This is a genomic window from Ralstonia sp. GX3-BWBA (genome assembly GCF_003290055.1).
GTDB classification, from domain to species: domain Bacteria; phylum Pseudomonadota; class Gammaproteobacteria; order Burkholderiales; family Burkholderiaceae; genus Ralstonia; species Ralstonia holmesii.
Window position 1 is genome coordinate 452,677 of record NZ_QMKS01000009.1, and the last position, 56,882, is coordinate 509,558.

General features: G+C 61.7%; 53 protein-coding genes and 2 tRNA genes (2 of these 55 only partly in view). 14 read left to right on the forward strand and 41 right to left on the reverse strand.

The window, feature by feature from the left end; translation table 11 throughout:
• The 4 genes in view from DOD19_RS09700 to DOD19_RS09715 are tightly spaced (at most 14 nt apart) and all read left to right on the forward strand, a layout consistent with a single transcriptional unit that may run on beyond the window.
• Positions 1–70: the 3' portion of a TIGR03756 family integrating conjugative element protein gene (locus tag DOD19_RS09700; RefSeq protein ID WP_009518520.1), read on the forward strand. It extends 878 nt beyond the left edge of the window; the window shows 70 of its 948 coding nt (coding positions 879–948); the start codon falls outside the window, past its left edge; it ends in the stop codon at positions 68–70.
• Positions 71–79: 9 nt separating this feature from the next.
• The gene (locus DOD19_RS09705) at positions 80–1,474 is read left to right on the forward strand and encodes an integrating conjugative element protein (protein ID WP_042178560.1); all 1,395 of its coding nucleotides are present in this window, start codon (positions 80–82) and stop codon (positions 1,472–1,474) included.
• Positions 1,471–1,830, forward strand: coding sequence for a hypothetical protein (locus DOD19_RS09710; RefSeq protein WP_009518522.1), 360 nt, complete (start codon positions 1,471–1,473; stop codon positions 1,828–1,830). The genes DOD19_RS09705 and DOD19_RS09710 overlap by 4 nt, the downstream gene beginning before the upstream one ends.
• A 14-nt stretch (positions 1,831–1,844) precedes the next feature.
• The gene (locus DOD19_RS09715; RefSeq protein ID WP_042178557.1) at positions 1,845–3,365 is read left to right on the forward strand and encodes a conjugal transfer protein TraG N-terminal domain-containing protein; all 1,521 of its coding nucleotides are present in this window, start codon (positions 1,845–1,847) and stop codon (positions 3,363–3,365) included.
• Positions 3,366–3,376: 11 nt separating this feature from the next.
• Here the strand turns inward: DOD19_RS09715 and DOD19_RS09720 are convergent, their stop codons facing one another.
• The 3 genes from DOD19_RS09720 to DOD19_RS09730 form a co-directional block, all read right to left on the reverse strand.
• A complete protein-coding gene (locus tag DOD19_RS09720; RefSeq protein ID WP_023103894.1) occupies positions 3,377–3,742 on the reverse strand; it encodes a DUF3742 family protein in 366 nt (121 codons plus the stop codon).
• A gap of 84 nt (positions 3,743–3,826) precedes the next feature.
• Positions 3,827–4,459 (reverse strand): RES family NAD+ phosphorylase, encoded by a 633-nt coding sequence (locus tag DOD19_RS09725; protein WP_023103893.1) that lies wholly within the window; start codon positions 4,457–4,459, stop codon positions 3,827–3,829.
• Between the two features lie 12 nt (positions 4,460–4,471).
• Positions 4,472–5,098: a hypothetical protein gene (locus DOD19_RS09730; protein ID WP_023103892.1), complete on the reverse strand. Its 627-nt coding sequence runs from the start codon at positions 5,096–5,098 to the stop codon at positions 4,472–4,474.
• A gap of 319 nt (positions 5,099–5,417) precedes the next feature.
• Here DOD19_RS09730 and mobH point away from each other — a divergent pair, with 319 nt between their 5' ends.
• Entirely contained in the window at positions 5,418–7,262 is a 1,845-nt protein-coding gene (gene mobH / locus DOD19_RS09740; RefSeq protein WP_042178553.1) for a MobH family relaxase, read from the forward strand.
• An 80-nt stretch (positions 7,263–7,342) separates the two neighbouring features.
• On the opposite strand, the gene DOD19_RS09745 is transcribed toward mobH, so the two are convergent.
• From DOD19_RS09745 to DOD19_RS09800, 12 genes are all read right to left on the reverse strand, one after another.
• The gene (locus tag DOD19_RS09745; RefSeq protein WP_020924950.1) at positions 7,343–9,994 is read right to left on the reverse strand and encodes an excinuclease ABC subunit UvrA; all 2,652 of its coding nucleotides are present in this window, start codon (positions 9,992–9,994) and stop codon (positions 7,343–7,345) included.
• A 25-nt stretch (positions 9,995–10,019) separates the two neighbouring features.
• Complete coding sequence (gene nhaA / locus DOD19_RS09750) at positions 10,020–11,885, reverse strand: Na+/H+ antiporter NhaA (RefSeq protein ID WP_011871462.1); 1,866 nt, start codon at positions 11,883–11,885, stop codon at positions 10,020–10,022.
• A gap of 54 nt (positions 11,886–11,939) precedes the next feature.
• Positions 11,940–13,253: a replication-associated recombination protein A gene (locus DOD19_RS09755; RefSeq protein ID WP_023106336.1), complete on the reverse strand. Its 1,314-nt coding sequence runs from the start codon at positions 13,251–13,253 to the stop codon at positions 11,940–11,942.
• Between the two features lie 51 nt (positions 13,254–13,304).
• A complete protein-coding gene (locus DOD19_RS09760; RefSeq protein ID WP_011871464.1) occupies positions 13,305–14,612 on the reverse strand; it encodes an NAD(P)/FAD-dependent oxidoreductase in 1,308 nt (435 codons plus the stop codon).
• A gap of 16 nt (positions 14,613–14,628) precedes the next feature.
• Positions 14,629–15,459: an S-formylglutathione hydrolase gene (gene fghA, locus DOD19_RS09765; protein WP_011871465.1), complete on the reverse strand. Its 831-nt coding sequence runs from the start codon at positions 15,457–15,459 to the stop codon at positions 14,629–14,631.
• A gap of 58 nt (positions 15,460–15,517) precedes the next feature.
• Positions 15,518–16,852, reverse strand: coding sequence for a DUF3422 family protein (locus DOD19_RS09770; RefSeq protein ID WP_023106334.1), 1,335 nt, complete (start codon positions 16,850–16,852; stop codon positions 15,518–15,520).
• 182 nt (positions 16,853–17,034) lie between these two features.
• Entirely contained in the window at positions 17,035–17,433 is a 399-nt protein-coding gene (locus DOD19_RS09775) for a VOC family protein (RefSeq protein WP_006402499.1), read from the reverse strand.
• A gap of 43 nt (positions 17,434–17,476) precedes the next feature.
• Positions 17,477–18,586, reverse strand: a complete 1,110-nt coding sequence (locus DOD19_RS09780) for an S-(hydroxymethyl)glutathione dehydrogenase/class III alcohol dehydrogenase (protein ID WP_007182549.1) — start codon at positions 18,584–18,586, stop codon at positions 17,477–17,479.
• Between the two features lie 59 nt (positions 18,587–18,645).
• Positions 18,646–18,921 (reverse strand): formaldehyde-responsive transcriptional repressor FrmR, encoded by a 276-nt coding sequence (frmR, locus tag DOD19_RS09785; RefSeq protein WP_007182548.1) that lies wholly within the window; start codon positions 18,919–18,921, stop codon positions 18,646–18,648.
• 282 nt (positions 18,922–19,203) lie between these two features.
• Positions 19,204–20,094, reverse strand: coding sequence for a carbon-nitrogen hydrolase family protein (locus DOD19_RS09790; protein WP_007182547.1), 891 nt, complete (start codon positions 20,092–20,094; stop codon positions 19,204–19,206).
• Positions 20,091–20,699: a GNAT family N-acetyltransferase gene (locus DOD19_RS09795; protein ID WP_007182546.1), complete on the reverse strand. Its 609-nt coding sequence runs from the start codon at positions 20,697–20,699 to the stop codon at positions 20,091–20,093. Before DOD19_RS09795 ends, DOD19_RS09790 begins: the two co-directional genes overlap by 4 nt.
• A gap of 1 nt (position 20,700) precedes the next feature.
• Entirely contained in the window at positions 20,701–21,108 is a 408-nt protein-coding gene (locus DOD19_RS09800; protein ID WP_017514126.1) for a ketosteroid isomerase-related protein, read from the reverse strand.
• Positions 21,109–21,262: 154 nt separating this feature from the next.
• On the opposite strand from DOD19_RS09800, the gene DOD19_RS09805 reads away from it, so the two are divergent.
• Positions 21,263–22,168, forward strand: a complete 906-nt coding sequence (locus DOD19_RS09805) for a LysR family transcriptional regulator (RefSeq protein ID WP_020924945.1) — start codon at positions 21,263–21,265, stop codon at positions 22,166–22,168.
• A gap of 150 nt (positions 22,169–22,318) precedes the next feature.
• Here the strand turns inward: DOD19_RS09805 and uvrB are convergent, their stop codons facing one another.
• Entirely contained in the window at positions 22,319–24,295 is a 1,977-nt protein-coding gene (gene uvrB / locus DOD19_RS09810) for an excinuclease ABC subunit UvrB (RefSeq protein ID WP_020924944.1), read from the reverse strand.
• A gap of 493 nt (positions 24,296–24,788) precedes the next feature.
• Here uvrB and DOD19_RS09820 point away from each other — a divergent pair, with 493 nt between their 5' ends.
• Positions 24,789–26,060: an IS4-like element ISPa45 family transposase gene (locus DOD19_RS09820; RefSeq protein WP_020924943.1), complete on the forward strand. Its 1,272-nt coding sequence runs from the start codon at positions 24,789–24,791 to the stop codon at positions 26,058–26,060.
• Between the two features lie 257 nt (positions 26,061–26,317).
• On the opposite strand, the gene DOD19_RS09825 is transcribed toward DOD19_RS09820, so the two are convergent.
• Positions 26,318–26,749, reverse strand: a complete 432-nt coding sequence (locus DOD19_RS09825; protein WP_023835768.1) for a DUF488 domain-containing protein — start codon at positions 26,747–26,749, stop codon at positions 26,318–26,320.
• A 484-nt stretch (positions 26,750–27,233) separates the two neighbouring features.
• Here DOD19_RS09825 and DOD19_RS09830 point away from each other — a divergent pair, with 484 nt between their 5' ends.
• The 3 genes from DOD19_RS09830 to DOD19_RS09840 all read left to right on the forward strand — a co-directional run bounded on the left by DOD19_RS09830 (position 27,234) and on the right by DOD19_RS09840 (position 31,216).
• On the forward strand, positions 27,234–28,175 hold the full coding sequence (locus tag DOD19_RS09830; RefSeq protein WP_112185262.1) for a LysR family transcriptional regulator: 942 nt from the start codon (positions 27,234–27,236) through the stop codon (positions 28,173–28,175).
• A gap of 514 nt (positions 28,176–28,689) precedes the next feature.
• Positions 28,690–29,856 (forward strand): glutathione-independent formaldehyde dehydrogenase, encoded by a 1,167-nt coding sequence (locus DOD19_RS09835; protein WP_020924942.1) that lies wholly within the window; start codon positions 28,690–28,692, stop codon positions 29,854–29,856.
• A 469-nt stretch (positions 29,857–30,325) separates the two neighbouring features.
• On the forward strand, positions 30,326–31,216 hold the full coding sequence (locus DOD19_RS09840; RefSeq protein WP_023103878.1) for a LysR family transcriptional regulator: 891 nt from the start codon (positions 30,326–30,328) through the stop codon (positions 31,214–31,216).
• A gap of 22 nt (positions 31,217–31,238) precedes the next feature.
• Here the strand turns inward: DOD19_RS09840 and DOD19_RS09845 are convergent, their stop codons facing one another.
• Positions 31,239–31,532 (reverse strand): helix-turn-helix transcriptional regulator, encoded by a 294-nt coding sequence (locus DOD19_RS09845; protein WP_009459591.1) that lies wholly within the window; start codon positions 31,530–31,532, stop codon positions 31,239–31,241.
• A 119-nt stretch (positions 31,533–31,651) separates the two neighbouring features.
• Between DOD19_RS09845 and DOD19_RS09850 the strand changes: the two genes are divergently transcribed.
• Positions 31,652–32,305: a substrate-binding domain-containing protein gene (locus tag DOD19_RS09850; protein WP_023106332.1), complete on the forward strand. Its 654-nt coding sequence runs from the start codon at positions 31,652–31,654 to the stop codon at positions 32,303–32,305.
• 118 nt (positions 32,306–32,423) lie between these two features.
• Positions 32,424–33,392, forward strand: a complete 969-nt coding sequence (locus DOD19_RS09855) for a Dyp-type peroxidase (protein WP_020924940.1) — start codon at positions 32,424–32,426, stop codon at positions 33,390–33,392.
• Positions 33,393–33,429: 37 nt separating this feature from the next.
• Here the strand turns inward: DOD19_RS09855 and DOD19_RS09860 are convergent, their stop codons facing one another.
• The 5 genes from DOD19_RS09860 to uvrC form a co-directional block, all read right to left on the reverse strand.
• Positions 33,430–35,373 (reverse strand): integrase arm-type DNA-binding domain-containing protein, encoded by a 1,944-nt coding sequence (locus DOD19_RS09860; protein WP_009876631.1) that lies wholly within the window; start codon positions 35,371–35,373, stop codon positions 33,430–33,432.
• Between the two features lie 226 nt (positions 35,374–35,599).
• Positions 35,600–35,675 (reverse strand) — tRNA-Gly (locus tag DOD19_RS09865).
• A gap of 53 nt (positions 35,676–35,728) precedes the next feature.
• Positions 35,729–35,804, reverse strand: a tRNA-Gly gene (locus DOD19_RS09870).
• Positions 35,805–35,939: 135 nt separating this feature from the next.
• On the reverse strand, positions 35,940–36,515 hold the full coding sequence (pgsA, locus tag DOD19_RS09875) for a CDP-diacylglycerol--glycerol-3-phosphate 3-phosphatidyltransferase (protein ID WP_004635606.1): 576 nt from the start codon (positions 36,513–36,515) through the stop codon (positions 35,940–35,942).
• A 67-nt stretch (positions 36,516–36,582) separates the two neighbouring features.
• On the reverse strand, positions 36,583–38,556 hold the full coding sequence (gene uvrC / locus DOD19_RS09880) for an excinuclease ABC subunit UvrC (protein WP_024976092.1): 1,974 nt from the start codon (positions 38,554–38,556) through the stop codon (positions 36,583–36,585).
• Between the two features lie 91 nt (positions 38,557–38,647).
• Between uvrC and earP the strand changes: the two genes are divergently transcribed.
• Complete coding sequence (earP, locus tag DOD19_RS09885; RefSeq protein ID WP_112185264.1) at positions 38,648–39,841, forward strand: elongation factor P maturation arginine rhamnosyltransferase EarP; 1,194 nt, start codon at positions 38,648–38,650, stop codon at positions 39,839–39,841.
• A gap of 122 nt (positions 39,842–39,963) precedes the next feature.
• Entirely contained in the window at positions 39,964–40,533 is a 570-nt protein-coding gene (efp, locus tag DOD19_RS09890) for an elongation factor P (RefSeq protein WP_024542043.1), read from the forward strand.
• Between the two features lie 76 nt (positions 40,534–40,609).
• Here the strand turns inward: efp and nagZ are convergent, their stop codons facing one another.
• From nagZ to fabD, 18 genes are all read right to left on the reverse strand, one after another.
• Positions 40,610–41,659, reverse strand: a complete 1,050-nt coding sequence (gene nagZ, locus DOD19_RS09895) for a beta-N-acetylhexosaminidase (RefSeq protein ID WP_112185266.1) — start codon at positions 41,657–41,659, stop codon at positions 40,610–40,612.
• Complete coding sequence (gene acpS / locus DOD19_RS09900) at positions 41,656–42,096, reverse strand: holo-ACP synthase (protein WP_024976095.1); 441 nt, start codon at positions 42,094–42,096, stop codon at positions 41,656–41,658. The genes nagZ and acpS overlap by 4 nt, the downstream gene beginning before the upstream one ends.
• Positions 42,093–42,884 carry a pyridoxine 5'-phosphate synthase gene (pdxJ, locus tag DOD19_RS09905; protein WP_012435233.1) on the reverse strand — a complete coding sequence of 264 codons (792 nt, stop codon included), beginning with the start codon at positions 42,882–42,884 and terminating at the stop codon, positions 42,093–42,095. The genes acpS and pdxJ overlap by 4 nt, the downstream gene beginning before the upstream one ends.
• Positions 42,881–43,702, reverse strand: a complete 822-nt coding sequence (gene recO, locus DOD19_RS09910) for a DNA repair protein RecO (RefSeq protein WP_112185268.1) — start codon at positions 43,700–43,702, stop codon at positions 42,881–42,883. Before recO ends, pdxJ begins: the two co-directional genes overlap by 4 nt.
• A gap of 31 nt (positions 43,703–43,733) precedes the next feature.
• Complete coding sequence (gene era, locus DOD19_RS09915; protein WP_004635627.1) at positions 43,734–44,672, reverse strand: GTPase Era; 939 nt, start codon at positions 44,670–44,672, stop codon at positions 43,734–43,736.
• Between the two features lie 8 nt (positions 44,673–44,680).
• Positions 44,681–45,451 carry a ribonuclease III gene (gene rnc, locus DOD19_RS09920; RefSeq protein WP_024976097.1) on the reverse strand — a complete coding sequence of 257 codons (771 nt, stop codon included), beginning with the start codon at positions 45,449–45,451 and terminating at the stop codon, positions 44,681–44,683.
• A 1-nt stretch (position 45,452) separates the two neighbouring features.
• On the reverse strand, positions 45,453–45,821 hold the full coding sequence (locus tag DOD19_RS09925; RefSeq protein ID WP_024976098.1) for a DUF4845 domain-containing protein: 369 nt from the start codon (positions 45,819–45,821) through the stop codon (positions 45,453–45,455).
• Between the two features lie 62 nt (positions 45,822–45,883).
• A complete protein-coding gene (gene lepB / locus DOD19_RS09930; RefSeq protein WP_024976099.1) occupies positions 45,884–46,777 on the reverse strand; it encodes a signal peptidase I in 894 nt (297 codons plus the stop codon).
• A 30-nt stretch (positions 46,778–46,807) separates the two neighbouring features.
• Positions 46,808–48,607: a translation elongation factor 4 gene (lepA, locus tag DOD19_RS09935; RefSeq protein WP_024976100.1), complete on the reverse strand. Its 1,800-nt coding sequence runs from the start codon at positions 48,605–48,607 to the stop codon at positions 46,808–46,810.
• Between the two features lie 174 nt (positions 48,608–48,781).
• Positions 48,782–49,102, reverse strand: a complete 321-nt coding sequence (locus DOD19_RS09940; RefSeq protein WP_024976101.1) for a glutaredoxin family protein — start codon at positions 49,100–49,102, stop codon at positions 48,782–48,784.
• Positions 49,099–50,610 (reverse strand): DegQ family serine endoprotease, encoded by a 1,512-nt coding sequence (locus DOD19_RS09945; protein ID WP_112185269.1) that lies wholly within the window; start codon positions 50,608–50,610, stop codon positions 49,099–49,101. The genes DOD19_RS09940 and DOD19_RS09945 overlap by 4 nt, the downstream gene beginning before the upstream one ends.
• A gap of 85 nt (positions 50,611–50,695) precedes the next feature.
• Positions 50,696–51,790 carry a MucB/RseB C-terminal domain-containing protein gene (locus DOD19_RS09950; RefSeq protein ID WP_024976103.1) on the reverse strand — a complete coding sequence of 365 codons (1,095 nt, stop codon included), beginning with the start codon at positions 51,788–51,790 and terminating at the stop codon, positions 50,696–50,698.
• 11 nt (positions 51,791–51,801) lie between these two features.
• Positions 51,802–52,434 carry an RseA family anti-sigma factor gene (locus DOD19_RS09955; RefSeq protein WP_024976104.1) on the reverse strand — a complete coding sequence of 211 codons (633 nt, stop codon included), beginning with the start codon at positions 52,432–52,434 and terminating at the stop codon, positions 51,802–51,804.
• Between the two features lie 107 nt (positions 52,435–52,541).
• Positions 52,542–53,141 (reverse strand): RNA polymerase sigma factor RpoE, encoded by a 600-nt coding sequence (gene rpoE, locus DOD19_RS09960; protein WP_004635646.1) that lies wholly within the window; start codon positions 53,139–53,141, stop codon positions 52,542–52,544.
• Between the two features lie 600 nt (positions 53,142–53,741).
• Complete coding sequence (gene fabF, locus DOD19_RS09970) at positions 53,742–54,974, reverse strand: beta-ketoacyl-ACP synthase II (RefSeq protein WP_112185271.1); 1,233 nt, start codon at positions 54,972–54,974, stop codon at positions 53,742–53,744.
• Positions 54,975–55,087: 113 nt separating this feature from the next.
• A complete protein-coding gene (acpP, locus tag DOD19_RS09975; RefSeq protein ID WP_004635650.1) occupies positions 55,088–55,327 on the reverse strand; it encodes an acyl carrier protein in 240 nt (79 codons plus the stop codon).
• A 185-nt stretch (positions 55,328–55,512) separates the two neighbouring features.
• Positions 55,513–56,262: a 3-oxoacyl-ACP reductase FabG gene (gene fabG / locus DOD19_RS09980; protein WP_112185273.1), complete on the reverse strand. Its 750-nt coding sequence runs from the start codon at positions 56,260–56,262 to the stop codon at positions 55,513–55,515.
• Positions 56,263–56,276: 14 nt separating this feature from the next.
• Positions 56,277–56,882, reverse strand: the 3' portion of a protein-coding gene (gene fabD, locus DOD19_RS09985) for an ACP S-malonyltransferase (protein WP_112185275.1). 324 nt of this gene lie beyond the right edge of the window; the window shows 606 of its 930 coding nt (coding positions 325–930); its start codon lies beyond the right edge, outside the window; it ends in the stop codon at positions 56,277–56,279.

The following is a 56,882-nucleotide window of genomic DNA, read 5'->3' on the forward strand; positions in this document are numbered from 1 at the left end:
GCTGTGGCGGCCGTATGCCTGCTGCGAACGCCGCGGGCAGGTGTTCCTGGGCAGCGTCGATTTCCTCTGAGGTGCCACGATGAAGCGTCCTGAACCGATGAACCTTTCCGCCAAGACGTGCTACTTGCTGCGCCCGACGGCGCTGGCCGGCACGCTCGCTCTGGTCTGCGGCCTGGCGTGGGCGCAGGTCGGATACCAGAACAGCGGCCCCGTCATTGGCGATGACGTCATGTACTCGATCGGAGGCGGCAGCGCGGTGTCCATGGGCCGCGCGGCTGGCATGCGCTCCATCGGGGTCGGCTTGGGGTGGAACAGCAACCTGATCTGCGGCGACATGAGCATCCAGACCACGCTGCGCAACCAGCTCAACGGCATCACGAACGGCTTCCAGCAGATCATGAGCAACGTGATCCAGAGTGCCACCAGCGCGGTGGCGTCCCTGCCGGCGCTGATCATTCAGCGCGCCGATCCCGGCCTGTACAACCTGCTGACCAACGGCGTGCTGCAGGCGCGGCTGGACTTCGACCGCTCCAAGCTGACGTGCCGCGCGATGGCCGAGAAGATGGCCGAGACGGCGGGCGGCCAGCTTGGCTGGAGCCAGATGGCCGAAGGCATGGCCCTGCGTGACGCGGTTGGCAGCAACGATGCCGTTTCGGCCGTCGAGCAGGCTGAGACGCGCCGCGGCAACGACGGCGTTCCCTGGGTGGGCGGCAGCAATGCCGGTGGCGCAGGCCAGTCCGCCATTCGGGTGGTCGGCGACGTCACCCGCGCGGGCTACAACCTGGTCAACGGGCGCGGCGTGACGGACACATCCTCCATCGCGCCCGCCAGTTGCGCGAGCCTGTCCTGCCAGACCTGGACGTCGCCGCAGCAGGCGACCGAATGGGCCACCCGGGTCCTCGGGGAACAGGTGCAGCGCACGTGCGATTCCTGCACCAAGACCGAGACGGTGCCCGGCGTCGGGCTGACGCCGCTGATCCAGGAGGAGTACGAAGCCAAACTGGAAGTCTTGCAGGAACTGGTTTCCGGCGTGCGCAACACCACCTTCGAGAACTTGCGCGAGGCCGGCAGCACGTCGCTGCCGATCACGCGCGGCGTCATCGAGGCGCTGCGCGACGAGCCGGACCAGGACCTGCTGGCGCGGCGCCTTGCGTCCGAGGTGGCGCTGTCGTCGGTGCTGGAGAAGGCCTTGTTGCTCCAGCGCACGCTGCTCACGGGAAAGAAGGAGCCCAACGTGGCGGCCAACGAGTTGGCGGTCGAGGCTGTGAACCACGAGAGCGACACGCTCGACCGGGAGATCCGCAACCTGAAAACGGAGCTGGAGCTGCGCCGCGAGCTGGCGAACAACTCGCCGATGGCGATCATCCAGCGCCATGGTACGCGCGCGGCCGGCTCGCGCGGCATCTACGAGGGCGATCCGGTGCCCGACCGCCTCGACCAGTTGCAGAAGGGCAATCCGGGAGTCCGGCCATGAGCGCAATGCGCATGACCTGGCGCCCCTTGCGCTGGCTGTTCAGCCGGCGCGCGGCGAAAGCACTGCTGTGGGCGGTGGTGATCGTCGCCGCTGCGGTGGGGGCCAACGTCGCCGGCATCTACCTGGTCGGGAGCGTGGCCGGCTGGGAGCGGTGGCTCGCGGCCGCATCGGGCTACTTCTTCGTGTGGCGGTTGTGCCTGTACGGGGCGACGGCCTATGGCTGGGTCTGGATGCGGCGCCGGCTGCTGGTACGTGAGGACGACGCCCAGGCGCGGCGCCGCCTGGTGCGCACCGAGGTCGCGGGCGTCGTCGCCATCGTGGCGCTGGAAGCCAGCCTGCTGATGCAGGCCGGTTGAGGGGAGATGGCGCGATGACGCTTTTCACGACCGACTACCTGGAGTACTACCTGACGCTGGTGTCCTGGATCGTCAACAACGGCATCTGGGCGGTGCTGGTATCCAGCGGGGTATTCGGGCTGCCTTTCGTCGCCATCATCGTGCAGGAGTGGTTGAAGGCCCGTGCGGAAGGTGCCGACGAGGGCAATAAAGGCGTGCTGAGCGCCGCCCGCATCGAGAACCGGGTCTTCGTCGCCATCGTGGTGGTGATGTTCGCCGGCATTCCGTTCATCGACGTGGACCTGAACACCATCCAGTACGACAGCTCGCGCTCGGCCCAGTGCCAGGTCAGCGTGCCGCAGCCCACGGATACCGGCTGGTCGCAGTCCTTCAGCACCATCAACAACCAGTCGGCGAAGGTGCCCGTCTGGTGGGCGTTCATGCATGCACTCTCGCGCGCCGTCACGAGCGCCTCGGTGGCGGCGATCCCGTGTGGCACGGACCTGCGGCAGATGCGCATGGAGATCGACGCCACGCGCATCGATGACCCGGTGCTGGCTCAGGAAGTAGCGGATTTCTCGCGGGATTGCTATGGGCCTGCACGGGCCAAATTGTTCATGGCGCGGCCGCAGCTGGACGAAGCTCAAATGAACGACGTGACCTGGATCGGTTCGAGGTTTTTCACGGATACCGGCGGCTACTACGACAGCTACCGTTCCAGCACGGCGCGCGAGTCATGGCCCTATGACGACACCCGCGACGCAGGGCTTGCGCAGGTGGCCAGTGGCGGCGGCTACCCGACCTGCAGGCAGTGGTGGGCCGATGGCAGCAACGGCCTGCGGGCACGGCTGCTGGGCCAGGTGGACCCCAGCCTGTTGAATCGCTTGGCGGGCTGGGCCGGGTTCCTGAGCCGTACCGAGGTGGACGATTCGGTGGTCCGTACCATCGCGTCACCGCGACAGCAGAAGCTCAACCAGGGTTCGGTCTATACCGACTACGGCGGCCAGATCGACAAGACCCTGCCGAACATCGTGACGCGGGCCACGGGGGATGTAGGAATGGCGGTCGGGGCACTTGCCGCATTTCCCGCCATGGACGTGGTGCGCCAGGCGCTGCCCATGGTGCTTGCCTTGCTCAAGATGGCACTGGTCATCTGCATCCCGCTCGTACTGGTCGTCGGAACCTATGACCTGAAGACGGTCGTCACCGTCAGCGTCGTGCAGTTCGCGCTGTTCTTCACCGATTTCTGGTTCCAACTCGCACGCTGGATCGACAGCACCATCCTCGATGCGCTCTATGGGTGGGGCTTCGGCTGGAACCGGCCACACACTAACTTCGATCCGCTGGTGGGGTTGAACAATGCCTTTGGCGACCTGCTCCTGATGTTCGTCATGGGCACGATGTTCCTGGTCTTGCCGGGCTTTTGGCTTGCGAGCCTTACCTGGGTTGGGATTCGGGCCGGGCAGGTCATCCAGGGGCTTTCAGATGGCAGCAAGAGCGCCGGCCAAGCAGGCGGTAAGGGCGCTGGGGCCCTTACCGGAGGTAAGCTGAAGTAGCGCGGTGCCGATCAGTCGTCGGTGTACAACTCGTGCGACGTATCGTTGTACAGATTGGGATCGTAGCCGGGTGTCTTGCGCAGTTCGGTGAGGTCGGTGAACGGCCACTCGTCTTCTTCCGATGTATTGGCAGCCGCCGCCCATCCCGCCACCACGACTCCCAGCAACACGAGTGCGAACCAGAAGGCGGCGTAGAGCAGCGCGCCCAGCACAGCCAGCTTGACCGCCCACAGCAGCACTGTGGCACCAACCGAAGGCACCCCTTTGGCCACCAACCAATTCGACACCCGCCGTTCGCCACGCGCATAGGCACGCCATCCACGGCCAAAGGCGCGGCCGATACGTTCTGCGGTGCTGGTGCGGGTTGTGGTGTTCATGGTCGTCTCCTGCTACTGAGGAATGCCTATTCCAGTGTGCTCCACTTCATTCCGTTTCGGGCTTCAATGTGTTTTCTTGCTGCTTCAGGACGCTTCGTCATCCGGTTCCACCGGGCCGGAGTCGGGCTCCACGCCGATGCGGTAGGTGGCAACGAAACGCGGCCAGTCCACATGGTCAACCAGGTCGATGTCCTCGACAATGCTGACCTTCGTTCCCGCACGCTCGAACAGAGCGATGCTCGCGGCGGGATAGTTGTTGCGCGACGGATAGAGCACCCCGTCGAACAGCGGCTGGCCGTCGTCGCCAACCATCGCATACACCTGGGCCGACACCTGCTGCGTGTGCGTGTAATCGCGGCTCGCCAACTGCTCCAGATTCAGGCCGAAGTAGCCCGCCATCACGCCCGGCGCCGTGAGGTCGGCCAGGAGCACGTCGTCCAGCACGCCCACAGCGCGGACCATCCGGGCGTGGACCTCCTTCAGGGCGATGGAGCGTTTCGTGTCTTCAAGCCACTGGTGCTTGTGAAACACCGACTCCATCAGCGCCGTGGGCAGGTCTCGCCCCAGGTAGAGCACGCCGTAGGCCCCCGCCGGGTCATCGTAGCGATTCGTGCTGCTGCGACCATAGTACAGCGGGCTGCCCCGATAGACGACGCGGCTCACATGCTGGAGCAGTTCACCGGCATCGATCAGGAACGAAGGCAGCTCGTGGCTCATGGCGATCTCGCTTCAATGCACCTGAACGCCCAGCACGTTGAACACGACCTCGGCCACGTCGTCGATCGTGCCATGCGTCACCGCATCCACCGGCGAGCGCCCACCCAAGCCTTCGAGCGGTTCGGACAGTGCGCGGTAGATCGTCCAGTGATCGATACCCTCGACCTCCTGAAGCACGGTTTGGGTCAACTGCTGTTTCACCGGGTCGAGCTGCCAGTCGGGCAGCTTCTGACCGCGCGGCCCCACGTTCAGCGCCAGCAGCCGACGCGCGAGGATGTCCTTGTAGATCTGCTGGCGCGACTTGTCCGCCAGCTTGGCGAACTCCGCGGGCGGCAGGTTGTGCGGCTGGTTGAAGGTTTCCAGCAGCACGGCACGGCCTCGCTGGACGTCGGTTTCATTCGGTGCCCAGCGCGTGTCGGCACGCAGCGCGGCCGCCTTGCGTGCAAGGGCCTGCCCAACGGTCTCCCCCTCCAAGTTGGCGGGCAGTGTCACCGCTTCCACACGCTCGTGGACGAACGCCTGCAACTCGGCCGCGAAAGCCGTGGCATCCCGGATTTCGACGGTATCCGCGAAGCGGCGTACATCTTCCACCGTGACGCGCGGCAGACGGTCGGCAATGAATTCAATGGCAGTGGGCATGGTCATCTCCCGAGTAGGTTTGGGACAGGATTCACTCTAGTCGCCTTTGTCGCGTTTGTCAACTTAGTCGCCTGAGTGAGAACAACCTACCTGGCGGAAGCAGCGTTCCCACAGCATAGGCAGAGGCCAGCGCCGGGTCGCCGTCCAATGCATTCGAGCGGGTTCCACATTGACGCTGGAGCCGCAACCCAGGCCTCGCTATACCGAAACGGTTAAAGGCCAAAGGGCCGAAATGGCAAGGGAATGGGGTGCAAGGGGAAAGGCCCTACCTCGAAAAGGCCAAAAGGCCTCCCGGTCGGCCCGTCATCAGGACACCCACATGCTTTCCCTGTTCCAGCGAAAACGGCCCCCGGTCGCTGCCGCACCGACGCCACCACCCGTCACCGCCCTCCCGAAAGGGCTGCTGCGTCCTGAGTCGGCCGCATCGCTGCTGGCCACCCCACGCCGGCAGAAGCTGCTGGAGCACATCTGGCAGCGTACCTCGCTCTCGCGTAGGCAATTCGCCACCCTGTATCGCACGCCCCTGGAACGCTATGCCGAACTGGTCCAGGCCTTCCCGGCCTCCGAGGCGCATCACCATGCCTACCCGGGCGGCATGCTCGACCACGGCCTGGAGATCGTCGCCTACAGCCTGAAACTGCGGCAGTCCCATCTGCTGCCCATCGGTGCCAGTCCCGAAGACCAGGCGGCGCAGTCCGAAGCCTGGACCGCCGCCGTTGCCTATGCTGCGCTGCTCCACGATATTGGCAAGATCGCCGTCGATCTACACGTCGAACTGGCCGACGGCAGTACTTGGCATCCGTGGCATGGCCCGCTGCACCAGGCGTACCGATTTCGCTACCGTGACGACCGCGAATACCGCCTGCACAGCGCCGCAACAGGCTTGCTCTATCGCCAACTGCTCGACCGCCACGTCCTGGACTGGCTCAGCGACTATCCGGCTCTCTGGGCACCGCTGCTCTATGTGCTGGCCGGTCAGTACGAACATGCCGGTGTACTGGGGGAACTTGTCGTGCAAGCAGACCGGGCGTCGGTGGCCCAGGAGCTGGGCGGCGATCCGGTGCGCGCCATGGCCGCGCCCAAGCACGCACTGCAACGCAAGCTGCTGGACGGGTTGCGCTACCTGCTCAAGGAACAGTTGAAGCTGAACCAGCCGGAAGCCTCCGATGGCTGGCTCACCGAGGATGGTTTGTGGCTGGTGAGCAAGACGGTTTCGGACAAACTGCGCGCACACCTCCTGTCTCAGGGGATCGATGGCATTCCTGCGAACAACACCGCCGTGTTCAACGTGCTGCAAGACCACGGCATGCTCCAGCCCACCTCGGACGGCAAAGCGGTCTGGCGCGCGACCGTGACCAGCACGACCGGCTGGTCCCATTCGTTCACCCTGTTGCGTCTCGCTCCCGCGCTGATCTGGGAGTCTGGCGAGCGACCAGCACCTTTCGCGGGCACGGTAGAGATCGACGCGACGCCCGCGGAAAACGACGCCTGCATGTCGGCTCCCGCGCCTACCGTCTCGGTGAACCCAGCGCAGGGAGGTCAAGAGCCTCCGATTTGGGAGGGCGACAGCACCACCATCGTTTCACCGCCCGCAGCCCAGCCCGTGCCCGACGTCATGGAGGATTTGCTCGCGATGGTGGGCTTGGGTGAGTCGGCCGGCGTTGGCCAGGATGCCGAGGAGTTCCTCCACACCCCCGCGCCAGCAACAGCCGCGACGTCCATTCCATCGCCTGCACCTGCACCCGCGCCTACGCCTGGGTCATCGGCAACGAAGCCATCCGGGGAACAGTTCATGGTTTGGCTGAAGCAGGGAATCGCCTCACGACGGCTCATCATCAACGACGCGAAGGCACTCGTGCATACGGTGAATGAGACGGCCTACCTGGTCAGCCCGGGTGTGTTCCAACGCTATGCGCAGGAGCATCCCGAAGTGGCCGCACTCGCCAAGCAGGAGAATCAACAGGATTGGCAGTGGGTGCAGAAGCGCTTCGAGAAGCTGCAGCTACATCGAAAGCAGCCCAATGGCCTGAACATTTGGACCTGTGAAGTCACGGGCCCGAGGAAGTCCCGCCGACTGCATGGCTACCTCCTCGAAGATGGGTCCTTGGCACTCGCCGAAATACCGCCCAACAATCCCTATCTTGCTCTGACTCAGGAAGGATGACGCGATTCGGGCATTGATCGCCACCGTCGTGTGGCGACGATCAATGCCCCGCGAAAATTGGCAACATTTGGCGAACTGAGCTACTCGGCCCGCGCCAACTCCTGTGCAAGGAACGGAGCGGTTCTGCTGCCAGACGTTCGGGCCACCTGCTGAGGGGAGCCCGCCACCACGATGCTGCCGCCGGCAGCGCCTGCACCAGGCCCCACGTCGATCACCCAATCGGCCTGGGCCACCGCGCGCATATCGTGTTCGATCATCACTACGGTATTGCCGGCATCGACCAGGCGCTGCAACTGCACCAGCAGCCGGTCGGCGTCCGACGCATGCAGCCCGGTAGTCGGCTCGTCGAGCACGTACAGGCTTCGGCCGCGCTGGCTGCGCTGAAGCTCGGTCGCCAGCTTGATGCGCTGCGCCTCGCCACCGGAAAGCTCAGTGGCTGGTTGTCCCAGGCGCAGATAGCCCAGTCCGATGTCGCGCAGCAGTTGCAGGGGCCTTGCCACCGCGTCTTCACCCGCGAAGAATTCGCTGGCCTCGTCCACGGTCATCTGCAGCACCTCGGCGATGTTGCGCCCGTTCCACTGCACCTTCAGCGTGGCCTCGTTGTAGCGCGCGCCATGGCAGGTCGGGCACGGCGCGTACACGCTGGGCATGAACAGCAGTTCCACGCTAACGAAACCCTCGCCCTCGCAAGTCTCGCAGCGCCCCTTGGCGACGTTGAACGAGAACCGTCCGGCATCATAGCGGCGGCGTCGAGCATCGGGCGTGGCAGCGAACAGCTTGCGCACATGGTCGAACAGGCCCGTGTAGGTGGCCAGGTTCGACCGCGGCGTGCGCCCGATCGGTTTCTGGTCCACCTGCACCAGACGCTGTACGGCGTCCACGTCGCCCGCCAGATGGCCGCCGGTCGCTTCGATCACTGCCGGCCCTTCGCTGGTGGCGCTTTCGGCTACATCGTCTTCCGGCTCGTGGCCCAGGTGCAGCAGCACCAGCTCCGGCAGGGCCTGCGCGACGAGGCTGGACTTGCCCGAGCCGGAGATGCCGGTGACGGCCGTCAGCACGCCCAGCGGAATGCGCGCATTCACGCCATGCAGGTTGTGGCGGTGAATGTCCTGCAGCTCCAGCCAGCCGGTCGCTTCGCGTGCCCGGCTTCCCGGCGCGGGGATCTCATCGAACAGGTAGCGTGCAGTACGCGATTCGGCAATCTTGCGCAGGCCATCCGGCTCGCCGCTGTAGAGCACGCGGCCGCCACGCTCCCCAGCATCCGGCCCGACATCCACCAGCCATTGCGCGCGGCGCATCAGGTCCAAGTCGTGCTCCACCACGAACACCGAGTTGCCGGCGTCGCGCAGCCGGTCGAGCGCGTCGTACAGGGCCTGGCTATCGGAGGGGTGCAGGCCCGCGGAGGGCTCGTCGAGCACGTACACGACACCGAACAGCAGGGAACTCAATTGCGTGGCCAGCCGCAGGCGCTGCAACTCGCCGGCCGAAAGCGTCGGCGTGGCCCGGTCCAGCGTCAGGTAGCCCAGGCCCAGCCCACGCAGTTGGCGCAGGCGTGCCATCACGCCACCGGCCAGGCGCTGCGCGGCGAGGCGCTTTTCTTCCGATAGCGCCGAGGTGCGGCGCACGTCGGGCGATACCGCATGGACGGCGCGGCCGGAGGCCGCGCGTTCGGCACGGTCGCGTCGGGTCGCTTCCTTGTCCGTAGCCGCCCCCGCTGCATGGGCGCGGAAATCGCCCTGGGCGATGGGTTCGAGCAAGGCCGCCAACTGGTCCAGCGGCATCTGCATGAACGCGCCGATGTCCACGCCGGCGAAGGTGACCGACAGCGCCTCGGGCTTGAGCCGCTTGCCGTGGCAGGTGGGGCACGGTTTGCCCTCCATGAACCGGGACACGCGCTTTCTCATCAACGCGCTCTGGGTGTTGGCAAAGGTGTGCAGCACGTAGCGCCTGGCGCCGGTGAAGGTGCCCATGTAGCTCGGCTCCATCTTGCGCTTGAGCGCGGCGCGGGTTTCGGCGGGCGTGAAGCCGGCGTACACCGGCACCGTCGGTGTTTCCTCGGTGAACAGAATCCAGTCGCGATCCTTCTTCGGCAGGTCCTTCCACGGTCGGTCAACGTCGTAGCCCATGCTGACCAGGATGTCGCGCAGGTTCTGGCCTTGCCAGGCGGGGGGCCAGGAGGCGATCGCCCGCTCGCGGATGCTCAGGGAGGGATCGGGCACCATGATGGCCTCGGTCACCTCGTACACATGGCCCAGGCCGTAGCAGGTCGGGCACGCTCCCTGCGGCGTGTTGGGCGAAAAATCCTCGGCGTACAGCATCGGCTGGTTGGCCGGATAGGCGCCGGCGCGCGAATACATCATCCGCACCAGGCTGGACAAGGTGGTCACACTGCCCACGGAGGAACGCGCGTTGCTGGAGCCCCGCTGCTGCTGCAGCGCCACCGCCGGCGGCAGGCCGTCGATCGCATCGACGTCCGGCACGCCGGCCTGCTCGATCAGTCGCCGCGCATAGGGGGCCACCGACTCGAAGTAGCGTCGCTGGGCCTCGGCATAGATGGTGCCGAAGGCCAGCGAGGACTTGCCGGAGCCGGAGACACCCGAGAACACCACCAGCGCGTTACGCGGGATGGAGACGTCCACCTCCTTGAGGTTGTTCTCGCGCGCACCGCGCACTTCCACCATGCCGCTGGCCGCAGCGGTACAAGAGGATTCACCGAAAGAATTGTTTGGCAAGTTTTTATCCTGTAGTTCGTCCCGCTCAGGACGGGACTTCCTGAGTTCGGGTGCCGCGGCGGCTGGCTTCGAGCACTGCGGTGACAGTGCGGGCGTCGTAGCTGCCGCGCAGACGACGACCCTCGACGAAGAACGTCGGCGTGGCGTGCGCACCGCTGGCGACCGCACTGGCGAGGTCGCGCTCGACACGCTCGATCACCGCAGGGCTGTCGAGATCCGCGATGAACCGTTCGACGTCGAGCCCAAGCTCGGCGGCGTAGCCGATCAGATGCTCGCGCTCCAGCGCATGCTGACGGGTGAACACGAAGTCCAGCCACGGCCAGAACATCCCCTGGTTCGCCGCTGCCTCGGACGCCCGCGCGGCAATCGGCCCGTGCGGGTGGTGCGGCAGATGGCGCACCACATACCGCAGGTCGTCACCGAAGTGGGCGCGCAGATCGTCCCACGAACCGGTGGCGTGCGCACAGTACGCGCACTCGAAGTCCACGTACTCGACGAGTGTGAGCTGGGCGTCCTCCGGCCCGCGGATGTGATCGATCTCCGGATCGACCGGCGGCTCAAGCACCATCGGCAGGTCAGCGGTCTTCTCACCCCACCGCTGGGCGGCGACCTTGAAGATCAGCCACCCGAGCAACGTGGCGAACACCATCGACACGAGCACGCCGACCGTCGCCTGGCGGCCCAGGTCGGAGGTCGTGCCGAACGCGAGCCCGATGATCAGCAGCGACACGGTGAAGCCGATCCCGGACAGCGCCGCCCCACCGAACACGCTCCCCACCCCGACGCCCTCGGGCAGCCGGCCCAGGCCGAGACGGACGGCGACGAGCGTGGTGAGCCCGATGCCCAAGAGCTTGCCGAGCACGAGCCCTGCGATGACGCCCCACGTGACTGGCGAGCCAAAGGCCTCGGCGAGCAGCCCGCCACGCACGTCCACCCCGGCGTTCGCCAAGGCGAAGATCGGCACGATCAGCAGCGCCGTCGGCAGCCGCAGGAACTCGTGCAATCGCTCGTTCACCGAGATACCCCGGGACAGCCCGCAGTCCACCGCGCGGGCCGATGCGGCACTCGGCGACTGCCAGAAGTCACGGAACAACTGTCTTGCCGCAACGACCCCGTGACGTTGCGTCGCATAGGCGGGGATCAGCAGCCCCGCGGCCATCCCGGCGAGGGAGGCATGGATGCCGGAATACACGGTTGCGAACCACAGCACGATCACGATCAACACATACGGCGTCGCCCGCCACTGGCGGGTGCGCCCCAACAACCACAATCCAACGAGGCTGGCGAGGGCGATAAGCAACGGGACGATCCGGATCTCCTCGCTATAGACGATGCCGATGATGGACACTGCGAGGAAGTCATCGACCACGGTCAGGGTGAGCAGGAACACGCGCAACTGACCCGATAGCCGCGGGCCGACGATCGCCAAGGTGCCCAGCATGAACGCCGTATCGGTGCCGACCACCGCACCCCACCCGTGCAGGCCCTCACTTCCGGCTAGTTTCACGATCAGGACATACACCAGCGCGGGAAGCACGACTCCCGTGACCCCCGCGATCAGGGCGAGGCGGGCACGGCTGCGGTCACGGAGCGATCCGTGGGCGAACTCCTGACGCACCTCCAGTCCGATCAGGAAGAAGAAGACGACCATCAGGCCGTCGTTGACCCAGTGATGCAGATCCATGTGTAGGCGCAGTGGCCCGAAGTTGAACCCGACGTCTAGGTGCCACAACTCGAAATAGGCGTTAGATAGCGGCGAGTTCGCCCACACGAGCGCCACAACCGTGACGATCACCAGCAGCACCGCAGCGCCAGACTCCGTGCGTAGATAGTGGGCAACGCGTCTCCGTCTGATATGCGCCGAGGACTCACCAAAAGAAGAGGCTGGCATGTGCTTATCCTGTAGTTTGTGAGATCACGATGGGCAGGTTTCGGAGGCGACCGGTCAGGCGTCCGCCTCTGGCAGCGTCCCATCATCCAGCGAGCGCAGCCAAGTAAGCCATTCTCCCAGCCTGCGCTCAACACCTCTGTCCGTTGGCTGATACCAGCCCGGCCGCGCCACGCCCTCGGGAAAGTAGCTTTGCCCAGCGGCGTAGCCGTTGGGCTCGTCAGGAGCGTAGCGGTAGCCTTCGTGATACCCCATCTGCTGCATCAGCTTCGTCGGCGCATTGCGAAGATGGAGAGGCACAGGCAGGGAGCCGCTGTTCTTGACGAAGGTCTTCGCCTTGTTCCAGGCGGCATAGGCAGCGTTCGACTTGGGGGCGGCAGCAAGGTAGGTCGCCGCGTGGGCAATCGGTATTTCGCCTTCGGGGGAACCCAGCCTCTCATAAGCCAGCGCGGCATTGAGCGCCAGTTGCAGCGCCTGCGGGTCGGCATTGCCGATGTCTTCGCTGGCCACTACCACCATGCGGCGGGTCACCTGGCTGACGTCGCCGCTACCGTCAAGGATGCGGGCCAGCCAATACAGGGCCGCATCAGGGTCGGAGCCCCGTAGCGACTTGTGGAAGGCTGAGAGCTGCCAGTAGAACTCGTCACCGCCCTTGTCGAACCTGCGCAGCGATGGACTGGTGGACAGCTTGGCGGACTGGCCATCGACCACGGTCTTGCCAGCGCCCGACGCCGCATTCGTCACCTGCTCAAGCAGATTGAGGAAGCGCCTGCCATCGCCATCGGCAAAGCCCTTGAGCAGATCCAGCGCGTCCGCGTCCAACGTGACGCCCTGGAGATGCGGCAGTGCGCGTTCGTAGAGTTGGTTCAGTTCGTCGCTGGACAGCGGTTCGAGGGTATAGACCTGCGCGCGCGAGAGCAGTGCGGAATTGACCGCCAACCCCGGATGCTCGGTCGTCCCCCCCACCAGGGTCAGGAGCCCCGACTCGACATGGGGCAGCAGGGCATCCTGCTGCGCCTTGTTGAAGCGATGGATCTCATCGACGAAAAGCACCGTCGATCGACCATGGTTGTCCAGTTCGGCCTGGGCCTCGTCGATGGCTTGCCGGATGTCCTTCACCCCGGCCAGCACGGCCGAGATGGCGATGAATCGGCTGTCGGTCGCACTGGCGGCCAGGCGCCCTAGGGTGGTCTTGCCCACGCCTGGCGGCCCCCAGAGGATGAACGAGTGCAACTTGCCCGCCTCGAACGCGAGACGCAGCGGCTTGCCGGGGCCGAGCAAGTGCCGTTGCCCGACGAATTCGTCCAGCGTCTTGGGCCGCAGGAGTTCGGCCAAGGGAGGCTTGGGCTTTGTCGTGAATAGATCGGTCAAGTTCCTCTCCCTGGCATTTCTGATAGTTGACGTTCCGATAAGGTGGGCACCTCAATCCAGAGAGCCGGATTTATCCAACGCCGTGGGCTCTTTGTCGGCAATCGCATGCATGATGATGCGAGAGCCGCGGTAGCCGATGCTGTGGTTCCATACCCAGCTCAAAGCGACACTGAGACGATTTCGCGTGCCGATCAGAAAGTAGATGTGCGCCAGCTTCCAGATCCACCACGCAAAGGCACCACGCAGCTTCACCCGCCCCATGTCAATCACCGCCAGGCTGCGGCCGATGGTGGCCAGGTTCCCCTGATGCCGGTATTTGAAAGGCCCGTCAGCGGGCTTGCCCTTCAAACGCCGTCCAATCAGGTTAGCGACGTACTTCCCTTGCTGTTTGGCGGCCGGGGCGATGCCCGGCACGGGCTTCCCATCGGCCATGGTGCACGAGGCTGTATCGCCGATGGCGAAGACCTCCGGGCGACCGGCCACCGTCAGGTCAGGGCCAACGACCACTCGACCAGCACGATCAGACGCAGCGCCCAACCAGCGAGCCGCGGGAGACGCCTGGACTCCGGCGGCCCAGACGATGGTCTTGGCCGAAAGGGGCTTGCCGCCATACACCACGCCGTCGGCCGAGCATTCGGTGACCGGAGTACCCAGCACGACCTCGACCCCGAGTTTTTCGAGTGCCTGGCGCGTATAGGCCGAAAGATCCTCTGGAAAGACCGACAACAGACGCGGGCCAGCCTCGATCAGTACAACCCGCGATGTGCTCGGGTCGATCGAGCGGAAGTCACGCGCCAGCGTGTCTCGTGCCAGCTCGGCGATGGTTCCGGCCAATTCAACCCCGGTGGGACCACCACCGATGATGACGAACGTCTGCAGCGCGGCACGCTGCTGAGGATCGCTCGTGCGCTCAGCTTCCTCGAAAGCCGCGAGGATTCGGCCCCGAATGGTCGTGGCATCTTCCAGCGTCTTCAACCCCGGCGCGAAAGCCCCCCATTCGTCGTGTCCGAAGTAGGCATGGGTAGCACCTGTCGCGAGCACGAGCGTGTCGTAGGTTTGCCGCATTCCATTGTTGAGAATGACCTGACGCGCGTCCTGGTCGATACCTTCCACTTCCGCCATCAAGGTGTTCACTTCCGGGCGATTTCGGAAGAGATAGCGAATAGGCCAGGCGATCTCGGATGTCGAAAGTGACGCACCTGCGACCTGGTAAAGCAAGGGTTGGAACAGGTGATGATTGCGCCGATCGATGATCGTCACATCGACCTCGACACCAGCAAGCTGGTTGGCAACCTCGATCCCGCCGAAGCCCGCTCCGATAATGACGACGTGATGTCGGTTTTTGGAGGTCTTTGTCATGACCTGATCTCCTCTCTCAGCGTTTCAGCGCCGATGCGTGGTGTGCCATATGCTCGCCAATGAAGCTGGCAATGAAGTAGTAGCTGTGGTCGTAGCCTGGGCGCAGATTCAACGTGAGCGGGTGCCCCGTCTCGTCGCAGGCTTTGCGCAGCAGGTCGGGCTGAAGCTGGCTCTCCAGGAACTCGTCGCCCAAGCCCTGATCAACCAGCAACGGCAAACGCTCCTGCACGGTGCGAATCAGCTCCACGGTGTCGTACTGCTTCCACACTTCCCGATCGCTGCCCAGGTACGCCTCGAAGGCCTTGTGCCCCCAGGGAACCTGGGTGGGGGCGACGATGGGCGAGAAGGCCGAGACGCTTCGATAACGGCCCGGGTTGCGCAGGGCGATGACCAGAGCGCCGTGTCCTCCCATGGAATGGCCGCTGATGCTCCGCTCCGCTGTCACGGGAAAGTGGGCCTCGATCAGCGCCGGCAATTCCTGCACGACGTAGTCGTACATCCGATGATTCGCAGCCCAGGGTTCCTGTGTGGCGTTGACGTAGAAACCCGCCCCCTGTCCGAGGTCATAGGCAGGATCGTCGGCAACGCCTTCGCCGCGAGCACTGCTATCGGGCGCGACGACGGCAATGCCATGTTCGGCCGCGTAGCGCTGGACGGCGGCCTTGGTGATGAAGTTCTGCTCGGTGCAGGTGAGGCCTGAAAGCCAGTACAGCACCGGCACCTTGCCGTGCTGTGCCTGCGGAGGCAGATAGACGCCGACCTTCATCGTGCAACCGAGCGTCGTGGATTCATGCTGATAAACGTCCTGCCAACCATCAAAGCTGGCGTGATGTTCGATGCGTTCCATGTAGTTCTCCTATGTTCAAAGGAACGGCGCAGCTCTCGCGCGCCAGGACGGCAGCTCGTCAGGAAGATTTCTCTTCCGCTGCCGTGTCGCCGTGGGCGTGTCTGATCCTGCGCACGATCCACCAGATCGTCAGCATCACCGCAGGCACCAGAACCGCCATCACCGGCGCCACGCTGTCGTGAACCATCGGAATGCCCTTGAGCAAATAGCCGAGAAGACTCACGACGTAATAAGAAATTGCCGCGACCGACAGGCCTTCGACGGTTTGCTGAAGGCGCAATTGCATCTTGGCCCGGTTGTTCATCGACGCAAGCAGATCGCGGTTCTGGCGTTCAAGCTCGACGTCGATCCAGGAACGCAGCAACGCGATGGCCCGGGTCAGCTTGTCGGAGAGCTTGGTCTGGCGCTCCTTTACGGATTGGCATGTCCGCATGGCGGGAGCGATGCGACGCTGCAGGAAATCCGCCCAGGTGCAGTACCCGGATACGGCCTCTTCCGAAAGCGCTGCCAGCCTTTCCTCGACGATCTCGTAGTAGGCACGACTGGCGCCGAAGCGATAGAGATTCGCCGCAACGCCAGCTTCCAGTTCGGCAGCCAGGCCGGTCAATTCGGACAGCAGCACGTCGCTGTCGCGCCGTTCCACCAAGCTCGTACACATCTCGTCGGTGATCGCCGCAAGGCGCGACTCCATGCGCCGCAGCTCCGACGTCATCGACCGCGTCAACGGCAAGGACAGCAACGCCAAGGTACGGTAGGTCTCGATCTCCAGCAGACGTTGAGCCAGCGCACCCGCCCGCGCCGGGGTCAAATCGCGGGCAAGGACGAGGATCTGCGTCAGGCCATCCTCATCCTGTCGGAAGTCGGTGAGGATGGCGGCAGAGCCGTTCTCCACCAGCGAGTAGCACAGGCTGGCAGGATCGAAGCGATCGGCCTCCTTCTCCGTTTCCGGCGTCCATGGAAGAAGTCTCAAACGGATGCCGGATACGACCGGGCCGGGAGGAACAAATCCATGCTTGAACGGATTTTCGCCGCACGGCTCTCCCGTCTCGGAATCCAGCGAAGCGCACCAGAGATACGTTGAGAACTCGGTGTGCTTTTCACAGTGCAGGTCTCCCTCATCCCATGTCATGCCGTGAAGCGGCGTAGCGTGGTCGGGCTCGGCAACGCCGAAGCGATGAGACAACTCACTCATCGCCATCTGATCCCTGGCCTGATCGCCTTCGGTCATGAAAGCGAGCTGCAATATGCCGCGGGGGGCCTGAATCAACAGATGCGGGCGCGCATGCACTTCACCCACGGCCGCAGCACGATCGGCATAGGCCGGCATGCCGTACACGGTGGCGGTCGGGGCGGGTTGTACGGTCGTCGCATTGATGTTGGCCGGCTCTTGCATAACGACCTCATTTCTCATTGGTTGAAAAACACGCTTCAAAGCAAATGCCCGCAGCCATGCGTTTCGCACATGGCTGCGGGCCGATCTTCATGAGCAGGCACCGCTCTACACGGTCCGTCTAATAGGCTCGCCGTATAGAGGCTTGTGCTGGCCCTTTCAGAACGCCCTCAGCTTCCTTGCTTTCAGACGAAGGTGTACGAGCAGACCTTGTTGCCCGCCGGATCACGCAGGTAGGCCGCATAGGCACCCGGCAGGTGACCACGTGCGCCAGGCTGGCCCTCGTCGGTGCCGCCTGCGGCAAGGCCGGCAGCATGGAAGGCATCCACTTCGGCGGGAGTGGCGGCCGCAAAGCCGATCGTCACGCCGTTGCTGGAGGGCGCTTCACCATTGCCCGGACGGGCGATGATGAAAGCCGGCTTTTCGCGACCGAAAAGTACCCATCCGTTGTTGAAAGGACCGAGGTTCTTGATGCCAAGAGCACCCAGAGCGGCGTCGTAGAACGCGACCGACTTCTGAACGTCGGCAGCGCCGATAAAAATGTGCGAAAAGATGCCATCGCCAGAAATGACAGGAGTGGACATGATTAATTTCCTTGGTGGTTGGTGTTGAATGGGTAGTGGGCGGTCAGTAGTGGATCACCGTGCGAATCGACTTGCCTTCATGCATCAGGTCGAAGGCCTTGTTGATGTCGTCGAGGCCCATGGTGTGGGTGACGAACGGGGCGAGATCGATCTCGCCTTTCATTGCGTCCTCCACCATGCCGGGAAGTTGAGTGCGGCCCTTGACCCCGCCGAAAGCCGAGCCCTTCCAGGTGCGACCGGTGATCAACTGGAACGGGCGCGTCGAAATTTCCTTGCCTGCACCAGCCACGCCGATGACGATCGACTGGCCCCAGCCACGATGTGCTGCTTCTAGTGCCGAGCGCATCACGTTGACGTTGCCGATGCACTCGAAGGTGTGATCGACACCCCAACCGGTCATCTCGATGAGAACCTCGTGAATCGGCTTGTCGAAGTCCTTCGGGTTGAGGCATTCGGTCGCGCCGAAGGTACGAGCCAGCTCGAACTTCGCTGGATTGGTGTCGATGGCGATGATGCGACCTGCCTTGGCCTGGCGTGCCCCCTGAATCGCAGCGAGCCCGATGCCGCCGAGGCCGAAGATGGCCACAGAGTCACCCGGCTGAACCTTGGCCGTGTTGTGAACAGCGCCGATGCCGGTGGTCACACCGCAACCCAGCAGGCAGACATGCTCGGGATTGGCGTCCGGGTTGATCTTGGCCAGCGAGACTTCGGCCACCACCGTGTATTCGCTGAAGGTCGAGCAGCCCATGTAGTGGTAGATCGGCTGGCCGTTGTAGCTGAAGCGGGTGGTGCCATCGGGCATCACGCCCTTGCCCTGGGTGGCGCGCACCGCGACACACAGGTTGGTCTTGCCGGACTTGCAGAACAGGCACTCGCCGCACTCGGCGGTATAGAGGGGAATGACGTGATCGCCAGGCTTCACGCTGGTCACACCTTCACCCACCTCCACGACGATACCCGCACCTTCATGACCCAGCACGACCGGGAAGAGACCTTCGGGGTCGTCGCCCGACAGGGTGAAGGCGTCGGTATGGCAAACGCCGGTGTTCGTGATCTTGATGAGCACCTCGCCCTTGCGCGGCGGCTCGACGTCGATCTCGACGATTTCCAGCGGCTTTCCTGGCCCGAAGGCAACTGCTGCACGTGATTTCATGATGTCGCTTCCTTTACTAGCTAACTAAATTTGCCCTCACCGAGGGCACCCTGGTGCCTCTACCGCAGATAGGAGCGGACGATAGAGATGGTCTCGTCAATGGACTTGTTCTGCGAATCGCTCCTGATTTCGCTACTGGGAAACTCTTCCCGCAGATAGCTCTCCAGAACGGTTGCCATCAATCCGTTGACTGCCCCACGAACGGCCGCAAGCTGCTGAAGAATTGCAGGGCATTCCGCACCTGCATCGAGCGCTTGCTCAAGAGTCGCTACCTGACCTTTGATGCGCCGGATGCGCGTCAGGGCTTGCTTCTTTTCTTCCGGGCTGTGTGGCATCGAACACCTCTCTACTTGGGTACACCGCCGCATTATACAATACTCCACCATAGTATATGCGGCCGAACTTCGCCACAAATTCTGTGCTCTTCGAGCACTATTACAGGCTAGTACAGATTTGTTCCCAAGAAGCGCAAAACATTCAAATCAATGAATATTTCTTGCATGTATCGACAGCATCGGGGCAAGTTCAAAACCGGTCAAACTGGAAAAATCTATGCGCAGATAGATATGGCCTATCTAAGCCAACTCATCGAGCTGAAGCTATCAAGATGAGACCGGCTAGGCGACCTGACGACCCGAGTACCGAGCCTTCCTCAGTGCAGGCAACATCTGGCCGTCCCAGTCACGATCGACCGCAACCTGGGCCTGTTCCTGGTTTCGTTCGAGGGCTTCAACGTCCAGATCAGCAATCGCCCATGTCTGCGTGCCGCAAGTCGTCGCGAGAATGCCATCCTCCGGGAATCCGCGATCCATGGGTGCATAGATCGTGGCCTCGCCAGTATTCGTGTCCAGCGCCGGGCTCCAGTCAGCAGCTCCGGTCGTCACGGCCTGCGCGATGAACATTCGGTTCTCCAGTGCCCGCGCCATGCAGCCCACACGGACCCGGGTTGCACCTGCTTGGGTGTCGGTACAGCTCGGGACCAGCAGCAGGCGCACTCCCGCCTCTCGCTGGGCTCGCACGGGCAATGGAAACTCACTGTCATAGCAAACAGCGATGCCGGCACGCACGCCTTTCAAATCGAACACCTTCAGTTCGTCGCCACCCTCGATGACGCCGGCGTCTTTCTCGAACCCCGTCAACTGCAATTTGTCTTGGTAGTCGCGTGTGCCGTCAGGCGCAAACCACCAAGCCCGGTTGCGGTAGCGGTCCAATCCAACCTGGGTCAAAAACGTACCGGCCTGAATGGTCATGCACAACTCGCGCGACAGGTCGGCATACAGTGCCAGCCACGCAGGCTGCAAGGCCTGCAGCGCGGCCAGAGAGGCGTTGAAATCATGGCGGATGCCAGGCTCGAACGTTGCAGCCAGTTCGAGGGATAGATACTCGGGCAACACGGCCAGTTCCGCCCCGCCACGGCGCGCCTCCTCCAGAACCAGCCGCTGCCGCGCAGCAAATGCCTCGAAGCCCGCGGGCTGACCCACTGAGTATTTCGCAACTGCTACTTTCATTTCGCGTTCTCCAGGGAGTGCAGCCACATCGTGAGCGTCTGCTCGGTTTCGCTCGGCTCACCCACCTGCTTCCAGGGCAGCGTAACCTTCATGTCCGACTGCCGCACGTAGCCGCGACGGGTCCAGAAGGGGTCATTACTGCGGTAGTTGGAAGGACGCCGAAGATCGTCGTCTGCACGATCCACCGACGCGAACGATGCCCACTGCATGCCGCCCAACGAACGGGCATGCGCTTCGCGCTCGTCAAAGAAGCGATGGCCCAGGCCAAGGCCCCGGAAGGCCGGGAGCAGGACTGATTCGCCACAGTAAAACACTGCCTCCACCGGGATTCCTCGATCGGCGAACGGCACATGGAAGGCCGGCTCCGCATCGCCGAGCGGCAACCCCGTGGACGCACCCACGACCACATCATCAGCGAGCGCGAGTACCAGCAGGCTGTCTGCCGAACGGGCGTACATGGCGAGGTAGTGCTTCTCGTATTCGGTGTCGCCCTCGTACAGGTAAGGAAAGCTGCGGAAGACGCTCGCCCGCAGGCCTGCCACGGCATCGAACCATTCGGCAATGTCCGGGCCACGACGAACCAGCACCTGCACGTCGCTGGTCATTTCAGGCGTCCCCTCCAACCTGTGCGATCCAGTCGCCGAGGTTGTAGTAGTTGGTGACACGAGCGATCTTGCCATCGCGGATCTCGAAGAACGCGCCGCCCGGCAGCACGTAGCGCTGGCCCTGGGCTTCCGGCAGCCCGTCGTCCGTCACCTTGTATTCGCCATGCACCACGTACTCCGCGCCTGCACGCAGGCCGTCGGCGCTGACCATCACCACGATCCCGCGCAGTTGCTCGCCATAGCAGCGGTCCATGCGCTGCAGGAAGGCGCGGAAGGCTTCGCGACCGACCTCACGAGCGCCCTGGTTCAAGTCGTGCGCGACGTCATCGGTCAACATTGACAGCATGGCCTCGCGGTCGCCGCGGTTGAAGGCGTCGTAGTAGGCAGTGATGAGAGTCGCAGCGTTCATTCGCGTTCCTTGTTGGGTTGTTCGGAGCGGAGCATTCCGGGGTGTTGTCAGTCTGGGCAACCGCGCTCTCCTTGTATATGGAATTGTTGCGATTTTATAATTCCACAATCTGGAACAATTAACGAGCAGCGAAACCGGCCATGAGGCGTGCGTCATGAACAAAGAAATGGAACTACTGCGCATCTTTCGGGTGGCGGCCGAAAGCAGCAGTTTTCGCGATGCGGCCGTCCGGCTGGGGACTTCTCCGCAAGGTGTAACCCGTGCCATCCAGCAACTGGAGCAACACTACGGCGAGGTGTTGTTTCATCGAAGCACGCGCCAGGTGCGCATCACCGCCTTCGGCGAAGGGCTGCTAGACCAAGTGCGCCCCGCATTGGAGCGGTTCGAGGATCTGTGGCGAACGCCTAGCTCCGACCAGCAGGCCTCTCTGTCCGGTACGGTTCGCATCACCGCACCGCACAGCTTGGGCACCAGAGCGGTGCTACCGGCACTGGAGCGCGTGGCCGCGCGTCATCCCGGCATCACGCTGGATGTGCGCCTGTCCGATCGCATCAGCAATACGGTTGACGAAGGGATTGACGTCGGGATCAGGGTCGGATTCATGCGCGATAGCCGCTTCGTCGCACGCAAGGCCGCCGACATGAGACTCCCCATCGTTGCCGCTCCGCGCCTGATCAAGAAAGTGGGCGTACCTGCAAACATCGATGCGCTAAGCAGCCTGCCAGTTACCGTGGCCTTGGATATCAATACCGGCCGTCCCTGGCCTTGGCACTTCAAGGCGGGACGCCAGTGGACACCTACCGCACCCACTCTCGTCGCCGACAATGCCGACATGGAAATGGGAGCGGCGCTGGCCGGGATCGCGTTCGCGCAACTGGCGGACTACATGGCCGCCCCCTACATTGCCAGCGGGAAGCTCGTGCGAGTGCTGGAGAACGAAGAACCTCCGGCATGGGGGTTGTACGTCTATCGGCCTCAGCGTGGCCCCATTCCGGGAAGGGTTCGAGCGGTATTTGATGAAATGCTGGTCGCCGTTGGATCGTTGCCAGCTTTGCGCTGACACGTCGCAAGACGCTGTAGGGCACACATCTTGGAAAGCGGGGCACTGAGCCTCGGCGGCTCACCCCTCCGGTTGAATGATGAACCGACCGTCTGCCCGCTTGCCCCAGATGCAGATCGGTCGGCCATGCAACCCAATGCCGGCGAACGATTAGATGTAAATGAATTGCCGGTACAACCCATCCAACTGACGACGAATGTCTTCGACGCGCTGCTCGTCACCGGTATCGGTAAATTCGAGTAGCTGCTGTTCCTTGGCAGTGATCTGATCGCAAAGGTCGGACAAGTTCTCGCAGAAAGCCTCGGAATGAACGGTGGGCTCCTCCGTATTCGTCTCTTCCCCTGCTAGTTTTCGCACAGACGAGGCTGGAGAAATCCCATTTTCCTCGTTAAAGGCAATTTGAAGCTGCCTGCGCCTATTGGTCTCATCGATCGCCTGCTTCATCGCCGGCGTCACCGCGTCGGCGTACAAGATCGCCTTGCCGTTTTCATTCCGAGCGACTCGACCGATCATCTGAATGAGCGCATGGGCCGAACGCAAGAACCCTGCACGGTCTGCATCGAGAATGGCAACCAATGATGCCTCTGGAATATCCAGCCCTTCGCGCAAAAGACTAATCCCAATCAAAACATCGAACTCTCCTGCGCGCAGGCCATTGATGATCTCAACACGATCCTCCGCTTTTATGTCCGAATGCATGTAGCGCGCTCGAATCCCGTTGTCCGTCAAGAAATCCGTTAGCTCTTCTGCACTGACCTTCGTCAGCGTAGTCACAAGCACTCGATTCTTTCTCTTCACGCACTTCGATATTTCGGCAAGCAGGTCATCTATGTATCCATCCGCTTTCCGCACTTCAACCTTGGGGTCAAGCAGTCCCGTTGGCCTGATAACCTGTTCGACAACCCTGCCTTTCGACACCCTCAGCTCGTAGTCGCCCGGAGTAGCGGAAACAAAGATGGTCTGAGGCTTGACCTTCTCGAACTCGTCAAAGTTCAATGGCCGGTTGTTCTTCGATGAAGGCAAACGGAACCCGTAATCGATCAGCGTGTCCTTGCGCGCCTGATCCCCCCGGTACATTGCGGATATCTGTGGCACCATGACATGAGATTCATCGACGAACAGCAGCCCGTCTTTCGGCAAATAATCCAGCAACGTGATCGGAGGAGAAGCTGCGTCTCGGTCGCTGAAGTAGCAGGAATAATTCTCCATCCCCGAGCAATAGCCGACCTCGCGCATCATTTCCACGTCATGCGTGATCCGCTCGTACAGCCTGATTGCCTCGACCAAGCGATTATTCCTGTTCAGCTCGGCAACCCGCTCTTCCATATCAGCGAGTATCTTTTTGGATGCAGAATCTATTTTGTTCGTGGGCGGCGCGAAAAGCGTTTTTGGCGAAACCAAATAATGGTCTATCTCTCCCAACGTCTTGCCGGTAACAGGGTCCATCCATTGGACAGACGCAACAGTGTCATCCAACAGTTCCACCCGAACCGCCCTGTACTCGGAATCAGCGGGGAAAATGTCAATCACATCACCTTGGACGCGGAACGTTGCACGCTTGAGAGTGCGCTCCGTGCGATCATATTGCAGCAAAGCCAAGCGACGAATTAGCTCTCTCTGGTTTAGTTTGACCCCAGGGGACAGAGCGATCTGTAGCGCTCGGTATGCATCTGGATCACCCAGGCCGTAGATTGAAGACACCGAAGCGACGACGATCACGTCACGACGCTCAATCAAGGATTTGGTCGTGGACAGGCGCAGGCGCTCAAGGTGGTCATTGATGGCCGAGTCCTTTGGAATGAAACGATCGGTGCCCGGCATATAGATTTCGGGCTGAAAATAATCGTAGTAGGAAACGAAGTACTCGACCGCGTTCTCAGGAAAGAAGTGCTTCATTTCACCATAAAGCTGCGCGGTCAACGTCTTGTTAGGAGCCAAGATCAACGTAGGCCGCTTCAGACGATGAATCACATTGGCCATGGTGAAGGTCTTACCTGAGCCGGTGATACCTTTCAGCGTCTGGTGCGTCGCACCTTCTTCTATGTCCGACAGCAGGCGCGCTATCGCCTCTGGCTGGTCCCCCGCCGGCGTATAGTTGGAGTGCAGAATAAACATACCGGTTGACATTAGATATCTCCTAATTGAGCTACTTCAATTTGTCCTGATGTATCGGCTATTCCAGAAGACCTATAGCAGTACCAAACTGGGGTGTAAATGACGGCGATCCTGCCGCGCCCCACCTGGGCGTAGGCGTCGCCAACATGATAGCCCAGCACATGGGCGGGCTTCCCAGTGCATATCCGCCGATCGCCACGACGTCAGCCAGCGGCCCGTCTGCCAATGCACCTGGAGCCACTCGCCTCGTTGAGCGCTGACATCGAGCCGTGGCGGGCGAGGTTGCTCTGTACGCCCAATGTGTGGCGCCGGCTCCCGCCGATACGCGCCTTTGTCTCTCTCAGCCCTCCAGACGAGGCGTTGGAAACGTGGAGCTACGTCAATGTCATCAACTTAAGGAATTTTTCCTATAAATATCATATAATTAGCGCTAAATTCAGCGCATAGGAGAAACCCTTTTGGCCCCTCATTCCACACCGTTTGACACCGCCCAGCAAACCCTGGCTTGAAAATTGTACAAAAAATAACCAGTCAGCTCGATTGTCCCGACTTCATCGATACCCACCGCCAGCGCCCTCACGACTTTACCCGCCGACGCCAACTGACCTTCAAGAACCTCGTCCTGTTTTTGCTCAATCAGCCACGCACCGCCCTGCAAACCGAGCTCGATCAGTTCTATCGCGTGCTCAACCAGGCCTCGGCCGAGACCCAGGTGGTCACCGCGCAGGCCTTCAGCAAGGCGCGCGGCAAGCTCAAGCCCGAGGTCTTCGAGAGCCTCAACCAAACCCTTCAGCAACAGCTCGACAGCCTCGGGCTGCGCCAGACGTGGCGCGGGTTACGGGTACTCGCCGTGGACGGCTCGACCGTCCATTTACCGCTGGAGTCGGTCATGACGCGCTTTTTCGGCTGCCATAGCGAGTTTCCCGTTGCCCGTCTGTCCATGCTCTACGACGTCGCCGACGGCCAGACGCTACACAGCCTGATCGTGCCATCCGCAGTCGGCGAGCGCGATTGCGCCCATCTGCACCTCGAGCATCTGCCCGCTGACAGCCTGACGTTGTTTGATCGCGGCTACCCCGGACACTGGCTGTTTGCGCTGTTCGAGCAGCACCGGCGACATTTCCTGATGCGCCTGCCGTGTGGCTACAACGCGCAGGTCAAACAGTTTCTCCGCTCGGGGCAGACAGAAGACACGCAGTTCTTCTCTGCCAGTCATCCCGAGGCGCGCCTGTTCTGTACCGAGGCCGGCGTCGATCCCGCGGGCCGGGTCGAATTGCGCCTGATCCGGGTCGAGCTAGCCAGCGGTGAAAGCGAAGTGCTGCTGACCTCCCTGCTGGATCGACAGGCCTTCCCGGCCGAGGTGTTCGCGGATCTTTACCACCGCCGCTGGGGCATCGAAACGGACTACCGCCGCCTCAAGCAGACCCTCTGCCTCGACAACTTTAGCGGCCGTAGCGTGACGGCCGTGAAGCAGGACTTTCATGCCGGGCAACTGCTGAAAAACCTAGCGCTGCTGATGCAACATCTGCTGCAACCGGTCATCGAGCAGCGCCACAAAGGCCGCAAGCTGCGCTGGAAGGTCAACTTCACCCAAGGGGTGTCACGCCTCAAGAACACCCTGGTCGACCTGCTGGTACGCCCCGGTGTGCAGGGGCTGGCCAACGTGATGGAGTTGATGGCCAACAGCCTCAGCGCTGTGCGCCCGGGCCGCAGCTTCCCGCGCCAGCGTATGCGCCTGGCCAGTCGCGGCTGCGAGGGCTACAAACCGACGCGCTAAGAACAAGCAGCACCCGAACTGCACCGCAAAAAAGCTGGCCAGACAGCGGCCGGCACGCGCTCGCCCGGAAAACGAGAAATCCCGCCCGCCGAGGCGAACCGGCATCCATTAAGCTGGCGTCTGGGTCGCACATGCGCTGAACTGGGGAGCAAAACCAGTGAAGGCACTGCTGCAACCGCGCGTCCAAGCCCCGGGATTTCTTGCCCCGGCCAGGGCTGGGGGCTTAAGTTGATGACATTGGGAGCTACGTCGCCCCTCTAAAGATGCACGATCTCAACATTCGGCCATTTGCCTGCAAGGTACTCGGCCACTAGCCTCCGATGGCAGTGATGGGGCTTGTCTTCGCTGCAAAGCAGGCAACTGTTATCAATCTTTTCTTTATCGATTGACTCAATCTTTCGGGACGACATTAAATCCAGAAATTTACTGGCGTAGATATCCCAATCTCCCCCTTTTATTTTATATTCCTCGAACATGTCTTTGGTTGGAGCAAGTGCTGGTAGATGTTCATATTCCATCCCACACAACGCCTCGGAAAAATATCGAAGATCCTCGCGTTTAGCGAATCCGGCCAATTGCGAAACATTATTCAGGCGAACATCGACAAGGCGCTTGGCACCAGAAGCACTTAACTTGGTGAAGAAGGACCGCGCGGAGGTCTTAGTGAATCCAATCGTGAATATCTTCATCTGCCTTATTCCCCTCGTTCCTTCATCCATAAATGGCTGTTATTGAGCTACCGCCAGGCATGCCCGTCAATCGCAGCTAAGGAAACGCTGGGGGCATGGTGTACTAGCTGCGCCACAACGGCCATGGCAGGCTCCATTCTCTCGCCGCTTCAACGGCCACGACCCGAACAGCTCAAGAGCTTAGCACCGCCTTTTGCGGTTGCGTGCCTCACCACTCACGCTTACTCCCTTCCAGAACGCGCCAACTGCTAAGCTACATGAGGACGACTCGCCCACAGCGCAAAGCACCTGTGTTCGCGCTATTGGCTGTCCCGTGCGTTGTGGTGCTGACCGTCGATGACGAGTCGAACCTACTGTATGGACACTGCGCGCGGCAGCCTTTCATGCGTGCCAGCTACGTGCCCAAGGTTGGACGCGGATCGAAGCGTGCGCAGGGTTTTTCGTGAAAGTATAAAATCCAATCAACTTTATCAGAAGAAAATATATGATCGTAAGAAACTTTGAATACTTGCTTGCTTTGCACCGTGAAGGCCATTTTGGCAACGCGGCCAAAAGCTGCAATGTTTCTCAGCCGACACTCTCCGCGGGCATTAAGCAATTGGAGGAAGACATGGGTGTCGAGATCGTGCGTCATGGCCGACGCTATGACGGCCTCACTTCTGAAGGGATGCGCGTACTGTCTTGGGCTCAGCAGATGTATGACGACTGCAAAGGGCTGGAGCGAGAACTCTCCGCACTACGGCGAGGTATAGAGGGGCAATTCCGGCTAGGGATACTCCCAGGAACTGCCGGTGTAGCGCCCACATTAGGCATCGCCCTTGCTGAAAAAACACCCTTACTTCAACAATCAGTTCTGGTTTCCGGCGCTTCTTCCCTGCTACAGGCGATTCGAGAAAACAATTTGGATATCGCACTCATGCATTTGGAGGATATCCCAGGGGAAGACTTCGATACTCACCTTCTGTACCGTGAACGCATTTTCCTTTTTCACGCCGCGAGAACACAGCAACCCCGAAGCACAACGTGGGACCATGTTCTCAATAGACAACTCTGCGTGCTGAACTCGGCAGTACCTGAACCCATTCAAGATAGGCTGATGCAATGTACCGCGCAGACTATTCGCACTGATTCAATTGACGTGCTATCGGCACACGTGGCGACAGGAAAATATTCGGCAGTTCTTCCGCAATCTCTCGCCGGCCAACTCGCGCACATTCCAAATCTCCACGCAATCGCAATCAATGGACCAATGTCGCACTCAAATGTCGGATTCGTTGCTGGGAAAAATGCGTTCGAGGCACCGTCATCGCGTGCATTGCTCGAAATGGTGCACACCCCCGAACTCGCCGCCACTCTTCAATCCGTTATATCGATCCATCGTCGGTTCCAGCCCAAAGCAGACTCATCTCAAAGCCCCCTGAAATAGCGAGTCTTGAAGAGCAACTCTGTATTGCTTCAACCAGGCGAAGATTGCAGGCATGCCGTGTGCGCCGCTAACAGGCGCCACGTGCTGAGCAACCCATCGAAGGCCACTAGGTCCAGGGGCAACTCGGGGGGCAGGAGTACCTGCTGCATGCGGCCTCCTCATGTCTCGCTGGGTCGAGCTGACTGTTCCTAGATCAAGCTAGGAGGCGCGATGTAGCGATGATCGTTGCCCTCTCCCGGCTAGGAGACGAGCACGGCTCGACGATCCCGCGTAGATAGATCGTGCCTATCTGCACATAGATTATTCCAGTTTGACCACTTCTGAGCTTGATCCGATGCTGTCAAGACCGCAGAAGGAGACGCGACCAACGGCTAGGCAATACCACGATCGTTCTTCTTGACAGCGGTAAATTTCGTTTCCCACTTCGATTTAGAAGATGGAAACATTAACGCACAGAGGTGACGAAATGACTCCGACCGGTAACCGAATCGTGACTTTCGAGAAGCCCTTGGAAATGAAGGTCAACACCTTCAAATTTCCAGAGCTGATAACCCCTCAAGGGAAAAGCGCACCCCATGGCGCTATCCTCAAAATAGTTACCACAAATATCTGTGGCAGCGACCTTCACATTTATCGCGGTTCGTTTGCTGTTCCCAAGGGAATGACCATGGGCCATGAAATGACCGGCGAAGTGATCGAAGTGGGATCAGACGTCGAAGTCGTGAAGAAGGGCGACATCGTTTCCGTTCCCTTCAATGTGGGGTGTGGGCGTTGCTACAACTGCAAGCATATGCGCTCCGATGTATGCGAGAACACCAACCCCGAAATCGACTGCGGAGCCTACGGGTTCAACCTCGGTGGCTGGACGGGGGGGCAAGGTGATTATCTCTTCGTACCGTATGCGGATTTCAATCTCCTTCGCTTCCCTGACAAGGATGCCGCCATGGAAAAAATCCGCGACCTGACCCTTCTCTCTGACGTATTACCCACAGCTTTCCATGGGTTCGCTGGCCCAGACTGGCCAGCCGCGCCGGCCTACGTCGTCGGCGAAAACATCCTGATCTTCGGTGCCGGGCCGGTCGGCAGAGCGGGTGCCGCCTGCGCCAGACTTCTGGGTGCAGGCGCCATCATCGTTGCCGATTACATTCAAGAGCGGCTGGACCTTCTCAAGCCACACGGCGTGGAAACCATCAACCTTTCCGACGGCGTGCCGATCGAGGAGCATCTCGAACGCATTACCGGGCACAGGGAGGTGGATCGCGTCATCGACTATGTTGGTGTGGACTGCCGCGGGTTTGGCGCGGAGGCTGACAAGATCGTGGAGAGCGCTGTTACCAACGCAATGCTCAAATATGTCCGCTTCGGCGGAATGACCAGTACGGTCGGTGTGTACTGCGCAAACCCGATCTCGAAAGACCCGAAAGCCAAGAAAGGCCATATGGATCTGGAATGGTCCAACGCCTGGATCAAGTCGCCGCGAATGTCGGCTGGTCAATCTCCGACGGCCAACTACAACCACGCGTTAATGCGGGCGATACTGAACGATCGCATGCCTTACCTTTCGCCGATGATGAACACTAAGTTCATCAAGCTCGAAGACGCGCCCGCCGCGTACAAAGAGTTCGACGCGGGTTCTGCATACAAGTACGTCATTGACCCGCATGGTTCAGTGCGGCATTAAGCATCCGGCGCGGGCTAAGCATCAGGATGTCTCACACTTTCTGGTGAGAGGCATTCTCCGGGCAGCAACTGGAGCCGGCGAATATTTTCGCCGGCATTTGCCGTCTGCCCCAGGGTACTTGCCTTGGCTCGGACCAGGAGCAGAGCCTCAGCAATCCGCAGGTGATGATCAACCGCAAGCGTGTTCAAGCGCTTGGTTCGCAATCGGCCAAGGGTCAGACGGGGACGATGCACGGCATCCATTGACGTGCGTGGCTGGAGATAGCCTTCGTCTGATCCTTATCACCCCACGGACTTGACAGGCTCGCCTGGTGTTGTGCCTGCCTCGGGCCATCGCACGGTCAACCCAGCCCTGGCTCATTCAGCCAGAAGTTTCCAATGATGTGGCCGAACTCGCCGCCGCCAGAATGGCAGTCACTTCTATAGGGAGATAGCACAGTGTTGGATAAGTCGGAACGGGAGGGTGGCCTATGGAGCTGCGCCATCTTCGCTGCTTCGTAGTTCTTGCTGAGGAGCTACATTTCACGCGGGCGGCTGAGCGCCTGCATATCGAACAACCACCGCTATCACGAGCCATCAAGGAACTTGAGGACGAGTTGGGCGTAGTGCTCTTCGACCGAAACCGACGAGGAACAGTTCTAACGGCGGCGGGCGCGGTCTTCTTGCAAGATGTTCGCCGTCTATTCACAGTGCTGGAACAGGCTCGTGAAAATGCCAAGGCTGTGGCATCGGGCTTGCGCGGTAGCCTGCGCATCGCTGTATCAGATGGGGCTATCGATCCACGGCTGTCGGCATTTCTGGCTCGTTGCCGCGCCGAGGAGCCGGAGATCGAAATACGCTTGTCAGAAGTGCCTCTGGCAGAGCAAGTGCGTGGCTTGCGTTCGGGCGACTTCATGATCGGGTTCGCGCACACGGGCGATGTCGGCGACGGTATCGCTGCCGAACCAATCTGGCACGACCCGCTGGTGATTGCGGTGCCAGCTCGTCACTCATTGCTCACCTACAAGGAGGTGCCACTTCAAGAACTTCAAGGCCATCCACTTGTCCTGTGCGACCCGCAGGTATGCGAGGGCTATTGCCGCGAACTCAAGCGGCTGCTCAACACGTTGGAGCACAAGCTGAATGTTGTCGAGGAAGTGTCCTCGCTGGACATGATGCTCACGTTGGTCGGCGCCGGCTACGGCATCGGCTTCATGACGGCGACCAAGATTCCCATCTCCCAACGGCCGGATGTGGTGATCCGCCCCTTGGCGATGGATTCTGCCGTGATCACCACCTACCTGCTTCGGCCCGACGGCGGCAATTTATCGGCTTCGGTGGAGCGATTTATCGTTCGCCTTCGCGACTCTTCGGACGGTTGACGGAGCCTGGCAGGCTAGACACTCAGGGATCAGTGTCGGCACGCAGATTGCGTTCGGTCGCCGTCATCAGGTCAGCCGCGCTTATTCCAAGTGCCGTAGAAATTTTCAGTATGAGCGGAAGCGTGGGCACGTGCTCACCACGCTCGATCTTACCCATGTGAGAACGCGAAATGCTTGCCCGAGATGCGAACTCGTCTTGCGCGACTCCTTGAGCGACGCGCGCAGCGCGCACGGCCTGTCCGAAGGCTAACGCCGACTCGGATTCATACGTCGATGTGCCAGAAGGACGGCCTGGCTGAATTGTTGATTTCTGCATTAGCAGAAGCGTCAAACAATCTGCCACAATTAACCACGTTAAAGATAACGACGTTAAACTTCACTCTTTCCTGCAACGCTGGTTTGCCTTTCTGGACAGATCGCTTATTGGGGGCCCTCATGCATGACGCCACCAGCCAGTTTTCCCATTTCAGGCTTGCTATCGCGCCCGGAGTGCCATCCTCTTGCCTCACAACGCTTCTTGCCCTACAGCGCGCGGAGGAACCAGAAGTCACCATCACGTTCTTTGAGACCTCAGCCGATGATCTGTTGACGGGCCTTGAGGAAGGCCGCTACGACGCTGGAATGACGCTTCGGAACGCTGGTGCTCCGGCCGTGAAAAGCCAACCGCTCTGGGTGGAGAACGTGGCTGTTGCAGTGCCGCTGGGGTCCCCCTTAGTTGCCCAGGCGAAGATCACGCTTGCCGAGCTTCTGGACTATCCGGTGTTTCGCTGGCCGGCGGAGGCTTGCCTACTGCTGGATCAGCGACTGTCCTTTCTTCCGTTGAGCCAGCAGAGCATTCAGCACGTGACTTCGTTCGAGATGATGGCGCTTTGGGTGACCGCTGGCTACGGAGTGGGGCTCTCCGCGCAATCGCGCATTGAGCGTGCCCATGCGTGGGGGATCACTATGCGACCGCTTTCAGACGGCCCCTACGAGATCGTGACATATCTGCAGCGGCCCCACGGACGAGCCAATGTTGTTTCTGAGCGGTTCGAGCACAGGGCAATGCTGGTTGCCAGGGACAGGGCGGCTTGCTCGAATACCCCATAGCCCGCTCTCGCCGAGGCTGCGTGCGGGTAATTGCAGCGGCACGCGCCTGTTAGCGCGCCAGTGATAGCGCTTCCATCTCTGGCAATATGATGAATTAACATGGTCTTTGGAGGCACGAATGGTTGGAAGTGGTTGGGATCGAGTACCAATTGACTCGCAAAGCATCGATGCGCCGCTGTCGCGCGCGGCGGTGTTTCTCACGTTGACAGTCGCCGAGGGCCACGAGGCCCTTCAGGCGGTCGCCGGCGTCTTGGACGGGCTGGACGACCTGATCAAAACGGTGGGCTTCCGCGATCTCAACGGCCGGCTGTCGTGCATCACTGCACTGGGATCGGCGCTATGGGACCGTTTCCAGACCGGGAAGCGCCCGAAGGAACTACGGCCCTTCGTGCCCATCGAGGGTGCCAAGCACACCGCGCCTGCCACGCCCGGCGACCTGTTCTTTCACATCCGTGCCGAACGCGAGGACCTCTGTTTTGAATTCGAGCGCCTGCTGCTGGACCAACTGGGCAGCAGCGTGACGGTGGCCGACGAGGTGGTCGGTTTTCGCTACTTCGACTCCCGCGACCTGCTTGGCTTTGTCGATGGCACGGCCAACCCGACCGGGCACGACATCGGCGCCTCGACGCTGGTCGGCAGTGAAGATCAGGCGTTCGCCGGCGGCAGCTACTTGGTGGTGCAGAAGTATCTGCACCAAATGCAGCCGTGGGCTCGGCTCGCCAAGGACGAGCAAGAGCGGATCATCGGCCGGGAGATCGTCAGCAATGTCGAATTGCCCGACGCGACGAGCGGCCAGAAATCGCACAAGACCCTCGCCACGATCGTGGACGACGACGGCACCGAGCACGACATCCTGCGCGACAACATGCCCTTCGGCCGCCCCGGCCAGGGCGAATATGGCACCTACTTCATCGGCTACTCCAGGCATCTGTGGGTGACGCAGAAGATGCTGGAGCGCATGTTCCTCGGCGATCCGCCAGGCATGCACGACCGCCTGCTCGATTTCTCGACGGCGCACACCGGCGCCGTGTTCTTCGCTCCCGCACCGCGCACGCTGAGCGAACTCGTGGAGGCGGTGCAAGCGTAATGCAGGGGCCGCAAGGCCCCTGCAAGGTTTGAGAGCCCTATGCTCCGTCTAGAACTACTGCGCTATCCACCAGCCGACGAACGCTTTGCCGCACATCCTCGGGGATGGGGTACGGGGCAATGGCCTCGGGCATATCCGCATAGTGCTGGTAGTCGCCCATGATGACCTGGATGATCGCCGGCACGTTGGTCGGCGTGACCGCATCAATGGCCGCGCGGTCCCCCAGGTCAGGGTGCGGCTGGGTCAGCATGCGGTACAGATCCCACGAATCCGCGTGCGGGCACTGGTTCATGAGCACCTGGGCCAGCTTGTGCTTGAGCGGCACCAGTTGCCAATCGGGAACACGCTGCCCCCGATTGCCCAAACTGATGGACAGCAACTTGCCCGCTTTCAGTTCGCGGTTGATCTGGTCCTTGGACTTTCCGGCCAGCTTGCCGAACAGCGGGACCGGCAAGCTGCTTGGAGACTCGTAGATGGTCAGCATTTCCTCGCGCTCGCGCTGGATCGCGGACACTTCCGGCTCTGGGGCATGCGTCGGAGGCGGCGGTACCTGAGACAGCCGCTGGAACGTGATGCCGCCGTTGCTCGGGGTTACGACAATAGGCGTGGCCACGACGGGCGGGACGCCGGGAGGAGTGGGCTCGGCCATCGCGAGGGTCGCATCCACCGCTTCCTCCACTTCTGCCATCGCCGGCACCCCGTCGATACGGATGGTCAGATGCGCGCTCGCGGCTTCCACTTCGCCCTGTTCGAGCAGGTCGAGCCGATCGGCCCAGTCCTGCATCATCCGACGGCGCGGCTCAACGTACTTGGCGTGGTTGTAGGACGAACTCACCTTGTTGGGGTCGGAATGGGAAAGCTGCGCGTCCACCCAAATCTTCGGGTAGCCAATCTCGTTGAGCGCCGTCGAGATAGTGCCGCGGATGCCGTGGCCGGTCAGGCGCCCCTCATAGCCCATGAGCTGCACGGCCTTGTTGAGGGTGTTCTCGCTGATGCGCTTCTTGAGTTCGCTGCGGTGTGACAGCAAGTACTTCTGCGCCGGCCGCATCACCCCCAGGAGATAGCGCACGATCTCGATGGCCTGCAGGGATAGCGGCACGATATAGGGGGGCACATCCTGCGGCCGCTTCCCTGCCTTGCGCATTTCATCCTGGAGCTGCTTGACGATCTGCGGTGGGATGATCCACAAGCCCCTGTCGAGGTCGAACTGTTCGGGTTCGGCCAATCGCAGTTCGCCGGTGCGCACCCCGGTCAGGAACAGCAGCCGGACGCCAAGCTGGGTCTGCCAGCCACGGGGGTTGTAGAGCCGGAGCTTCTGGAGGAACTCGGGCATCTCGGGCAGGTGCAGGTAGGGATTGTGGGCTACGGGGGGCTTGGGCTCTGCCACCACGTCCAGGTCGGCGGCCGGGTTGACTTCCAACCCCTCGGCAATGACCAGGGCATAGCGGAACAACTGGTTGAACCAGGTGCGGACCTTCTCGGCGGTGGTGAACGCCTTGCGTTTCTCGATCGCCGCCAAGACGCCCAGGAGTTGGGGGCGGCGAATGTCGTAGATCGACATTCTTCCCAGGGTGGGCAACACGTCCTTGTTGAAGATGCGCAGGATCTGCGACAGCGTGCTTTGACGGCCTTCCTTGAGTTCCTTGCGGCGATGCTCGACCCAGGCATCGAAGACGGTCTTGAAGGTGTATTCGCCCGCCAGCTTGGCCGCGTGCCGTTTCTGGTCGCGCTCGACCTGAGGATCGATCCCCCTGGCGAGCAGGGCCTGGGCCTTGTCTCGCTCGATCCGGGCCTCGCGCAGGCTGAGAGCAGGATAGCCGCCCAGGCACAGGCGCTTTTGCTTGCCCAGCCAGTAGTAGCGGAATTGCCATGACTTGCCGCCTGCGGCTGAGACCATCAGGCCCAGGCAGTCGTTGTCGGAGAGGGTGTAGCGTTTTCCGGTGGTCTTCGCCTGCCGGACGGTCAGATCAGAGAGCGCCATTTCGAGACTCCTAAGTAATGACTTAGGCCCTATGCTCGTCATGGTCCCCGCTCAGCCCCAGCAACTATCCGGTAGCCGACCCACCCGTATTCTTGTGCCTTATTTGGTCACTCAAAAACGGTAGCTGTGGGTGGATTTCCGTGGCACTCGCTGGAATGAAAAAAGGAGCCGAAGCTCCTTTTTTCAATGACCTACAGACCCCAGTAGAAGTCTGTGGATCAAAATTTGGAGCGGGAAACGAGGCTCGAACTCGCGACCTCAACCTTGGCAAGGTTGCGCTCTACCAACTGAGCTATTCCCGCGTAACCGGTTATGCCGCCGTGCCATCACATCAACACGGCCACACATTTCAAACTGGAGCGGGAAACGAGGCTCGAACTCGCGACCTCAACCTTGGCAAGGTTGCGCTCTACCAACTGAGCTATTCCCGCATTTTGGCTATCAGCACTGCCGTACAACCTTTGTGCTGCCAGACCGTTTGCGTCACATCACTGCAACGCGAGAACGAAATTATGGCAAAGAAAGCTCGTCCTCGTCAACAGTTTTGCGCAAGAGTTTTTACAGGCTCATTTTGCGCGCTCGCGAATCTGTGGCCAGGCGAGCTTCATGTAGTACGCCATCGACCACAGCGTGAGCACCGCCGCCACGTAAATCAGCCACGTGCCCCACACCTGCGCATCGATCATGCCGAACAGGCGACCCTCGAACAGCAGCAACGGAATCGCGATCATCTGGAAGGTCGTCTTCAGCTTGCCGAGGAAGTTGACGGCCACGCTCTTCGACGCGCCAATTTGCGCCATCCACTCACGCAGGGCAGAGATGGTGATCTCACGGCCAATGATGACGAGTGCGATGACGTCGGACACGCGGCCCAATGACAGCAGCACCAGCAGCGCGGCGGCCACCATCAGCTTGTCGGCCACCGGATCGAGGAAGGCTCCGAAAGCAGAGGTCTGGTTCCAGCGGCGGGCAAGAAAGCCGTCGAACCAATCGGTGAGGCTTGCAACGATGAAGAACACCGCAGCCGTCAGGTTCTTGGCGGGCAGTGCCATCCAGGTGTCCGGCACGTAGAACACGCCCACCACCAGCGGGATCATGGCCACACGCAACCAGGTCAGGAGGATCGGGAAGTTGAAAGGCATGGCAAATCGAGAGGACAACCGCCGCGCAAGCGCAAACCAACGCGACAAGATGGGGCATTGTCGCCGATCAATGCAACTGACGGTAGATTTCTTCGGCCAGAGTCTGCGAGATACCTTCCACCGTGGCGAGTTCGTCGACGCTTGCGGCCATCACGCCACGCAGGCCACCAAAGCGCGCCAGCAAACGCTGCCGGCGCTTGGCGCCTATGCCTTCGATCTCTTCCAGCCGCGACGTATTGCGCGCCTTGGCCCGCTTGGCACGCATGCCGGTGATGGCAAAGCGGTGCGCTTCGTCGCGAATCTGCGCGACGAGCATCAGTGCGGCGCTGCCCTGCCCCAACTCCAGTGACGGACGGCCATCGGCGAAGATGAGCGTTTCCAGGCCGACCTTGCGCCCCTCTCCCTTGGCCACGCCGACGAGCAATCCAATATCCAGCCCCAGCTCCTCAAAGACCTGGCGCGCGACTTCCACCTGCCCCTTGCCGCCGTCGATCAGCACAATGCCGGGCATGTTCGGGGTGTCTTCGCCAGCCTGCTCGACGATCTTTTGATAGCGGCGTGTGAGGACTTGCCGCATGGCCGCGTAGTCGTCGCCCGGGGTGATGTCCTGAATGTTGTACCGGCGGTACTCGCTGTTTTGCATGGCGTGGCTGTGGAAAACCACGCACGAGGCTTGCGTGGCCTCACCGGCGGTGTGGCTGATGTCGAAGCACTCGACGCGCAGCGCGGCCAGGTCTTCGAGGTCAATGCCGATGGTCTCGGCCAGCGCGAGTGTGCGGGCCTGCTGGCTGCCTTGCTCGGAAAGCCGGCGCATCAGCGACAGCTCGGCGCCCTTCTCCGCCATCTCCAGCCACGCGCGGCGCCCGCCCTGTGGCTGGCGCACAACCGAAACGCGACGCCCGGCCTGCTCGGCCAACGTGTCGATCAACTCGGTTGCGTGAATCTGATGACTGACCACCAACACTGGCGGCACAAACTGATCGAGATAGTGCTGCGCAACGAAGGCTTCGAGGATGTCGCTGGCCATGCGTTCGGCATCGCGTGCTATCTCTGCGGCAGCCTCACCGTCGGCTTCGACATCCACGCCGACAATGGCGGCGCCCTCTTCCACGTGCGTGGGGAAGTAAGCCTTGTCACCCAGATGGCGCCCGCCGCGCACCATCGCGAGGTTCACGCAGGCGTGGCCGCCCTTGATGGCAACCGCCAGGATGTCGATGTCGCTGGCATGGCCGACTTCTTCCACCGACTGCTGCTTGAGCACCGTCGACAATGCGCCGATCTGGTCTCGCACGATGGCGGCTTGCTCGAACTCCAGCGACTCGGCGTAGCGCTGCATCTTGTCCTGCAGCGTCTGCATGACTTCGTCCTGACGGCCTTGCAGGAAACCGGCCGCGTTGGCGACGTCGCGTGCGTAATCCTCTGCACTGATCGCCTGTACACACGGGCCGCTGCAGCGATGGATCTGATGCAGCAGGCACGGCCGCGTGCGGTTGTTGAAGACCGTGTCTTCGCACGTGCGGAGTTGGAACACCTTCTGCAGAATCTGCATGCTCTCGCGCACGGCATGCGCACTCGGGAATGGGCCGAAATACTGATGCCTGCGGTCGGTCGCGCCGCGGTAATACGCCATGCGCGGATACGCGTGCTGCGTGAGCTTCAGATACGGATACGACTTATCGTCGCGAAACAGGATGTTGTAGCGCGGCGCCAGCGCCTTGATGAGGTTGTTCTCGAGCAGCAGCGCTTCGGCCTCGCTGCGCACGACCGTGGTATCGATGCGCGCGATCTTCGCCACCATCATCGCGATGCGCGGCGAAAGCAGCGTTTTGTTGAAGTAGCTCGACACGCGCTTCTTGAGGTCGCGTGCCTTGCCCACATAGAGCACGTTGCCCTGCGCATCAAAGTAGCGATACACGCCGGGCAGGTTCGGCAGGCGCGCGATGTGCGCTTTCGCGTCGAACTCGGGCACGTTTGCAGGCGCGCTGGGCTTGACGCTCTCGGGCGTCTCGGAGGGCTGGGGTTGCGTGGGGTCGGACGACATGGCGTTCGCTGGATCAGAGGCCGTCAGTGTAGAACAAGCCGCCGACTACAATGTCGGCCCATCTTCTTCGCTGTCCGGCTAGCCTTCCTGCATGCGCACCATCACATCCTGGGATCTCTTCTGCCGCGTCGTCGACAACTACGGCGACATTGGCGTCTGCTGGCGACTGGCTCGCCAGCTTGTGCAGGAGCACGGGCACACCGTCCGCCTGTGGGTCGACGACCTTCGCTCATTCGAAAAGATCTGCCCCACTGTTGACGCAAAGGCCGATGCGCAGCGCGTCTCGGGCGTGGACATTCGCCACTGGGTTGACGATGCGCAGGCCGCCAGCCTGCTCGCTGCCGACGCGCACCCCGCGCTGCACGACGTGGTGATCGGCGCCTTCGCATGCGCCGTCCCCGAGCCCATGCTGAAGCTCATGGCCGAGCGGGCATCCCAAGGATCGGCGCCGGTTTGGATCAACCTCGAATACCTGAGCGCCGAGAACTGGGTCTCCGAGCATCACGCGATGCAGTCGCCACATATGCGGCTGCCGCTCGTCAAACACTTCTTTTTCCCCGGCTTCGCCCGCAACACCGGCGGCGTCCTGCGGGAATCGCATCTGGGCGCCCAACGCAAGACGTTCGAGGCGAGCCCCGCCGCCCACCAGGCGTTGTGGCACCGGCTTGGCGTCGACGACCTGATGCGCGACAGCCCTGACGCCCTGCGCGTGAGCCTGTTCGCCTATGCCAACCCGGCACTGCCAACGCTGGTCGCTCAATGGGAGGCGTCGCCCCAGCCGGTGATTTGCCTAGTCCCGGAAGGCTTGGCCGCCCAGCAGATCGCCGAGCTGTTGGGTGACGCCCGTGGCGCCAAGACGGGCGCCCGCTGGACGCGCGGCAACCTGAGCGCGGCGGTCGTGCCGTTCGTGCCACACGAGCACTACGACCCGCTGCTCTGGGCGTGCGACATCAATTTCGTGCGCGGAGAAGACTCATTCGTGCGCGCCCAATGGGCGCTGAAGCCCTTTGTCTGGCACATCTATCCTCAAAGCGACGAGGTGCACCTCACGAAGCTGGACGCCTTTCTGGCGCGCTATACCACCGCCCTGGCAGAGGCCGACGCCAAGGCGCTCGTCGCCTTCTGGCACGCCTGGAATGGTGCGCCCGCATCACTCAACTGGGCGCACTTTGCAGCTACGGCGGCGCGCCTGCGCGCACGGGCCGTCACCTGGGAACAAAGCTTGATGCAACTAGGCGATCTCGCCGCGAATTTGGTGGCATTTTGCCAAAAACAGGTAAAATAGCGGGCTGATCTGTATGCGACCCCCGGCTCTGACCTGGTTCGCGCGGCCCGGAGGGTATCGCGCGGTGCTTCGTTGCTTGGCGCGCATCGAACCCTCTTACTCTCAGGAAATGTGAAATGGCTTTGAAAATCGCGCAGGAACTCCGCGCTGGCAACGTGTTCATGATCGGCAACGACGCAATGGTCGTTCTCAAGACCGAGTACAGCCGTTCGGGCCGTTCGGGCGCCGTCGTCAAGATGAAGTACAAGAACCTGCTGACGGGCGCAGGCGGCGAGTCGGTGTTCAACGCCGACGACAAGATGGACCAAGTCATCCTCGAGAAGAAGGAAGCCGAGTACTCCTACTTCGACGGCACGATGTACGTGTTCATGGACCCGGTCACCTACGAACAGTACAACGTTGAGCCGGCCGCCATGGGCAGCGCGCTGAACTACCTGCAAGACGGCATGAAGGTCGAAGTGACGTTCTACAACGAGAACGCCATCTCGGTGGAACTGCCGACGACGGTTGTCCGCGAAATCGTCTACACCGAACCGGCCGTCAAGGGCGACACGTCGTCGGGCAAGGTTCTGAAGGCGGCTCGCATCAACGACAATGAAGAATTCACGATCATGGTCCCGCTGTTCTGCAACATCGGCGAGAAGATCGAAATCGACACGCGTACCGACGAGTACCGCAGCCGCGCCAAGTAAGCTGGCGTCGCAGTAAGAAGAAAGGCTCCCTCGGGAGCCTTTTTCTTTTGCGATCAATCTTCTTGGCGTTTGGACGCTACTTGATGAGTTTCGCCTCGCGCAACGTACGCAGCGCCTGCTTGTAAGCCGATTGCTGCTGCAGCTTCGCCCAGTCCTTCACGGCGCGACCACCAAACAACCGCCGCACGCGCCGCTGCGACGCCTTGCCCATCGGCACATCCAACTCGCCGAGCAGTTGATCGGCCTTTTCCGGCGCATTGCAGATCAGCACCATGTCGCAGCCGGCCGTGAGCGCCGCTCGTGCGCCATCGACGACCGTGCCGGCAACGCTCGCGCCTTCCATGCTCAGGTCATCACTGAAGATCACGCCGTCGAAGTTGAAATGCGCGCGCAGCATGTCCTGCAGCCAGAAGCGAGAGAAGCCCGCCGGATTCGGATCGACCGCCGAGTAAATCACGTGCGCCGGCATCACCGACTGCAGGCCGATTCCCATCCACCCGTAGGGCTGCGCGTCGTCAGCGAGGATAGCCTCCAGCGGGCGCTCGTCCACCGGCACGGCGATGTGCGAATCAGCCTGGACGTAGCCGTGGCCGGGGAAATGCTTGCCGCAGTTCGACATGCCGGCTAGGCGCAGGCCCAGTGTCAGGTGGTTGGCCAGCATCGTTACCACGCGCGGGTCGCGATGGAACGCGCGATCGCCGATCACGCTGCTGCTACCATAGTCGAGATCGAGCACGGGCGTGAAGCTCAGGTCGATATCGCACGCGCGCAGTTCGGCGGCCAGCACGTAGCCGCAAGCCGTGGCAACGCGCGTCGCGGCCAGCACGTCGGTGTCCCAGAGCTTGCCCAGCGCGCCCATGGCGGGTAGCTGCGTGAAACCGTCGGTCTTGGCGCGCTGCACGCGACCGCCTTCGTGGTCGATGCAAATCAGCACGTCGTTGCGAATCGCGCGAATGGCCTGCGTGAGCGCCGTCAATTGCGCGCGCGATTCAAAGTTGCGCGCAAACAGGATCACGCCGCCCGTCAGCGGATGGGCAATGCGTCGAACATCGTCGGGGCCGAGTTCCAGGCCGGCAACATCCAGAACGATCGGGCCGGGGTGCTTCTGCTTCTTGGTTTGAGTCATGCGGAGGATTTCGTTTGCAACTCGGCAACGGCGAAGGCGACTGCATAGTCGCGTTCGTCCGTCACACTGATCTGGATATGAAGGCCGTGCTGCGTGATCCAGTCGGCCAGTTCGCCGCTATAGCGCACCACAGGTTGGCCGGATGGCAAGTTCAGCGTCTGTACCGCCCGCCACGTCATCGGCCAGCGCATTCCCAGGCCGATGGCCTTGGACACGGCTTCCTTGGCGGCAAAACGTGTGGCAAGAAATGCAAGGCCACGCCGCTCGGAGCGCGCCTTCCGGGCATGGTAGACACGCAGTTCATCGGGCCCGAGCACCTTTTCGGCAAAGCGGCCGTTAGTCCGCTGCATCACGCCTTCGACGCGCTCGATCTGGATGATGTCGGTGCCGATGCCGTAAATCGCACCGGACGCCGCGGCGGCGGCGCGTTCGTTCATACGGGCACGCCCGGGTGTGCGGCCGCCGGCGTGGTGGACGACAGCCGCGCCGCGACCATGATCGCCTTCATCTCGCGCACCGCGTTCTGCCAACCGGCAAACACCGCGTGCGCAACGACGGCGTGGCCGATGTTGAGTTCGTGAATGCCAGCGATGGCGGCAATCGGCTGCACGTTCGTGTAGTGGAGGCCGTGGCCTGCGTTCACGCGCACGCCCCAGCGGATACCTTCTTCCACCGCGGTTTCGATGCGAACGAGCTCTGCCCGGAGCTCGGCGTCGTCCGTAGCTTCGGCATAGCGGCCCGTGTGTAATTCGATGACGGGCGCGCCGGCAGCGGCCGCCGCCTCGATCTGTGCCGCATCCGGATCGATGAACAGCGACACGCGGATGCCCGCATCGGCCAGTTGCTTGCAAGCGGCTTGCACCTTGGCGAAACCACCCACCACGTCCAAGCCGCCTTCGGTGGTGACTTCCTGGCGGCGCTCGGGCACGAGGCAGACATCCTGCGGGCCGATGTCGCACGCGATGTCGAGCATCTCCTGCGTGACGGCGCACTCCAGGTTCATGCGCGTGCGCAGTTGCGGCCGCAGCGCGCGTACGTCGGCGTCCTTGATGTGGCGACGATCTTCGCGCAGATGCAGGGTGATGAGGTCGGCGCCGGCTTCTTCAGCCAACAGCGCCGCGGCGATCGGGTCCGGGTAAGTGGTACCGCGCGCGTTGCGCAGCGTGGCGACGTGGTCGATGTTGATGCCCAGGTCGATGATTCCCGGCGAGGCATGAAAGATCATAGTTTCTGCAAGTCGATCAGGATCTGGCGCGTCGAAAGCGGCGTGCCGTGCAAATGATAATGCAGCAGGAAACGCATCAGGCTGCGGCTTTGCTGCGCGGTCGTTGGGCGTGACGCGTAATCGTCATGTTCCATGTCGATCAGCGTCTGGCCCCGCAAAACAGGCCAGGACGATGGATCGCTCGGCAGCGTCCGTCGGATGCCGCGCTCCGGGTGATAGACATATTCGGCGTCGGCTTGCACCGGCTCACCGTCGATGCAGCGGTCGAGCCGTGCAGCGAAGCCAGTCTCACGTAGCAGCACACGTTCGAACGCGCGTAGCGTGAAGGCCGCGGGTTCACCATGAGCAAGCTTGTTGAGCGTTTCGACGTAGTGTGAGAACAGTACCGGGTGGCCGTCTTCGCGGGCGACGAACTTGACGAGCAGTTCGTTCAGATAGAAACCGGATAGCAGCCCCTCCCCGCCCAACGGCAGCATGCCGCCGACCCACTCGGCACGGGTCAGCGTGCGCACATCACCTCGCCCGCTCCAGGAAAGCGACAGCGGCTGAAATGTCTGCAGCACCGCGCGCAGGGCCGAATGCGGTCGCTTCGCCCCCTTGGCGACCAGCGCCATGCGCCCATAGTCCGGCGTGAATACGTCGATGATGAGGCTGGTCTCCCGATACGGATAACTGTGCAGCACGAAGGCCGGCTGCGCAGCAACGCGTGTTTCGGAACGCCCGGCAGGAAAGCTCTTGCGCGGCGCGGCGCCGGCTACGCTTTCCTCGGCGAGCCATTCCGCGGCCTCGTCCGGAATCGGATCGGATCGTCCCGCCATCGAGCGTGTGTAGAGTGGCCCGGCTGAGTGGTTACTCGTAGCCGTAGGCACGCAGGCCGGCTTCGTTGTCGGCCCAGCCGCTCTTGACCTTGATCCAGACCTCCAGATACACCTTGCCGTCGAACAGTTTTTCCATGTCCATGCGGGCTTCAGTGGAGATCTGCTTGAGCTTGGCGCCCTTCGCGCCAATGATCATCGCCTTGTGCGCGTCGCGGTCAACCAAGATGGTCACGAATACGCGGCGCAGGCGGCCTTCGGTCTCGAATTTGTCGACGATGACGGTGCTGGAATACGGCAATTCGTCGCCAGTCCAGCGGAAGACCTTCTCGCGAACAATTTCTGCGGCCAGGAAGCGCTCGCTGCGATCGGTCAGCGCTTCTGGGTCGTACATCGGTTCGCCTTCCGGCAGGTACGGGCGCACGATGCCGAGCAAGCGGTCGATGTCGTCGCGGTTCTTGGCCGACATCGGCACGATTTCGGCAAACGGAAACACCTGTGCCATGTCCTGCAGGAACACGGCGACCATCTCGGCGCGCGTATACGCGTCGAGCCGATCGACCTTGTTGACAATCAGGATCACGGGCGTCTCGCGCGGCAGCAGCGAGAGCACCTTCTCGTCGTCCGGGCCATAGCGGCCCGCTTCAACCACGAACAACACGGCATCCACCGACGTAAGCGTGGAGGTGACTGCGCGGTTCAGCGAGCGGTTCAGCGCCGTGGCGTGGCGTGTCTGAAAGCCCGGCGTATCGACGAAGACGAACTGGGCGTCATCGGTCGTCTGAATGCCAGTGATGCGGTGGCGCGTGGTCTGCGCCTTGCGCGATGTGATGCTGACTTTCTGGCCCACCAGGGCATTCATCAGCGTGGATTTGCCGACGTTCGGCCGCCCAACAATGGCGACCATGCCGCAGCGGAACCCCTCCGGCACACCAGATTCTGGCTGCGGAGGTTGCAATGGGGTGTCGCTCATTTACCTGATTATTCCTTCAACCTGAGAGACAACTGCGGATCGGGCGGCGTAGCCTGCTTGCGCGTCTTGCCGGTGCGCTCGGCGCGGCTGCGCTTGACGAGCTGCGGCACTAGGCGATGCGCTTCATCCAGGGCCAGCTTGGCCGCCGATTGTTCGGCCGCGCGCCGCGATGCCCCGCTGCCAGAGACGCGAATCTCCAGCTTCGGGATCGAGCACTCGACCTCGAACTGCTGATTATGCGCCGCGCCGTGGGTAGCAACCACCGTGTACAGCGGCAACGCAATCTTGTGACCTTGGAGGTACTCCTGCAACAGCGTCTTGGCGTCCTTGCCGAGCGTGCGCGGGTCGACCTGTTCAAGGATCGGGATATAGAGTTTGCGGATCAGGGTGCGGGCAGCATCGAAGCCGCCGTCGAGGAACACCGCCCCGAAAATCGCTTCGAGCGCATCAGCCAGGATCGAAGGCCGGCGGAAACCACCGCTCTTCAATTCACCTTCGCCCAAACGTAGGGCATCGGGCAACAGCAACATCTGCGCAATCTCGTACAGCGCCTGCTGCTTGACCAGATTGGCCCGCACGCGCGAGAGATCGCCCTCATCCAACTTGCCGAACATGCCGTAGAGCATGTCGGCGACGGCGCAATTCAGGATTGAATCGCCAAGAAATTCCAGGCGCTCGTTGTGCATCGCGCTGTGGCTGCGATGGGTGAGCGCCTGCTGCAGCAACTCCGGTTTGCTGAAGCGGTAGCCAAGACGTTGCTGTAGTGCATCCAAACTCATGTCAACGCTGGGTCCCCGAATAGGTGATCACCAGACCGATGGGGCCATACAACGGGATATCTCGCTTATAGGAGAAACGCACTGCCTGGATGGAACCACTGCCATCCAGCACTTCCAGATCTTCACCCTTGATCGACGTGATGTCGTCGATCGCGGCTTGCTTGTCAAAGGCGTTGGCCACTTCTTCGCGCGTGCTTGCACGTTCACGCGCCTGCTTCACGGCGCGCGTGATGGCTTGATATTCCATCAGGCTTGGGACGGATCGAATAGCCGGCAGCACAAACGTGATCAGCACAATGATGCCGATCAGGATGCCGAACATCGTAATCCCGCGCGACGGGCGTTTCAGACCGGCCTGACGAATCCGCATTGCATTTCCCCCGTTGTGCAATTGCCGAGTTTCAATAAGAGCTTTTTGCATCACTTACCGGATCAATGGAAAGCACCGATCCGCTTCAGGTCACCCAGGTTCATCCAGATGAAGAACGCTTTCCCGACGATGTTCTTGTCCGGCACGAAACCCCAGTAACGGGAGTCCGCACTGTTGTCGCGATTATCGCCCATCATGAAATAGTGACCTGCAGGTACCTTGCAGGTGAAACCGGTCTGATTGTAAGTGCAGTTTTCGCGGAACGGAAAATCGTCCGGACCGGAGACATAAGCGGGGCGGTCGGCGTCGTTCAGGATGTTGTGCGTGACGTTGCCGAACGTCTCCTGATACTGCTTCGAGTACGTCAAGCGCTCGCCATCGAGGTAATCGGACTGCGGTGCGTAGGTGGCCGGTTGGCCATTCACGGTCAGGCGCTTGTTGTCGTACTTCACCACGTCGCCGGGCACGCCGATCACGCGCTTGATGTAGTCCATCGACTCGTCTTTCGGATAGCGAAAGACCATCACGTCGCCGCGTTGCGGTTGATTCAACTCGACGATCTTCTTGTTCACGATGGGCAAACGAATGCCATACGTGTACTTGTTGACGAGGATGAAATCACCGATCTGCAGCGTGGGAATCATCGAGCCCGACGGAATCTTGAACGGCTCGATCACGAACGAGCGCAGCAGGAACACTGCGGCGATGACCGGGAAGAAACTGGCCGTGTACTCCAGCCACCAGGGCTGGCGCAGCTTGTCTTCAGCCAGTTGCAGACGCGCGGCACCGATGTCGCCACCGCCGCCGTACTGCGCTTGCACCTGCGCACGCGCGTCGAATTCAGCCAGTGCCGCGGCCGCAGCCGCCTGACGCTGGCGCTGGAACACGAGCTTGTCAGCCACCCACGCAATACCGGTGAGGACGACGAGAACAAACAGAATCAGGGCGAAGTTCATGGATGAGAGATCGTCCGAGCGATGTCTGGATTATTTTTCTTCGACGCGCAGGATGGCCAGGAAGGCCTCTTGCGGAATTTCAACGGTACCAACCTGCTTCATGCGCTTCTTGCCCTCTTTCTGCTTTTCGAGAAGCTTCTTCTTGCGCGAGATATCACCGCCGTAGCACTTGGCCAGCACGTTTTTGCGCAGCGCCTTGACGTTTTCGCGGGCGATCACATTGGCGCCAATGGCTGCCTGGATTGCCACGTCGTACATCTGGCGCGGAATGATCTCGCGCATCTTGGCGGCCACTTCACGGCCACGGTACGTACTGTTTGAACGGTGGACGATGATGGACAGCGCATCGACCTTGTCGCCGTTGATCAGGATGTCGACCTTGACCACGTCCGACACGCGGTACTCCTTGAACTCGTAATCCATCGACGCATAACCGCGCGAAACGGATTTCAGCCGGTCGAAGAAGTCCAGCACGATCTCGCCCATCGGGATCTCATACGTCAGCTGAACTTGGCGGCCGTGGTAGCTCATGTTGATCTGTGAGCCGCGCTTCTGCTCGCACAACGTAATCACGGCGCCCACGTAATCCTGCGGCATGTACAGATTGACCGTGACGATCGGTTCGAGAATCGCCTCGATCTTGCTCGGGTCCGCGGGCATCTTGGCGGGGTTTTCCACCTGCATCATCGTGCCGTCGCGCAGTTGCACCTGATAGACCACCGTCGGCGCGGTGGTGATCAGATCCATGTCGAATTCGCGCTCCAGGCGCTCCTGCACGATCTCCATGTGCAACAGACCAAGGAAGCCACAGCGGAAGCCGAAGCCCAGCGCCTGCGACACTTCCGGCTCGTACTGCAGCGAGGCGTCGTTGAGCTTGAGCTTTTCCAGCGATTCACGCAGCGCTTCGTACTGGTTGGCTTCCACCGGATACAGGCCGGCAAACACCTGCGGCTTGACTTCCTTGAAGCCCGGCAGCGGCGCCTCGGCCTTGCGCGGTGCAACGTGGGTGATGGTGTCACCCACCTTGGCGGCCTTCAGTTCCTTGATGCCGGCGATGACAAAGCCCACCTGCCCCGCGGACAGCGATTCGCGCGGCACCGACTTCGGCGAGAACACGCCCACCTGTTCCACCAAGTGCTGCGCACCGGTTGCCATCAGCAGGATTTTATCTTTGGCGCGCAGCGTGCCGTTCACCACGCGCACCAGCATCACCACACCGACATAGTTGTCGAACCACGAGTCGATAATGAGCGCTTGCAGCGGCGCGGCCGGGTCACCCTTGGGCGCTGGCACCTTGGCAATCAGCGCTTCCAGTACGTCGGCCACGCCTACGCCGGTCTTGGCGGAGCAGCGCGTCGCGTCTGTCGCGTCGATGCCGATCACGTCTTCGATTTCCTGGATCGCGTTGTCCGGATCGGCCGCAGGCAAGTCGATTTTGTTGAGCACCGGCACCACTTCCACACCCAGCTCGATGGCGGTGTAACAGTTGGCAACGGTTTGCGCCTCCACGCCTTGGGAAGCATCGACCACCAGCAGAGCACCTTCGCACGCGGATAGCGAGCGACTGACTTCGTAGCTGAAGTCGACGTGTCCCGGGGTGTCGATCAGGTTGAGGTTATAGACCTTGCCGTCCCGTGCTTTGTAGGACAACGCGGCGGTCTGCGCCTTGATGGTAATGCCGCGTTCCTTCTCGATGTCCATCGAGTCCAGTACTTGGGCTTCCATCTCGCGGTCGGAGAGCCCGCCACACAACTGGATGATGCGATCGGCCAGCGTCGATTTGCCGTGGTCGATGTGGGCGATGATCGAGAAATTGCGGATATTGTCCATCGAATGCGTCGAAAAGCGCCCATCCCGGGCGCGTCTGCCGGGAGCGCGAGGCGGTTCCGGCATGGCCGGCGCACATTGGCTGCGCTGGCGGGAGGTATTGGATTCCAAGCCGAACTTGCGACACAGAAATCGTGCAATGCAAAAATCGGCGCTAACAGGCGATTTTACCGGATTTCAGGGGGCTTCCCGCGCCTCTTTTTGCGGCAGGGGCGCTGTGTCAGGCGCACGCGCCGTCTGCGCTGCAAGCCATGCCTGCACGGCAGGCACATCGAGAAAGTAGTGACACAACTCCCGCACGTCTTGGGGCGAGGCTGCCGGGCCCCCGGTCATCAGTACGGGCACCAACTCGTCAAACCGCGCTTCCAGCGCCGGATCGCTGTCGACGTCCACTTCGTGCAGCACAAAAGAAAAACCGCGCCGGAGCGGCTCCAGCGCGTTCTTCATGTCGTCGCACAAGTGGCAGTACGTGCGTCCGTAGAGCGTCAGCTCGATCACTGGCCGCTACCCGAACGGGCCGCGCTCGGGCGCAGCGTCACCACCTGGGTCGCATCGCCACGGCGTACAAACACGGCAACCATGCGGTTTTTGTCGAGCTTGGCGACCACCTCGTTGAACTGCTTGGCGTTGGAGACGTCGGTATCGCCCACGCGCAGAATGAGATCACCCGGTCGAATGCCGACGCGCGCCGCCGGCCCTTCAGAGACCTGCACTTCAACGCCACTCTTGGTCTTGAACTCGCGACGCGCGCCGTCAGACAAGTCAGCCACCACCAGCCCCAGCGCATTCGGCTTGCCCGGACCCTGCTGGCTGTTATCAGGCTGCGCGCCCTTGGCGCGCTGCGCCACCTTGGTGTCGGCCTGCAACTCGGCGACCGTCACGGTCAGATCGCGCGTTGCGCCCTTGCGCCAGACCTGCACGGTAGCGCGCGCGCCCGGCTTGGTTTCGCCGACTTGGCGCTGCAGGTCACCCGCCTTCTCGACATCGCGGCCGTTGTACTTCAAGACGATGTCACCGGCCTCGATGCCGGCCTTGTCCGCCGGACCGCCCGATTCGACATTGCCAACATAGGCGCCGCGCGCACGGCCCAGACCCAGCGACTCCGCTGCATCCTTCGGCACGTTGTCGATTGCCACACCGATGCGGCCGCGTGTCACGCGCCCCGTCGCCTTCAACTGCTCAGCCACACGCATCGCCTCGTCGATCGGAATCGAGAACGAGATGCCCATGTAGCCGCCGCTTTGGCTGTAGATCTGGTTGTTGATGCCGATCACCTCGCCGCGCAGGTTGATCAACGGGCCGCCCGAGTTGCCGGGGTTGACGGCTACGTCGGATTGGATGAACGGCAGGTAGTCGCCCGTATCGCGCCCCTTGGCCGACACAATGCCTGCAGTCACCGTATTGTCCAGCCCAAACGGGGAACCGATTGCGAGCACCCACTCGCCTACGCGCACCTTGTCGGAATCGCCGAGCTTCAGGCTAGGCAGAGCACTCGCCTCGACCTTGACGAGCGCAACGTCGGTACGCTTGTCCAGGCCGATCAGCTTGGCCTTGTACTCGCGCTTGTCGATCAGCGTGACATAGATGGTTTCCGCGCCTTCCACCACATGCGCGTTGGTCAGGATGTAGCCGTCGCCTGAAATGATGAAGCCGGAACCGACACCGCGGCTCTGCTCCTCTTCCTGTTGCGGCGGCGCGTTGCGGCGCTTCTGACCCTGCCCCGGCATGCCCGGCATCGGTACACCGAAGAAGCGGCGGAAGAACTCGGCCATGTCGTCATCGTTCGGACCACCCTGCTGCATACGGACCTTTTCGGTCGTGCGGATGTTGACGACAGCGGGGCTCACCTTCTCGACCAGATCGGCAAAATCAGGCAAACCATACGTGCCCGTGGCCACGCTACCCGTGGCGTTCTGTGCGTGGGCCGGCGCCAGCGCGCTCCCAACCGCCACAGCGGCGGCAACGCACAGCAGACGCAAGGCGTGAACGGATCGAGCGGTACGCATGAAAGCTCCCCGGAACAAGAACAGATAGAGAATTGGCACTGCGCGACCACGTCGCGCACCCAAGATAGATGCCAGCTTGTGGCTATTACGGCGCGCTGGCCGGCTTGTTGGCCGCGTTGGCGGACACCGGCTTGTAGTCGACTGCTGCGCCAAACTGCTTGATGGTAGCAAACGGGACTTCGCCCACGACCGTTAGCCAGAAATCGGCAACACGTCGCACCATCACATGCGTAGCGCCTTGTGAGATGAAGCCTTCGCGGCGCGTGCGCTTTTCCGATACCGGCTCGATAAAGAGCGACAGCCCTGCCAACCCGTCGCTAAACACGACCTGCTGGACCTCGAAACCGGAACTGTTCTTGCCGGCTGGCGCAATGTCGCCCAGCGGACGGCGCACCTCACGGATCTTCTGGAAGCCCTTGACAGGGTTGCCGATCGTCCAGCCTTGCTCGGCCAGGTTAGTCGGCTGGGTCACAATCTCGTACTGATTCCAGCCGTTCAGGTTCTTGAGCGCAGTGACGATCTTCTGCTTTTCCGACGGCACACCCAACTCTACTTGCGAAAAGGCAACCTGCTCAAGCACCTTGCCGTCTTCACCGATAGTCTGGGCGCGCATCAACAAACCACTGTTGCGCTCCGCCCAGATTCGGTAGGCATAACGGTAGCCGTCCTTCGGATCGAGTTGGAAGACTTCACAATCCATGCCCGCGACGCGCTCGGTCGGCAGGTGGCGCATGTCGTACTGATCAAGCACATCGCCATTGGTGGTGGCGAGCAGTGCGGGGAAGCTGTCCTTGTGCTCCTGCTTCTCCGTCACAACGAGTTTGACGTCGTAAATCAGGTTCCGGACGACGTCATTCTGGCGCAGCATTTCGCGCTGCTTGCCGTCCAGCGCCTCGACGCGCTCGTATTCGTTGTTGAAGAGATCAGCGTAATGCTGGATGCGGGTGGAGTGCATGCCGGTGCCACGCTGATACGTGAGCGTGCCGACATAGTTCTGCTTGAGCGCTGCGCGATGGATTTTGGCCAGCCAGGAGGCGGCCTCCTTGCGCGGCATCGGATCGGGCTGCGGCTGGGCGGCTGTTGCCAGCGCCGAAACACACAGAAGGAGAAAAACCGACCGACGAACGGCCTGCAGCTTGCGGGCGCCTGCCCCGGCAACGGGGTGCCACACCTTCGACATGGATGCCCGCATTATTCCTGATTGGAGTCCTGGGTGTTCGCCACCCCATTGGCCACTGCACGCAGATAGGGAACCACCATACCGTTGGTCGCTGATTGCCGGTGGGCACTCAGGTATTCGTCCAGACGGGCATCGCGGATCATCGGCGTATTGTCAGTTGCCGCCACGGTCAGCGCCTGCGCGCCAGCACCTTGCGTCGCTTTGGCGACCAATGCTGGGGAGCCGTCAGCGCCATCGGCAGGACCGCGCAGTTGCGGCACGACAACCCAGCTAACAGCAGCCACCGCCGCCGCCACGGCGGTCGTAGGCACGATCCGGCGGACCCAAGCAGGACTGACCAGGAAGCGGTGCCTCTCTTGGGTTTTCGCACGCTGCGCTACTGCCGGCACCAGCAAGTGAGGCTCGGCGTCGAGCTTGGCCGAGAACCGGCTGAGGAAATCTTCAGAGGAACGCGTGTTCAGCAGATCTTCCGACCGGAGCACGTCGCCGATCAGTTGATATTCGCGCCAATGTGCTGCGCCCTCGCCATCCTTGGCGACTTCCACGGCAGACGACACCTCGTGCGCTGCGACTTCACCGTCCATCAAGGCAGAGATGCGTTGTGCGAACTCCGCTTCTGCCGTTTGCAATTGAGCCTGACCCATTTCCCGACCCCAAAAACTCCAACGTCCAATCAACGATCCGAGAGAAGACTTCCCGAGGTTTCACCGTTTGCAGCCGCATGCGGCCGCCGGCTTGTCATATCGGCTGGCTACCACCGTTTGCCCTCCACTGTTCCCAGCAGGGGGCGCAATTTCTCGGCAATCGCCTCGCGCGCCCGGAAGATGCGGGACCGGACCGTGCCGATCGGGCATTCCATCGCTTCAGCGATTTCCTCATAGCTCAGACCCTCGATCTCCCGGAGCGTGATTGCGGTACGCAATTCTTCGGGCAGCGCTTCCATTGCACGGTTGACCGTTTCGGCCACCTGCTTGGTGTGCAGCATGGAGTCCGGCGTATTGATATCCCTTAGTAGCTCACCGTCGGCAAAAGTTTCAGCCTCTTCGGTGTCGATGTCGCTGGACGATTCCGGGCGCCGCCCCTGAGTCGCCAGGTAATTCTTGGCCGTGTTGACGGCGATGCGATACAGCCACGTATAGAACGCGGATTCCCCCCGAAATTGGGGCAACGCACGGTAGGCCTTGATAAAGGCATCCTGTGCCACATCCTCGACTTCGGCCGGGTCACGGATCAGGCGCGAGACGAGCCGGATGATCTTCCGGTGGTACTTGACCACCAGCAGTTCAAACGCTCGCTTGTCGCCTTGCTGGACGCGCTCGACGAGGATCTGGTCGGCTTCGCGTTCGCTCACGGATTCTTCACCTGCAGTGTATCGCCTTGAATTTTTGTGACCTGGAAACGTTGTATTTTACCTACGACACACCGGACACCTGGGAAACCACTCGCGGAGGCCCCAAGCGCAACAGACTTCGCATACGACGTAGCGTCCCGGCGGAAAACCACGGCGGCATCAGCACAAAAATCTGTGGACACCACCCACGCCGCGCGACCCCCAGGACCAAGACGCGCTCACCGAGCGCCCATGACCATAACAGAGCCGCATTTTGGACAGCTTCTGGTGCTTTCAATCGGACCTGCCACGCGGCTTGACCGGGCTCTCCGTCTTCTTTGAGACGAGCGCGCCACATCAGTTCCATAGCAAGCGGCGAACGGTTCACCATCAAAGGAAGGCAGGCAACCATCGTCAACCCGCTGATGATGCCCCAAGTCACCGACGGCAACATGGCACCCCAAGTTTTGATCGCCCAGAACACAACGGCGCAGACAAGGGCGGCAATGCCGAATCGGCTGATCGCGCACAACCGCCGATACAGCGCCGGAAAAACAATGTGCTGGACAACCAAGGCAAGAACGAAGCAGCACGCGCCGTGAGGCTACATGCCGCTCTGCCTTACGGGCGCTTAAACACCAGCGTACCGTTCGTCCCGCCGAAGCCGAAGTTGTTCTTCACGGCCACGTCGATCTTCATGTCACGCGCGGTGTTGGCGCAGTAATCGAGATCGCACTCGGGATCCTGGTTGAAGATGTTGATGGTCGGCGGCGACACCTGATTGTGCAGCGCCAGCACCGTGAACACCGACTCCAGACCGCCCGCGCCGCCCAACAAGTGGCCGGTCATGGACTTGGTGGAGTTCACGACGACCTTGCTGGCATGATCGCCAAAAGCCGCCTTGATGGCTTCGGACTCGTTCTTGTCGCCCAGTGGCGTGGAGGTGCCGTGCGCATTCAGGTACTGGATCTGATCTGCGTTCATGCCGGCATCGCGCAGCGCGTTGAGCATGCAACGACGCGGGCCGTCCATGTTCGGCGCCGTCATGTGGAATGCGTCGCCGCTCATGCCGAAGCCTGCGACTTCCGCGTAGATCCTGGCGCCGCGCGCCTTGGCCGACTCGTACTCTTCCAGCACCATCACGCCCGCACCTTCGCCCAGGACGAAGCCATCGCGGTCCTTGTCCCAGGGGCGCGACGCGGTGGCCGGATCCTCGTTGCGCGTGGACAGTGCGCGGGCGGCGGCAAAGCCGCCGATGCCCAGCGGCGACACGGTCGATTCAGCACCGCCCGCAACCATCGCGTCGGCATCGCCCGCCTGGATCAGGCGCGCAGCCAGACCAATGCTGTGCAGACCAGTCGTGCAAGCCGTGACGGCTGCCAAGTTCGGGCCTTTCAAGCCGAACATGATGCTTAGATGGCCGGAGATCATGTTGATGATCGAACCCGGCACAAAGAACGGCGAAATCCGGCGCGGCCCGCGATCGACATAGGTCTGGTGCGTATCTTCGATCATCGGCAGACCGCCGATACCGGAACCGACCAGTACACCGATGCGCTCTGCATTGGCTTCGGTGACTTCCAGCCCGCTGTCCTTCAGCGCTTGCACGCCGGCAGCGATGCCGTAATGGATGAAGGTATCCATGTTGCGGGCTTCCTTCGCCGGGATGTAATCCTCGGCGTTGAAACCCTTCACCTCGCCAGCGAAATGCACGGCCAGGTTCGACGGATCGAATTTGGTGATGGTGGCGATCCCGGACTTGCCGGCGACCAGATTGGCCCACCCCTCGGCGACCGAGTTCCCTACCGGAGAGACCAGCCCCAGGCCGGTTACTACTACGCGACGACGGCTCACTATGCTTTCCTGCAACTCTGTATCAGCGACAAAGGCCACAGAAAACGCGCCACCCGGTCAAGCCGGACAACCGCCCTTTCTGTGGCCCGCGATGTCAAGAGATCGATTGACGCTTACGCCTTGACGTGGGCGGTCGCGTAATCGATGGCTTGCTGCACCGTGGTGATTTTCTCGGCTTCTTCGTCCGGAATTTCCATACCGAACTCGTCTTCCAGAGCCATCACCAGCTCAACCGTATCGAGCGAATCCGCGCCCAGATCGTTCACGAACGACGATTCGTTCTTGATGTCTGCCTCGGCCACGCCGAGTTGCTCAGCAACGATCTTCTTAACGCGTGCGTCGATGTTGTCCATTTAACCCTCCAGGGAAGTATTCGACAAAAAGTGCGCGCATTCTAGCAGGTTTGCGCGGTGAAAAACCGCGCGGGAATCCATGCAAAAATTGCGCCCAACATGATGCTAAAAGCCAGTTAAATCAGCGATCGCGCAGGATTCTGCACATGTGCAAAGCCCGCGCAGCCGCCGCCGGGACGGCTTCCTTATCCCATGTACATGCCGCCGTTGACGTGCAGCGTCGAGCCCGTAATGTAGCCCGCCGCCGGTGACGCCAGGAAGGCAACCGCGCTGGCGATGTCCTCAGGCGCACCGAGGCGGCCCAACGGAATTTGCGCCTTCAGCGCGGTATGTTGCTCTTCCGACAGGACCTTGGTCATGTCGGTATCGATAAAGCCCGGTGCAATGCAGTTGACCGTGATGTTCCGGCTGCCGATCTCACGCGCCAGCGCGCGAGCCATGCCTTCCACGCCGGCCTTGGCCGCGGCGTAGTTCGCCTGACCCGGGTTGCCGGCGGAGCCCACGACCGAGGTGATGTTGATGATGCGGCCACCGCGCGCCTTCATCATCGGGCGCAACACGGCGCGCGACAGGCGGAACACGGCGGAGAGGTTCGTATCGATGACCGACACCCATTCGTCGTCCTTCATGCGCATCGCCAGGTTGTCCTGCGTGATACCTGCATTGTTGACGAGAATGTTCAGGCCACCGTGCGTCTTGATGGTTTCGTCGATGACCGCCTCGCAGCGCGCGGCGTCATTCACGTTGAGCACCACACCCGAGCCCTTCACGCCGGCCTCGGCAAAGTACGCGGTGATGGCTTGCGCGCCGGCTTCCGAGGTGGCCGTACCGATCACCGTCGCACCTTGGCGCGCTAGTTCCAGCGCAATGGCACGGCCGATGCCGCGCGAAGCACCGGTAACGAGAGCAACCTGATTGTTCAATGCTTGGGTCATACGAATCCCGTTGATTATTTGAGTTGACCCAGCAAGGCTTCTAGCGACGCCGGATCGAAGATCGCGTCGCCAACGATCTCACCATCGATACGTTTGACCAGACCCGCCAGCACCTTGCCCGGGCCGCACTCGACCACGCGGGTAATGCCGTCGGCCTTCATCTTCTGGACCGTCTCGACCCAGCGCACCGGCGACGCAGCCTGGCGCACGAGCGCATCCTTGATGGCAGCCGGGTCGCTCACCACAGCCACGTCAACGTTATTGATAACGGGGATCACCGGGGCATTGACCGTCACGTTGGCGAGATACTCGCGCAGACGATCCGACGCCGGCTTGAGCAGCGACGAGTGGAACGGAGCCGACACCGGCAGCGGCAGCGCGCGCTTGGCACCCTTGGCCTTGGCGATTTCGCAAGCCTTCTCGACAGCCGCCTTGGCACCGGCGATCACCACCTGGGCCGGCGCGTTGAAGTTCACGGCTTCGACCACACCCGCACCCGAAGCTTCGGCGCATGCGGCGCGTACGTCATCGTCCGACAGGCCGAGGATCGCGGCCATGCCGCCCTCGCCCACCGGAACGGCTTCCTGCATCGCCTTGGCGCGGAAACGCACCAGCGGTAC

What these genes read in the sequence shown, in the direction of transcription:
- DOD19_RS09705 (WP_042178560.1), top strand. Translation starts at nt 80, where the DNA reads ATGAAGCGTCCTGAACCGATGAACCTTTCCGCCAAGACGTGCTACTTG.
- DOD19_RS09710 (WP_009518522.1), top strand. Translation starts at nt 1,471, where the DNA reads ATGAGCGCAATGCGCATGACCTGGCGCCCCTTGCGCTGGCTGTTCAGC.
- DOD19_RS09715 (WP_042178557.1), top strand. Translation starts at nt 1,845, where the DNA reads ATGACGCTTTTCACGACCGACTACCTGGAGTACTACCTGACGCTGGTG.
- DOD19_RS09720 (WP_023103894.1), bottom strand. Translation starts at nt 3,742, where the DNA reads ATGAACACCACAACCCGCACCAGCACCGCAGAACGTATCGGCCGCGCC.
- DOD19_RS09725 (WP_023103893.1), bottom strand. Translation starts at nt 4,459, where the DNA reads ATGAGCCACGAGCTGCCTTCGTTCCTGATCGATGCCGGTGAACTGCTC.
- DOD19_RS09730 (WP_023103892.1), bottom strand. Translation starts at nt 5,098, where the DNA reads ATGCCCACTGCCATTGAATTCATTGCCGACCGTCTGCCGCGCGTCACG.
- mobH (WP_042178553.1), top strand. Translation starts at nt 5,418, where the DNA reads ATGCTTTCCCTGTTCCAGCGAAAACGGCCCCCGGTCGCTGCCGCACCG.
- nhaA (WP_011871462.1), bottom strand. Translation starts at nt 11,885, where the DNA reads ATGCCAGCCTCTTCTTTTGGTGAGTCCTCGGCGCATATCAGACGGAGA.
- DOD19_RS09760 (WP_011871464.1), bottom strand. Translation starts at nt 14,612, where the DNA reads ATGACAAAGACCTCCAAAAACCGACATCACGTCGTCATTATCGGAGCG.
- fghA (WP_011871465.1), bottom strand. Translation starts at nt 15,459, where the DNA reads ATGGAACGCATCGAACATCACGCCAGCTTTGATGGTTGGCAGGACGTT.
- DOD19_RS09770 (WP_023106334.1), bottom strand. Translation starts at nt 16,852, where the DNA reads ATGCAAGAGCCGGCCAACATCAATGCGACGACCGTACAACCCGCCCCG.
- DOD19_RS09775 (WP_006402499.1), bottom strand. Translation starts at nt 17,433, where the DNA reads ATGTCCACTCCTGTCATTTCTGGCGATGGCATCTTTTCGCACATTTTT.
- DOD19_RS09780 (WP_007182549.1), bottom strand. Translation starts at nt 18,586, where the DNA reads ATGAAATCACGTGCAGCAGTTGCCTTCGGGCCAGGAAAGCCGCTGGAA.
- frmR (WP_007182548.1), bottom strand. Translation starts at nt 18,921, where the DNA reads ATGCCACACAGCCCGGAAGAAAAGAAGCAAGCCCTGACGCGCATCCGG.
- DOD19_RS09790 (WP_007182547.1), bottom strand. Translation starts at nt 20,094, where the DNA reads ATGAAAGTAGCAGTTGCGAAATACTCAGTGGGTCAGCCCGCGGGCTTC.
- DOD19_RS09795 (WP_007182546.1), bottom strand. Translation starts at nt 20,699, where the DNA reads ATGACCAGCGACGTGCAGGTGCTGGTTCGTCGTGGCCCGGACATTGCC.
- DOD19_RS09800 (WP_017514126.1), bottom strand. Translation starts at nt 21,108, where the DNA reads ATGAACGCTGCGACTCTCATCACTGCCTACTACGACGCCTTCAACCGC.
- DOD19_RS09805 (WP_020924945.1), top strand. Translation starts at nt 21,263, where the DNA reads ATGAACAAAGAAATGGAACTACTGCGCATCTTTCGGGTGGCGGCCGAA.
- uvrB (WP_020924944.1), bottom strand. Translation starts at nt 24,295, where the DNA reads ATGTCAACCGGTATGTTTATTCTGCACTCCAACTATACGCCGGCGGGG.
- DOD19_RS09825 (WP_023835768.1), bottom strand. Translation starts at nt 26,749, where the DNA reads ATGAAGATATTCACGATTGGATTCACTAAGACCTCCGCGCGGTCCTTC.
- DOD19_RS09830 (WP_112185262.1), top strand. Translation starts at nt 27,234, where the DNA reads ATGATCGTAAGAAACTTTGAATACTTGCTTGCTTTGCACCGTGAAGGC.
- DOD19_RS09835 (WP_020924942.1), top strand. Translation starts at nt 28,690, where the DNA reads ATGAAGGTCAACACCTTCAAATTTCCAGAGCTGATAACCCCTCAAGGG.
- DOD19_RS09840 (WP_023103878.1), top strand. Translation starts at nt 30,326, where the DNA reads ATGGAGCTGCGCCATCTTCGCTGCTTCGTAGTTCTTGCTGAGGAGCTA.
- DOD19_RS09845 (WP_009459591.1), bottom strand. Translation starts at nt 31,532, where the DNA reads ATGCAGAAATCAACAATTCAGCCAGGCCGTCCTTCTGGCACATCGACG.
- DOD19_RS09850 (WP_023106332.1), top strand. Translation starts at nt 31,652, where the DNA reads ATGCATGACGCCACCAGCCAGTTTTCCCATTTCAGGCTTGCTATCGCG.
- DOD19_RS09855 (WP_020924940.1), top strand. Translation starts at nt 32,424, where the DNA reads ATGGTTGGAAGTGGTTGGGATCGAGTACCAATTGACTCGCAAAGCATC.
- DOD19_RS09860 (WP_009876631.1), bottom strand. Translation starts at nt 35,373, where the DNA reads ATGGCGCTCTCTGATCTGACCGTCCGGCAGGCGAAGACCACCGGAAAA.
- pgsA (WP_004635606.1), bottom strand. Translation starts at nt 36,515, where the DNA reads ATGCCTTTCAACTTCCCGATCCTCCTGACCTGGTTGCGTGTGGCCATG.
- uvrC (WP_024976092.1), bottom strand. Translation starts at nt 38,556, where the DNA reads ATGTCGTCCGACCCCACGCAACCCCAGCCCTCCGAGACGCCCGAGAGC.
- earP (WP_112185264.1), top strand. Translation starts at nt 38,648, where the DNA reads ATGCGCACCATCACATCCTGGGATCTCTTCTGCCGCGTCGTCGACAAC.
- nagZ (WP_112185266.1), bottom strand. Translation starts at nt 41,659, where the DNA reads ATGACTCAAACCAAGAAGCAGAAGCACCCCGGCCCGATCGTTCTGGAT.
- acpS (WP_024976095.1), bottom strand. Translation starts at nt 42,096, where the DNA reads ATGAACGAACGCGCCGCCGCCGCGGCGTCCGGTGCGATTTACGGCATC.
- pdxJ (WP_012435233.1), bottom strand. Translation starts at nt 42,884, where the DNA reads ATGATCTTTCATGCCTCGCCGGGAATCATCGACCTGGGCATCAACATC.
- recO (WP_112185268.1), bottom strand. Translation starts at nt 43,702, where the DNA reads ATGGCGGGACGATCCGATCCGATTCCGGACGAGGCCGCGGAATGGCTC.
- era (WP_004635627.1), bottom strand. Translation starts at nt 44,672, where the DNA reads ATGAGCGACACCCCATTGCAACCTCCGCAGCCAGAATCTGGTGTGCCG.
- rnc (WP_024976097.1), bottom strand. Translation starts at nt 45,451, where the DNA reads ATGAGTTTGGATGCACTACAGCAACGTCTTGGCTACCGCTTCAGCAAA.
- DOD19_RS09925 (WP_024976098.1), bottom strand. Translation starts at nt 45,821, where the DNA reads ATGCGGATTCGTCAGGCCGGTCTGAAACGCCCGTCGCGCGGGATTACG.
- lepB (WP_024976099.1), bottom strand. Translation starts at nt 46,777, where the DNA reads ATGAACTTCGCCCTGATTCTGTTTGTTCTCGTCGTCCTCACCGGTATT.
- lepA (WP_024976100.1), bottom strand. Translation starts at nt 48,607, where the DNA reads ATGGACAATATCCGCAATTTCTCGATCATCGCCCACATCGACCACGGC.
- DOD19_RS09945 (WP_112185269.1), bottom strand. Translation starts at nt 50,610, where the DNA reads ATGCGTACCGCTCGATCCGTTCACGCCTTGCGTCTGCTGTGCGTTGCC.
- DOD19_RS09950 (WP_024976103.1), bottom strand. Translation starts at nt 51,790, where the DNA reads ATGTCGAAGGTGTGGCACCCCGTTGCCGGGGCAGGCGCCCGCAAGCTG.
- DOD19_RS09955 (WP_024976104.1), bottom strand. Translation starts at nt 52,434, where the DNA reads ATGGGTCAGGCTCAATTGCAAACGGCAGAAGCGGAGTTCGCACAACGC.
- acpP (WP_004635650.1), bottom strand. Translation starts at nt 55,327, where the DNA reads ATGGACAACATCGACGCACGCGTTAAGAAGATCGTTGCTGAGCAACTC.
- fabG (WP_112185273.1), bottom strand. Translation starts at nt 56,262, where the DNA reads ATGACCCAAGCATTGAACAATCAGGTTGCTCTCGTTACCGGTGCTTCG.